Source organism: Sedimenticola hydrogenitrophicus (genome assembly GCF_029017505.1).
GTDB classification, from domain to species: domain Bacteria; phylum Pseudomonadota; class Gammaproteobacteria; order Chromatiales; family Chromatiaceae; genus Sedimenticola; species Sedimenticola hydrogenitrophicus_A.
In genome coordinates this window covers 1-57671 of the sequence record NZ_JAQGEI010000034.1, presented here as the reverse complement: position 1 = coordinate 57671, position 57671 = coordinate 1, and the positions used below count along the sequence as shown (strand labels likewise).

Below are 57671 nucleotides of genomic sequence, written 5' to 3'. Positions count from 1 at the left end.
CCGTACCATCCAGCCTCAGGGAGTCGGCGGACTCGCCGGCCACGAACTGCAGCGGCAGAATGCCCATGCCGATCAGATTGGAGCGATGAATGCGCTCATAACTTTCGGCGAGCACCGCCTTCACCCCCAACAGCGCCGGCCCCTTGGCCGCCCAGTCGCGCGAGGAGCCGGTACCGTACTCCTTGCCGGCCAGCACGATGAGTGGCGTCTGCTCCTGCCTGTAGCACTCCGCGGCATCGAATATGGAGAGCTGCTCACCGGACGGGAGATGACGCGTCCAGCTCCCCTCCGTACCCGGCGCCAGTTGATTGCGCAGGCGCACATTGGCGAAGGTACCGCGCATCATCACCTCATGATTGCCGCGGCGTGAACCGTATGAGTTGAAGTCCTGGGGCGCCACCTGATGCGCCTGCAGATAGCGGCCCGCCGGACTGTCGATGGCGATGGCACCGGCCGGCGAGATGTGGTCGGTGGTGATGCTGTCGCCCACCTTCACCAGGCAACGGGCATCCTGAATCGGCGCCACACCCGGCTGCTTCTCGGCAATCCGTTCAAAAAAGGTCGGCCGGCGGACATAGGTGGATTCGCTCCAGGCGTAGCGTTCACCGGTCTCCACCGGCAGGTTGTTCCAGGTCTCGTTTCCGCTGTAGACATCCTGGTATTTGTCCCTGAACATGGCCGCATCCAGGGCACCGACCATGACCCGCTGGATCTCGGCGTTGTCCGGCCAGATAGCCGCCAAGGTCACCGGTTTACCACCCTGGTCATATCCAATCGGGTCGTTATACAGATCGACCGCCATGTTGCCGGCCAGCGCATAGGCGACCACCAGTGGCGGGGAAGCGAGGTAGTTGGCCCGGACATCCTGATGTATCCGGCCCTCGAAATTGCGATTGCCCGAGAGCACCGAGGTCACCAGCAGGTGGCCGGCATTGATGGCCTGGCTGATCTCACGCGCCAGCGGCCCGGAGTTGCCGATACAGGTGGTGCAGCCATACCCCACCAGGTAAAAGCCCAGCGCCTCCAGCTCCTCCATCAGGCCGGTGCGCTGCAGATAATCCGTCACCACCTTGGAGCCGGGGGCGAAGCTGGTCTTCACCCAGGGCTTGGTCTTCAGGCCGAGTTTCCTGGCATTCCTCGCCAGCAGCCCGGCGGCCACCAGCACGGCCGGATTGGAGGTGTTGGTGCAACTGGTGATGGCGGCGATCACCACCGCCCCCTGTTCGAGATTAAACGTTTCGCCCCGGTAGCTGACCTCCACCGCGCCGGAATCGCTCGGCGGGTGCCCCCCCTCCTCGTCGAAATCGGTGACCCGGACATCGGCCTGCGCCTGGGCGTTGTGTTCGGATAGCAAGCGTAAAAAACCGCTCTTCGCCTCGGTCAGGGCGATCCGGTCCTGGGGCCGTCGGGGGCCGGCGATGGAGGGCACCACTTCCGACAGGTCCAGCGTCAACAGGGCGCTGTAGGCGGCTTCCGGCGTGTCCGCATCGTGCCACAGCCCCAGGCGCCGCATATAGCTCTCGACCAGTTGCAGCCGGTGCTCGTCGCGCCCGGTCAGTTGCAGATAGCGGATGGTCTCGGCATCCACTGGGAATATCCCGCAGGTGGCACCATATTCCGGCGCCATATTGGCGATGGTGGCACGATCCGCCAGCGACAGGCTGGCCAGGCCGCTGCCGAAAAACTCGACGAATTTCCCCACCACCCCGAACTGGCGCAGCTGCTCGGTGACGGTCAGCACCAGATCGGTGGCCGTCGCCCCCTCGGGCAGCTTTCCAACCAGCCGGAAACCCACCACCTGGGGTATCAGCATGGTGATCGGCTGACCCAGCATGGCGGCCTCCGCCTCGATACCGCCCACCCCCCAGCCGAGCACGCCCAGCCCGTTGATCATGGTGGTGTGGGAGTCGGTCCCCACCAGGGTATCGGGATAGGCCAGTTGCTCGCCGTCGCGCTGCCGGGTGAAGACTCCGCGTGCCAGATACTCCAGATTCACCTGATGCACGATCCCGGTGCCTGGGGGCACCACGCGAAAATTCTCAAACGCGGTCTGGCCCCAGCGCAGAAATTTATAGCGCTCGAGGTTGCGCTCGATCTCGATCTCGGTATTCCGGCTCAGTGAATCCGCCGCGCCGAAGTGGTCCACCATCACCGAATGGTCGATCACCAGCTCCACCGGGGAGAGCGGATCGATGCTGGCGGGCGAGCCGCCCAGCTCGACCATCGCATCGCGCATCGCCGCCAGGTCGACAATGGCCGGTACACCGGTAAAGTCCTGCAGCAGTACCCGGGAGGGAACGAAGGCGATCTCCTGGGACGGCTCGGCCAGCGGGTCCCAGCCGGCGAGGTACTCCACATCTTCATCCGTCACGTAGATCTCATCGCCGTGGCGCAGCAGATTCTCCAGCAGGATGCGCAGTGAGAAGGGGAGCCGCTCGATGGCAAACCGCTGCCGCAGCTGATCAAAAGGATAAATAGTGTAGTCTGTCTGCCCGACCGTCAGCGTTGCCGCCTGCTTGTACGAGGTACTCATCTCAATAAATCTCCCTGGTCCGGATGTGGATGGCTGCAGTGGCTACAGCGAGAGGTAACATCAGAGAATGTCCGGGTGATGAGGGAAAGTTTAGCAGTTGATCCCCCGCTGCTGTGGACACCGCGGCCCGGCTGGAGATGAATATTTTTCTCTCGGACGGGGAACCCCAGGTGCTAAGATAGGCATTGAGATGCGAGTATCCGAAGAACAACAAGCAACCCCGGCAAGCACGCTGCTGACCCTGGGCTGGAGAGAGTGGCTGGCCCTGCCTGAGCTGGGTATTCCGCATATCAAGGCCAAGGTGGACACCGGCGCCCGCACATCGGCGTTGCACACGTTTTTTATCGACCCCTACCGGGAGCGGGGCCGTGATCGCGTGCGCTTCGGTGTACACCCCCATCAGCGGGACCGCGAGACGGTCCTCATCTGCACCGCGGATCTGCTTGATCAACGGGTGGTGACCGACTCGGGCGGGCATCGGGAAAATCGTTATGTAATCGAAACCGAAGTGCTCATCGGCCCGTTCAGCAAACGCATCGAGCTGACACTGACCGATCGTGACACCATGCTGTTTCGTATGCTGCTGGGTCGCACAGCTTTACGCGGGAACTTTCTGGTCGATGCCGCGCGCTCCTATCAGGCCGGCCAGCCGGGCAACCCCTCATCAGAACAATCAGGAAATCGTGAATGAAAATCGCCATACTGTCTCGCAATGCCAAGCTGTACTCCACCATGCGACTGGTGGAAGCCGCCAAGGCGCGCGGACACCAGGTTCGGGTCGTCGACCCGTTGCGCTGCTACATGAACATCACCTCGCACCGGCCCTCGATCCATTACAAGGGCGAAACCCTGGATGATTTCGATGCGGTGATCCCCAGGATCGGCGCCTCCATCACCTTTTACGGCACCGCGGTATTGCGCCAGTTCGAGATGATGGGGGTCTATCCGCTGAATGAATCGGTGGCCATCACCCGGGCCCGCGACAAGCTGCGCTCGGCGCAACTGCTGGCACGCAAGGGGATCGGACTGCCGGTCACCGGCTTTGCCCACTCACCCGATGATATCAATGACCTGATGACCCAGGTTGGCGGCGCGCCGGTGGTGATCAAACTGCTGGAAGGCACCCAGGGGATCGGCGTGGTGCTGGCGGAGACCCATAAAGCCGCCGAGAGTGTGATCCAGGCGTTCATGGGGCTCAAGGCCAACATCATGGTCCAGGAGTTCATCGGCGAATCGAAGGGCTCCGATCTGCGTTGCCTGGTGATCGGCGACAAGGTGGTGGCGGCGATGAAACGCCAGGCCCGGGAAGGCGAGTTCCGCTCCAACCTGCACCGCGGCGGCTCGGCCACCCTGGTCCGCATCACCCCCGAGGAGCGCTCCACCGCGGTGCGCGCCGCCCGGGTCATGGGGCTCAACGTCTGTGGTGTGGATCTGCTGCGTTCCAATCACGGACCGGTGGTGATGGAGGTCAACTCCTCCCCCGGGCTGGAGGGGATCGAGCATGCTACCAACAAGGACATCGCCAACACCATTATCGAATTCATTGAAAAAAACGGCCGCCCCCACCACACCAAGACCCGGGGCAAGGGTTGAACCATGGACCAACCGCTGCGCATCGGTACCCGCGAGGTGTTGCCCGGCCAGAACCTGACCATCGACCTGCCCCTCGCCCAGCTCTACACGCATACGCCGATGACCATGCCGGTACATGTGATCCGCGGCCGCAAGGTGGGGCCACGGCTGTTCGTCTGCGCGGCGATCCACGGCGATGAGATCAACGGGGTGGAGATCATTCGCCGCCTGCTCAGCCTGCCGCTGCTGAAAAAACTGCGCGGCGACCTGATCGCGGTCCCCATTGTCAATGTACCCGGTTTTCTGCACCGTTCCCGCTACCTGCCGGATCGGCGCGACCTCAACCGCTCCTTCCCGGGCTCGGAAAAGGGTTCCCTGGCCGGCCGCGTGGCTTACCTGTTTCTCAATGAGATCGTCGCCCAGTGCAGCCACGGTATCGACCTGCATACCGCCGCCATCGACCGCGCCAACATGCCCCAGGTGCGCGCCGACCTGAACGACCCGGTGGCCGCCGCCATGGCGGAGGCGTTTCGCACCCCGGTCACCCTCAACGCAGACCTGCGCGAGGGTTCGGTGCGCCAGTCCGGGGCCGCCCTGGGGGTCCCGATGCTGGTCTACGAGTGCGGCGAGGCGTTGCGCTTCGACGAACACTCGATCCGTATCGGGCTGCGCGGCATCGTCCGGGTCATGCGCCACCTGAAAATGTTGCCGGCCTCAAGACGTCCCGGCAGCGGCCAGGCCTCGGTCATTACCCATACCAGCGCCTGGGTGCGCGCCTCCCAGAGCGGCATCCTGCGCGCCATCGCGCCACTCGGCGCCACCGTGGACAAGAACGAGGTGCTCGGCTATATCAGTGATCCGTTCGGCGAGCGTGAGGCCCAGGTGTTCTCACCCTGGCGCGGCATTGTCATCGGCCGCACCACCCTCCCCCTGGCCTACCAGGGCGAGGCGCTCTACCACATTGCCCGGCTCGGCCGGGATGAGATGGAACTGCTGGAGGACGCCATGCACGAGGAGGACCCGCTGCCCTCCATTTCCTACCTGCGGGACGAGCCGGTGATAGTGTAGCGGTGCACTCAGGGGTCGGAGTCAAGCCGGCCGAAATGGATCAACCGATTTCCGGAAATACGCGGCTTGACTCCGACCCCGCTCGATCTCTCGATTCAACCGCGAAGAACGCAAAGTGCGCAAAGAGATACAACGATACAATGGCTTGTCGTAACTACTTACGGGGTGATTGGCCTGCCTTGTTGGCCGATCTTGATGGCGCCTCGAATCCGGCTCCTTTTTCAGATTCAAGCCTGCCCTTGTTTGAGCGAAGCGAGTTTTGTCCACGGATGGACTTATGCCGCGGAGGCCATGGATGGCCGGGAGCGGCTTGGGCAGGCGCTGAAAATGGGGCCGGATTCGAGGAAACAAGCCATCGTGTGAGGCCGGCAAGACAGGCCAATCACTTACAGACCGGGTGAGGTGTTATGGCTTACCTTCCTACCTGCGGGACGAGCCGGTGATTGTGTAGCTCAATGCCCCCCACCCTTCAGCGCACTGGCCAGCCCCTCGCACACCGCCTTGGCATCGCCAAAGATCAGTGCGCAGTTGTCCTGGTAATAGAGCAGGTTGTCAACACCGGCATAACCGGGATTCATGGAGCGTTTGATCACATAGATCTGTTTTGCCTTGGAGACATCCAGGATCGGCATGCCGTGAATCGGGCTTGTCGGATCGGTCTTGGCCGCCGGGTTGGTCACGTCATTGGCGCCCACCACCAGGGCCACATCGGCGGTGGGGAATTCCGGATTGATCTCATCCATCTCCAGCACATGATCATAGGGGATATCGGCCTCGGCCAGCAACACATTCATGTGGCCCGGCATACGCCCCGCCACCGGATGGATGGCAAACTTCACCTCCACGCCCCGCTCGATCAGCAGATCCATAAACTCCTTGAGAGCGTGCTGGGCCTGGGCCACCGCCATGCCGTAGCCGGGAATGATGATCACCTTGCCGGCATCCTCCATCCAGTAGATCGCATCCTCCACGGAGGCGGAACGGACCCCCTTCTCCACCGCCAGGGCCGCGGCGCTGGAGGTACCCCCGGAGGAGTCACTGCCGAAGCCACCGAAGACCACATTGATAATAGAGCGGTTCATGGCCCGGCACATGATGTAGGAGAGGATGGCGCCGGAGAAACCGACCAGTGCGCCGACAATGATCAGCAAGTTGTTCTGCAGGGTAAAGCCGGTGGCCGCCGCCGCCCAGCCGGAGTAGCTGTTGAGCATGGAGATGATCACCGGCATATCGGCGCCGCCGATCGGTATGATCAGGGTGAAACCGAGCACGAAGGAGAACAGGGTCATCAGCGTCAACGACACCACACTCTCGGTCATGCCGAAGTGCGCGCCGAAGGCGACAATGGCCAGACCCATGGCGGCATTCAGCAGGTGCTGCCCCTTGAACACCACCGGCTTGCCGCTGATGATGCCCTGCAGCTTGCCGAAGGCGATCACCGAACCACTGAAGGTGATGGCACCGATCACGATGCCGACCGCCAGCTCGGTCATCAGTACCGGGTTCAGGGTGCCGGCGGCCGCACGGTTGACATAGGTACCGATGGCCACCAGCACCGCCGCCATACCGACGAAACTGTGCAGCGCCGCCACCAGTTGGGGCATGGCGGTCATCTTCACTTTCGCTGCCAGCGCGGCGCCAATCACGGCCCCGGCGGCGACCCCGGCAATGATGAACCCGTATGACTGCACCTCGGCACCGACCAGGGTGGCGATGATGGCCAGCGCCATGCCGGCCATGCCGTAATAATTACCGCGCCGGGCGGTGGCCGGATGGGTCAATCCCTTGAGGGCAAAAATGAACAGAATGGCGGAGACCAGATAGGCGAGCGCCTGATAATTGGCTGAGATCTGCATTGCAAACGGGCTCCCTTATTTCTTCTTCTTGAACATGGCGAGCATGCGATTGGTCACCAGGAAGCCACCGAACACATTGATCGAGGCCAGCAGCACCGCAAAGAACCCCATGATCTCCGCCGCGGTACTCGCCTCTTCCAGGCCGGTAACCAGCAGCGCCCCCACGATGATGATCCCCGAGATGGCGTTGGTGAGCGACACCAGCGGCGTATGTAGTGACGGGGTAACGCCCCAGATGACGTAATATCCAATAAAGCAAGCGAGCACAAAAACGTAGAGTGCTACCAATGTATCAGGCATCTGACTGCCCTCCTGTAAAATTCCAATCGTGCGGCATGGGGCGTGGTGGGATCTGTTTCATATACGCGGTCGGCGCTTCGGCCAGCCGTCAGGCCGATAACGACGATCCGCTGGTCGCCTCTCCCCGATGACAGCGTCCAACAACTATCCGGATTCAGGCCTGACCAGTGCCGCCTGGGTAATCTCATCCTGATCGAGATCGTTCAGCACCGGGGTGCCGTTTTCCTGCGTGACCATGATATCGAGCAGATTGGCGATATTCTTGGCATAGAAGGCGCTGGCATCCGTCGGCATCATGGCGGGATAGTTGGTGTGTCCCACCAGGATCACCCCCTCCTTGCTCACCACCTGATCTTTTTCCGTCAGCGGGCAGTTGCCGCCGGTCTCCGCGGCGAGATCCACTACCACCGATCCCGCGCGCATCCGCTTCACCACCTCCTCGGTCACCAGCAGCGGGGCGGGACGGCAGGGAATCAGTGCGGTGGTGATCAGGATATGCGCCTTGCTCAGCTCGTCGGCCAGCAACTGCTGCTGTTTAGCCTTTGCCTCATCCGAGAGTTCCTTCGCATAGCCGCCTTCGCCGGCACCGCTCTCGCCGATATCCAGGTCGATCGGCTTGGCACCGAGGGAAAGGATCTGCTCCCGGGTCTCCGGGCGGATATCGTAGGCGTATACGTCCGCGCCGAGGCGGCGGGCTGTGGCGATCGCCTGCAGGCCGGCCACCCCCACACCCAGCACCACCACCCTGGCCGGTTTGGCCGAGCCGGCGGAGGTCATCATCAACGGGAAGAAACGCCCGAACCGATTGGCCGCCTCGATTACCGCACGATAACCGGCGATGTTGCTCTGGGAAGAGAGCGCATCCATCGATTGGGCCCGGGAAATACGCGGTACCCGTTCCAGTGCGAGCGGCCGGATATGCTTGGCGAACAATGCACGCAGGGTGTCGTCCTCTTCACAGGTCTCGATAAACCCGACCAGCACCGCGCCCTCCGACATCAGGGAGATCTCTTCCAGGCTCGGCTTGCGTACTTTCAATACGATATCGGCCGCCAGCGCGGCGGCCCGGTCCACCAGGGTGGCACCCGCCTGCCCGTACTCCGCATCGGTAAAATGCGCCGCTTCCCCCGCGCCCTGTTCAAGCAGCACGGTAAAGCCCTTGGCGACCAGTTTTTTAACCACATCAGGCGTGGAAGCAACTCGCGTCTCCCCTTGACGTGTCTCTCTAGGTACCCCAATTTTCATATTATTCAGCTTTCAGAAAAACCCCAAAGAAAGGGGTAATTTATTAATAAAAACAGTTCATTATGATTTTTAAAATTACGCCGCACAATCAGTAATTTTTATGGAATGCCAAAGTATTTTTTATCTGCGCGGTTTTCTTGATATTGTCTGCCGCCGAGACATTCTGCACCCCCCATGAGTCACCAGTGTAGTAGTTTTTTCTTTCCCCTTCAGGATTTTCGTCAGCGCGATCGAATCGCCTTGGCGATGCGTGATGAGACCTCTTCGATCGAGTGGGTGGTGGTATCGAGCACCCAGATGTTGTGCTTCCTGAACATCGTCAACGCCTGCCGCACCTCCGAGGCGCAGCGCTTCAGCGAGGCGTAGTCGCTGCCCGGCCGCCGCTCCTCGCGGATCCGGTTGAGGCGTGGCGGATCGATAGTCAGGGCAACCAGCTTATCCTTGTGTTTGAGCAGGTCGTCGGGGATCTGGTTCTGTTCGAAGTCATCCGGGGTGAGCGGATAGTTGGCGGCCTTGATGCCGAAATGCATGGCAAGGTAGAGACAGGTGGGGGTCTTGCCGGAACGCGAAACCCCAACCAGGATCACATCCGCCTGGTCATACTTGTCCAGCCGGGCGCCATCATCGTTCACCATGGCGAAGTTGATGATATCCATCCGGTCCTCATAACTGTCGCCATTGGTCATACCGTGACTGAGACCGGTCTTGCCGGAGGGATTGACCCCGAGCTCCCGGCTCAGCGGTGCAATAAAGGTGTCAAACAGCTCGATGTAGAGGCAATTGGAGCGTTTCAGAATAACCCGGGTCTCATACTCCACCATGGTGGCGAACACGATCGGGCGGGCGCCGTCCCGCTTGGCCACCATGTCGAACTGTTTGGCCAGTTTTCTGGCCTTCTCGATCGTGTTGATGAACGGCATATAGATGGCCTTGAACTCGATGGTCTGCTCGAATTGCGAGATCAGGCTGTGCCCCAGGGTCTCCGCCGTGATACCGGTGCTTTCCGAGACATAAAATACCGTGCGTTGCTGGGTCATCTGTTTTCCGTTGAACTATGGATTCAAGTGCGGACCGTGCGCCATGGCGATGGCGGTATCCAGCATGCGGTTGGCGAAACCCCATTCATTGTCGAACCAGGTAACCACCTTGGCAAAATGATGATTGCACACCTGGGTCTGGTTGCTGTCCACAATGGAGGAGCGGGAATCGTGGTTGAAGTCGCAGGAGACCAGCAGTTCCTCGATATAACCGAACAGCCGCCCCCCCTGCGTCTCGCTCAACGCCTTCAGCACCTGGTTGAGTTCCTGGCGGGTGGCCGGCCGTTCCAGTTCCACCGACAGATCCATCATCGAGACATTGATGGTGGGGACGCGGATCGCCTGGGCATGCACCCGGTTGTTAAGCTCAGGCAGGATCCGTACCACGCCTCTGGCCAGGCCCGTCTCCACCGGGATGATCGACTGCAGCGCGGAACGGGTCTTGCGCAGATCCTTGTCATAGGCATCGATCACCGGCTGGTCGTGCATGGCGGAATGGATCGTGGTGATCAGCGCACACTCGATGCCGAAGCTCTCCTGCAAGACGTTCAGTACCGGAATGATAGCATTGGTGGTACAGGAGGCATTGGAGACGATGCTATCGGTCGGCCGCAACCGGTGATCATTGACGCCATAGACGATGGTGGCATCCACGTCCGGCTCCGCCGGGTGGGAGAACAGCACCCTGCCGGCGCCGGCGGCGATATGCCGTTCGGCATCCTGGCGACTCTTGAACACGCCACTGCACTCGAGCACCAGGTCGACTTCCAGCGCACGCCAGGGCAGTGACTCGGGGTCAGGCTCGCAGAGCAGTGCGATCTTGTCACCGTCGATCAGCAGATGGCGCTCATCCCGGGCCACCGTTCCCGGAAAACGCCCGTGCGTGGTATCGTACTTGGTCAGGTGGGTCACCACTTCGAGATCGGCCAGCTCATTGATGGCGACGATCTGGATATGGCGGCGAAAATGGTCGGACTCATACAAGGCCCGCAGAATGCAACGGCCGATGCGGCCATAACCATTGATGGCGACTCTTAGTTTCATGTACCCGGATACTCGATGTTTAGGGACTGAGCGATCAATGCGGACCGTTGACGAAATCACGAGAATGTGGATTTTCCCATATTCGGCGGGCATTTCCCAGCCGAATCCGAATACAGGACCGATCGGTGTTCACCATGAAAAGCGGCTTCAAGGATCACTTTTCCAAGGCTTCAACGGCCTATTCGCAATACCGGCCGGGCTACCCGCCGGCTCTGTTCGAATATCTGGCTTCCCTGAGCGGGTCCCGGCACACCGCCTGGGATTGCGCCACCGGCAGTGGCCAGGCGGCGCTGCAGCTGGCCGCCTGGTTTGACCGGGTCATCGCCAGCGACGCCAGCAGCAGCCAGATCGCCGCGGCCACCCGCCGCGGCAATATCGATTATCGGGTGGCGCCGGCGGAACAGAGCGGCTTGGCCGCCGCCTCCGTCGACCTGGTCACGGTCGCCCAGGCACTGCACTGGTTTGATCTGGTGGCATTTTTCAACGAGGTAAAACGGGTACTGAAACCCGGCGGGGTGATTGCGGTCTGGAGCTACAATCTGCTGGAAATAGATCCCGGCATCGATCCAATTATCGACCGGCTGTACCACGACACGTTGCGGGGTTACTGGCCGGCGGAGCGGGAACAGGTGGAGCGGGGCTATGCCGACCTCCCCTTCCCCTTCGACCCGGCACCGGCAATTCCGGAGTTCGCCATGACCGCAAGCTGGAACCTGTCCCAGCTGCTGGGCTATCTGGGCACCTGGTCGGCGGTACAGCGGAGGATTCAGGAGCGTGGCGATGACCCCCTGGAACAGATCCGCTCCGCCCTGTCGCAGCGGTGGGGCGACCCCGAGAGGGAACGTTCGGTGGCCTGGCCGCTGAGCATCCGGATCGGCAGCCACTCCTGATCTCAGACGGCTGGTCACCGGAGGTGACCGAAGGACCTTCCGTGCTGGCGGCTACTACTCGGCCCCGAATCGGGAAAGAATCTTTATTCTCGCCAGCCGTTATGAAGAGTCCCCCGGCACTGCCGGGGATTTCCGCGGTGGTTCAGCCCCCCAGCAGGGCTGCCCGGTCGCGGCGGTTCCGCGGGCGTCTTCCACCACTCGGTACCGCCCCCGTCGACTCGCCCTGGTTTCTGGGCGCCGACGGACGCTGATTCCCGTTGGGCTTGGCCCGCGTGGTGCCGTCACCCGCCTTCGCCGTCACCGGCGCGGACTGTTCACGCCTGACCCGCTGCTCTTTATGGGGCTGCGCCTTCTGACCATTGCCGCGTGAACGCGGCGCCTGCTGCTGCCGGCCACGGCCACGATCACCGCCACCGTTGCGGCCATTCATGATCGGCTCCGGCTTGATACTGGGATCGGGCTCGTAGCCCGGCAGGGTCTCGCGGGGCAGTTCGCGATTAAGCACCCGCTCGATATCCCGCAACAGCCGATGTTCATCCACACACACCAGTGAAATCGCCTCGCCCTTGTTGCCGGCACGCCCGGTGCGGCCGATCCGATGCACATAATCCTCCGGCACGTTGGGCAGCTCGTAGTTGACCACATGGGGCAACTGATCGATATCCAGTCCGCGCGCGGCGATATCGGTGGCCACCAGAATCCGCACCTCTCCCTGTTTGAAGCCGGCCAGGGCCCGGGTACGTGCCCCCTGGCTCTTGTTGCCGTGGATCGCCGCCGCACTCAGGCCATCCTTCTCCAGCTGCTGGGCGAGCCGGTTGGCACCGTGCTTGGTCCGGGTGAACACCAGTACCTGACGCCAGTTGCGCGAGCCGATGAGGAAAGAGAGCAGTTCCCGCTTGCGCTCGCGATCTACCGGATAGACCCGCTGTTCCACCTTCTCCGCGGCAGTATTGCGTCTCGCCACCTCGATCAGCACCGGAGCGTTCAGCAGTTTGTCGGCGAGGACCTTGATCTCTTCCGAATAGGTGGCGGAGAACAGCAGGTTCTGCCGGTTTGCCGGCAACATCGCCAGGACCTTGCGGATATCGTGGATGAAGCCCATATCCAGCATCCGGTCCGCCTCGTCCAACACCAGGATCTCCACGTGGGAGAGGTCCAGGGTCTTCTGCTGGGCATGATCGAGCAGCCGTCCCGGCGTCGCCACCAGGATATCCACGCCATGGCGCAGCTTTTCGATCTGCGGGTTGATCTTCACACCACCAAAGACCACCGTGGATTTCAGCGGCAGATGCCGGCCGTAGGTCTCGACGCTCTCCGCGACCTGCGCGGCCAGTTCCCGGGTGGGTGTCAACACCAGGGCGCGGATGGGGCGCCGCCCCTTGCCCTGGCAGTGCTGGCTCAGCAACTGCAGCAGCGGCAGGGTGAAGCCGGCGGTTTTGCCCGTGCCCGTCTGGGCACCGGCGAGAATATCTTTTCCCTCAAGTACCACAGGGATGGCTTGACGCTGTACCGGCGTCGGTTCCGTGTAACCCTGTTCAGAGACAGCACGGAGTAGTTCGGCGGAAAGGCCGAGTGAATCAAACGACATAGGTATAAATGCTCCTGAATGCCTACCCATCATGGGGCCAGCCTAGGCAAAACTATGAAAGTTATTGAATCGAGGTGTTCCTGAAGGTGTTACCGCGATGGGGTTACGCAGACCGGAGTGCGTGAAGGCCGCCATTCTAGCCCTTTCCCGCAAAAACACAAGATAATCTGGCAGTTGGCGCGACAGACTGGTTAAGTCGATAGCCGGTCAGCTGTACAACAGCTGCGACCAGCGCCCCTGCCGGACCAGCTCTGCCTTGATTGCCTCCCAGTTTTCGCTGGAACCGGCGGCGGCGCCGAAGACCCGGTCCAGCGCCTGCTGCACCTTGGCCAGTCCGGCAACACAGACATAGGTGTCGGGCTGGCGGATCAGCGACCAGGCCTCCTCCACATGCAGATCCAGCGACTGCTGCAGTGCCTCGGTATCGCTCATCAGGGGACGGTTGGCCAGGGCGTTATAGGCCAGAAAGGTCTCCTCGTCGAAATACTCTTTCAGATCGCTGTTGTGATCGTTCATGTAGAGCATGTCCACACCGTTGCGGGCGCCGTAGAACAGTCGCACCTGCCCCTTCCAGCCCCCCCGCTGGCGGTAGATGTGCTGAATGAAGGCGCGGAACGGGGCAATCCCGGTACCGACGCCGATCATCAGCAGATTGGCACGATTGTCGGAGGGGACAGTAAACGGGCTTTTATAGGGGCCGGTGACGGAGAGCATCTGACCGACCCGTGCATCGCAGAGGAAGTTGGAGGCGATACCGGGATAGCGTTCGCCGTTCACCGGATCGATATAGAAACAGCGCCGCACCAGGATGGAAAACTCCACGCTCTCCTCTCGTGAACTGCTACGGTCACTGGCGATGGAGTAGCGCCGCATATGGTACTTGTTGCCGAACGCGTGCGGGCCCGGCACCACCACACCCACCGACTGGCCCTCGTAATAGCGGAACGAGGGCTCATTGACCCGCAGCACGATCTGCCGTACCTCGTCGGTCGATTCCGGGGTGATGCGCCGGCTCTCGACGACCTCGGCCACCACCGCCGGTCCCAGTTCGGTTTCACTCATGCTTACCTCCGCACCACGCGGTTTGTTCCAGATACTATTTCCTGCAGCTGGAACCACCACTGCATGAGCAGTTGCCGCCACATCCCCGCTTCTCCTGGTAGGGCCCGAACTCCGGATGGCGACGGGCGAATTCGCGCGCCATCTGTTGTACCAGGATCCAGCCTACCAGCACGCCCATGATGACCGCGCCAGCCAATAGTACCTTAAGCATGGGATCCCCCCAACCCGGCAAAACCCATAAACGCCAGCGACAGCAGACCGGCCAGCATCAGGCTCATGGCGGCACCCTGGCTGACACTGGGCAGTTTCGCCAGCGCCAGCTTCTCGCGCAGCCCCGCCATCAGCATCAGGGCGATGGTAAAGCCGACACCGGCACCGCTGCTGAATGCCAGCGACTGGAAAAAGTCATACTCGCGGAAGGTCTGGAACAGGGCCAGGCCGAGAATGGCGCAGTTGGTGGTAATCAGCGGCAGGAAGATACCCAGCGCCCGGAACAGGCCGGGGCTGAACTTCTTCACCGTCATCTCCACCAGCTGCACGGCGGAGGCGATGACCGCGATGTAACAGATCAGGCGCAGGAACTCGATCTCGAACTTCACCAGCACCCAGTTGATGCCGTAGGCGGAGATGGAGCTGACCAGCATCACGAACATGGTCGCCAGCCCCATGTTCCAGGCGGTCTCTCTCTTGGCCGACACCCCGAGGAAGGGGCAGAGGCCGAGGAACAGCGCCAGCACGAAGTTGTTGATCAGCGCCGCATTGAGAAAGATGAATATGAGTGAATCAGGATCCATTGGCCACGGCCCCCTCCGCGCTGAGCAGCTTCTGCTCCTTGCGCTGTTTCAGATAGTCGAACAGCAGTAACCAGGCCCCCAGCACAAAGAAACCACCCGGCGGCAGGATCATCACCACCCAGGGCTCGAAGTTGCTGCTGAAGATCTGTACCCCGAGAATGGTGCCGGCACCCAGCAGTTCACGCACAGTGCCGAGACAGAGCAGCGCGATGGTGAAACCGGTGCCCATGCCGAAGGCGTTGACGACCGCGGCCCCCAGCTTCTGTTTGGAGGCGTAGGCCTCGGCCCGGCCAAGGATCACGCAGTTGACCACGATCAGCTGGATGAAGGCGCCCAGGGCGTTGTACAGGTCCAGGCTGATCGCCTGGATCACGTAATCGACAATGGTGACGAAGGTGGCGATGATGATGATGTAGGTGGCGATGCGCACCTGTTTGGGGATCATCTTGCGTAACAGCGACACCAGCGTGCTGGAGGCCACCAGCACGAACAGCGTGGCCAGGCCCATGGCGATGGCATTCATGGTGGAGTTGGTCACCGCCAGCACCGGACAGAGTCCGAGCAGCATGACAAATACCGGGTTCTCCTCCCAGAGTCCCCGCATGAAGGTGTCCAGGGTCACCTTCTCCTGTTTATTGGGCAGTACCGACATGTGTTTTACCTCAGTTTTCCCGTCCGCTTCTTAGCTCATCCAGGTGCTGGATGATCAGCGGGAACATGCGTTGCCCGCTGGCATTGATCATGCGACCGATCGCCTTGGAGGAGATGGTGGCACCGGAAATCGAATCAATCTCCCACTGTTCCCGCTTGCCGCCGTGCTTGACGGTGACGATGGGATTTTCCAGGCCGCTCTTCTGTCCGTTCAGCCGTCCGTCCAGGGCCTCGAAGTTCTTCAGGAACTCCGGATCGAAGGCGATCTTGTCGCCCAGCCCCGGGGTCTCGGCCATCTTCAACACCTTGATGCCGGTGACGCACTGACAGTCCTGGTTGTAGCCGTAAAGGATACGGATCACGTCCTGATAACCGGTGGCCGCCGCCTCCAGGGCAATCCCCTGCAGCTTGCCGTCGCCGTTGTAGGCGGCATAGATCTTCTCTCCCTTGGCGCCCGGCGCATCCGCCGCGAACAGACCTTCGGCACCGAGGATGAAGTCCCTCTTGCTGACCACCCCCGGTATCACCCGGGAGACCGCCTGTTCGATGGCGATGCGCTTGTTCTCTTCGATCAGCGGCTGGGTGAACTGGAACGCCAGCACCACCAGCAGGCCGGAGAGCATGGCCACCCCGCCCAGGGTGCGCAGCATAGCGAGACCAGGCGTCTGCGGCCGGGTCTGGATCTGTTCAGTACTACTCATGACTCCGCCTCTTTACTGGTCGCGCCCCTGGTAGCACCAAAGATTCGCGGCTGGGTCACCGAGGCGATCAACGGCGACAGGGCATTGGCCACCAGGATGGCGTACATTACCCCCTCGGTGAGGCCGCCGAACTGGCGGATCAGCACCGTCAGCAGGCCGATCACACCACCGTAGAGCCAGACCCCGCGCGGCGTCATGGGCGAGATCACCATGTCGGTGGCCATGAACATGGCGCCGAGCATCAGGCCGCCGGACAGGATCACGAACAGCGGCGAGGGATAGACCTCGGGATTCATAAGGTGCAGCGGGCCGGACACCAGCGTGGCGGCCAGGAATATCGCCGCCGGGATACGCCAATCCATCATCTTGCGCACGGCAAGATAGAGTCCGCAGACCAGGATCAACAAGGCCGAGGTCTCTCCGGCGGAACCCGACACGCTACCGGCCAGCAGATCCAGGCTGCCGGTGGTGATGTATTCGAACTTCTGCAGCGCCAGGGGGGTCGCGCCGGTAAAGCCATCCGGCGCATTCGCCCTCACCCAGTCGCCGGTATTCACGGGCGACATGAAGGGTAGCGCCAGGCTGGAGGGAATAAACTCCAGAAAACGTCCCGGCAAAAAGCCGGGCGTCCAGGTGGTGATGGCCACCGGAAAGGCCGCCTGCACGAAGGCGCGCCCCACCAGCGCCGGGTTCATCACGTTATAGCCCAGGCCGCCGAACAGGGATTTGCCCAGGCCGATGGCGATAAAACCGGCCACCGCCGCCATCCACAGCGGAAAGCCGGGCGGCAGGGTCAGGGCCAGCAGCAGGCCGGTGATGACGACACTGAAGTCCCCGACGCTGTTGGGACGCCCCGAGAGCCGGCAGAACAGGGACTCGGTGAGGATGGCGGAGAGGGTGGTCACCAGGATCAGGACCAGGGCACTGATGCCGAACTGATAGACCGACCAGGCGCAAATCGGCAACAGCGCGTACACCACGTTGCGCATGATCTGCTCGACGGAGAGTGCCTTCTTCAGATGGGGGGAAGTGCGGATCTCGACAACTTTTTTCTGCTTTCTACTCATGCTCTACTCTGCAGGGGCTTCCGGTCCCGTTCACAACTCAGGGTTGGCGGATAACGCCACGGGAACGACTCCCCTTCCCCACCACTATTTACCTGACATTCAAACCGATCAGGCCGCGATCGCCTTGGTCTCCCGATTCACCGCCTTGGCGATGCGGAAATACTGGGTCAACGGGATATTCGATGGACAGACATAGCTGCAACAACCGCACTCGAAACAGTCATTGAGGTGGTAGTCGGAGGCCATCGTCTCATACATCCGCGCGCCGGCCAGCTGGCCCAGCATGGATGGGTTGAGATGGATCGGACAGGCATCCAGGCAGGCGCCGCACTTGATACAGGGGTGCACCGTGTGCTGCTGCTGATCCTCCGCCGTTTTTTCAAACACCACCACACCGGAGACGCCCTTGGTCACCGGTACATCCAGCGAGGCCACGCTCATGCCCATCATGGGTCCGCCGACGATCACTTCATTGGCCGCGGAGCTGGACCCCACCTGCTCCATCAGAAAGCGCAACGGCGTGCCGATGGGCACCAGGTAGTTGCCCGGTTTGCCGACCCCGGGACCCGACACCGTCACCACCCGTTCGATCAGGCCGCGGCTGCGCGGTATCAGTTCGCCCAGCTGAGCCAGGGTGCCGACGTTGTAGACCGCCACGCCGATATCCACCGGCAGCCCACCGGAGGGCACCTCCCTGTTGAGCAGGCTGCTGATCAGCATCTTCTCCGCCCCCTGGGGATATTTGGTCTCCACCGCCTCGCAGCTGATCGTCTCTCCCGCGGGCAGTTTCTCGCGGATCGCCCGCACCGCATCCAGTTTGTTGTCCTCGACGCCGATGATCGCCCGCCGGGCTCCGGTGGCGCGCAGCATGGCGCGAATACCGTTGATCAGCCGGTCGGTCTGCTCCAGCATCACCCGATGGTCGCAGGTGAGATAGGGCTCGCACTCACAACCGTTGATGATCAGGGTCTCTATCGCCTTCCCCTGCGGCGGCAGCAGCTTCACATGGCTGGGAAAGGCGGCTCCGCCCAGCCCCACCATGCCGCTGGCCTGCACCGCCTGGATCAGCTCCTCGCGCGTGAGTGCATTCAGATCCCGATCCAGTCCGTACAGCACCTCCTGGGTCGCCGCCTCGTAGGTTTCGATCACGATGGCCGGGGTCTTGGGACCCGCCGCCGTGGGCACCAGTTGGTCGATGGCGCGCACGATGCCGGTCACCGGGGCGTGCATCGGCACAGAGACGAAGCCCCCCGCCTCGGCGATCGGTTCGCCGCGCACCACCTCCTGCCCCGGCTTCACCAGCGCCACGGCCGGCGCGCCGATGTGCTGGGCCAGCGGCACGTATATCTTCGGGGCGAACGGCAGGCGCCTGATCGCCAGGTGCGCCGTCTGCTCCTTATGGTCCATGGGGTGCACACCATGCCTGAAGGTTTTGCTGCGCCTGAAAAGATTGAGTAGACCCATGCTCTCTCCGCTGATCTCAACTTCCTGACCGGTCGGGGCACGGCCGCCTAACGGCCGCGCCCGGACCGATCGCTATTTCAACGCCTCCAGCGCCGCCGCGTAGTCCGGTTCGTCGCCGATCTCGGACACCAGCTGGGTATAGGTGACGGTACCGTTCTCATCCACCACCACCACCGCCCGGCAGGTAACGCCCCGGAGCGGGCCATCGGTGATCAGTACGCCATAGTCCCTGGCGAACTGCTGATCGTGCATCAGCGACAGGGTGACTACGTTCTTCAGTCCCTCGGTCTCGCAGAAGCGGCCCTGGGCGAACGGCAGGTCGGCGGAGATCACCATCGCCACCGCATCATCACGCGCGGCAAACGACTCGTTGAACTTCTTGGTCGAGATGGCGCAGGTCGGGGTATCCAGGCTCGGCACGATGTTCAGCAGGCGTTTCTTGCCGGCAAAATCCGCCAGCCCCACATCGGCCAGCTCCTTGTTGGCCAGGGAAAACTCGGGCGCCTGGCTGCCGACCGCCGGCAATTCACCGCTGGTAGAGACAGGGTTTCCGTGTAAGGTTACTGTTGCCATTGTCATTCTCTCCTTTGCTGGTGGTGGTGTTACTGGTACTTTGCTGCACGCTTGACCAGTTTATCGAGGTCTTTCTCGTTCGGATTCCACGGTGTGCCCGGGTGCAGACAGCCGGCGGTGCACTTCTCCGCCGCCTTGACGATGTCCTTGAACGGCGCCCCCTTGGGGTTCAGCACCACGGCCAGTTTCTGCTCGTTGTACTGGAACACGTTGGGCGCGATATCGGTGCACTCGTCACAGGCGGTACACTCGGGAGTCTCGATCCAGACCGCTTCGTAATCGGCCGGGACGGCGCCGCCCGGCGCCGCCGCGCCGTTGCCGCCGTTGGCCGGCACCGGCATGTCCGCAAGGGCCGAGATATCCCCATTGTTGGCCAGGGCCAGCAGGCTGGAGGTGAGCTTCTGCGCCATCTCCGCCTTGGCACGGTTGGCGATCTCCACCTCGTCCACCGCCTCGCCGAAGCCGGCCAGGGAGCGCAGCTGATGCCAGAAATTGCGCCGCTCTTCACAGGAGAGGACGATCTCCTGGGAGACCAGCACCCGCATCAGGCGGCTCTTGCCGTCCACCGCCCAGATATAGGGGAACCGACCATCCCGGTCGTCCTCGTCCATGTCGAGGAACTCATGCAGCGGCACCATATCGTCATTCCAGGCGTCCTGGGGCGCCGAGCGGAAATGCTTGCGGAAGCGACCCTCGCTGAAGGCGAAGTCGGCGAAGGTGATCGGCAGTTCCATCTTCGACGCCTTGCCGTCCTCATCCTGGTAGGCGAGCTGGTAGGTAGGCCAGTCCGCGTCCAGGGCCGGGTTGCCCTCCACGCTGGAACACTCGCTGAAGGTGACACCGGCATCCGGATCGTAGCGGAACAGCGGATAGGCGCGGGACTCCAGGGCCAGCTTGGCCTGGTGTTCGGAGGCGTCATCCGCCACCCCGTGCTCAGGCTGACAGGTGGTGTAGATGTTGAACATGGCCGGACGGCGGCTGTTCAGGCCGTCGATAAAACCTTCCAGCAGGTGGGTCACATTGGCCTGGGAGCTCTGCAGTACGAAGCTGGTGCGATGGGCCATGCCGATTACGCCCATCTCCTTGCGGATCTCGGTCTTGCCCTTCCACGCCTTGCCATAGGGCGCCATGTCCGCCACCTGGCCGATGAAGCCGGAGGTACAGGACTGGCCGCCGGTGTTGGAGTAGACCTGGGTATCCAGGATCAGCACCTTGATCGGGGTACCGGAGGCCAGCGCGCGTGACAGGTTCTGGAAACCGATGTCGTACATGGCGCCGTCGCCACCGATGGCGACTACCGGCGGACAGAGCAGCCACTCCTCGTCGCTGAAGGATTTCCAGTCGAAGTAGGTGAAGAAGCTGTCATGCACCTCGGCATCGTACTTGCCTTGCAACTCCAGCTTGGCCTGGCGGATCACCTTGAAGCCCTGGGCCATCTTGGCCATGTGGCCCTCGAAGATACCCATGGCCATCGACGGGCTGTCCTGGAACAGGTGACTGGTCCAGGGGAACGGATAGGGATTGAACGGGAAAGTCGATCCCCACACCGAGGTGCAACCGGTGGAGTTGATGATGCCCATGGTGGCGCGTCCCTGATTGGTATTGCCATCAGTATAGAGCCATTTCAGGTGACGCAGTTTCTCCAGCAGCTGGGTGGCCCATTTCAGCCACTTGGGATCGACCGGCTCCACCACCTGCCCCTCGGCGAGGGTGGCGGAGAGGCTGGTCAGGGTCAAATCGGTATCCTTGTTCTCCTCCACCGCCTCATTGATGGCGGCAGTGTTGGAGAGATCCATGCCGGCCGCCAGCTTCAGGCGGATATGGGTCTCCAGCCGGTTGATCAGGTCGTCCAGCTCGGCGATATGCGCCTTGACCCGCGGCTGCATCAGCGCGGTGGCGGTGCCGGTGAACAGGTGGATGGCGGTCTTCTCGCCACACCCCAGGCAGGCGCCGTCACCCGAGACCATGGACTGGTAGTTGGTCTTGTCCAGCAACAGGGTCTCCAGGGCACCGATCTTTTCGTTCAGGTCATCGATGCGGACGAAGTCCGGGTTGGTGGTGGGCAGATCCATCCAGAATTTCCAGTCGCGCTGCAGCTTCTCGACCGCCTGCTCGGTCTGCAGCTCGACCACCAGCGCGCCGTCGTCGCAGACATCCACACACTCCATGCAGCCCTTGCAGGTGTAGGGGTTGACGGTGATGGAGAAGAGACCGCCAGAGCCTTTGTTTTTCTTCTCCCGGTTACTGTAATAGGGCTTGGTGACGGAGAACTCGAAACCGCCGACGGACTCCAGGAACAGTCCGAACTCGCGCTCCAGACCGGCCTTTTTCTGTTCATCCAGTTCCGACTCGGCCAGTACCTCCAGCACTGCCTGATCCAGCAGTCTGGAAACCACCGACGCCTCGCCCTGGGCATCGATCAGGGCGCGCAGTTTCTTCTCCACGTTGCGGGTTTCACGCCGCAGGTAGAGGGTCGGCGTGCCCTTCTTCTCGATGCGCTCGATGGCGGTATTGAAAATGTCGCTGATGGTATTCACCAGGCCCGGGATGGCGCTGTCGGGACAGGCGGTGTAACAGTCGCCGCAGGCGGTACAGTTCTCGGTGATGAACTTCGGATAGTCGAAGCGGATCTGGGTCATGTCGCGGAAGATACCGGTGGCGGCCGGGATCAGGCTGGTGGCCATGAACGGGTCGACCAGGTTTTCCGAGCCCTTGCCGCTCAGATAGAAGGAGCCGGTCCGCTCCCAGAAGGCGTGTACGTCGGAGAGCTTGCCGTCACCCTGGGGCAGCGCCTGCAACATGACCGGAATCTTCGCCGCCTTGCGGATATCCTGCTGGGTCAGGCCGACCGGCTTGTCGGAGATCTCGCGGATCTCGTCGAAACCGCGCCGCACCACCCGCAGGTTGTCGGCAACCACGCGCTCGCCCTTGCCGCCGAATTTGTCGCGCAGCTGCGTCTCGATGGCGTCGAACAGGCCTTGCTCGGTCAGGTGCGCCCGCTCCAGCAGGGGTGATGCCGCAAAGAAGGCGCCCTGGAAGGCGTTGCCCTGCATGCGGAACTGCAGCTCCGCATTGGAGGCCTCCTCCTTGGCGATCTTGAAGCCGTCGACGAAATAGACGTGGATATTGTGATCGACGATGTACTTCTGATACATCACCGGGATCTGCGCCCACACCTCCTGCTCGGTCTCCAGATGGCTCTGGATAATGAAGAAACCGCCCTCTTTCAATCCGTACAGCGGGTTGGAGTGCAGGAACACATTGGGATCGGGGGAGAGCACCACATCCACAAAATGGTATTCGCAGTTCAGGCGGATCGGCTCCGGCGCCGCCGAGAGATAGTAAGTGGTGGGCTGCCCCTTCTTCTCGGAACCGTACTTGGGATTGGCGCGGATGTCGTAACCGAGCAGATCATACAGGGTCATGGCCAGGTTCTTGCCGGTGGTGATGGCACCCCAACCACCCACCGAGTGCATGCGCACGGTAATCGCGCCCTTGGGCAGCAGATCGGGATTCTCGCTGCCACGGATGGCCATCTCGCCGATATGGGGATAGGCCTCCAGCAGCGCTTGCTGACGGATCTCCGCCTTGGGGTCGGTCGCCTCTCGAACAAAATCCACACCCAGGTAGAAAAAACGGCGTTTTTTGCCGTCCGGCAGCATGTTCTCGATGGCACCAACCAGTCCTTCAGGCTGCAGGTCACGCGAGCCCAGACCGTAGGAACCGGAATAGAGTGCTGGCGCCTGGCCCGACTTATAAGAGGCATATTTCGGGTATGGGGCATCGCCCGAGGTGACGCCGTTTTCGATACATTTGGTCAGCGAGGCACGGATCTCGCGGATCAGCGGCAGATCTTCCGCCAGCGGCTGATCGGTACGCTCCAGCACCACTACGCCCTTGCGTCCCTTCAGCACCTTGCCGATCAGGTCGCCGGGGAACGGGCGGTACATGGTCAGGTTGAGTACACCTACCTTGAGCTTGCGGGTTTCGCGCAGATAATCGGCCACCACTTGGGCCTGCACGATCATCGAACCCTGCCCGGCAATAACGTACTCGGCATCGTCCATGCGGTACTGGCCGACCCGGTGATAACGACGACCGGTCAATTCGTAATACTCGTCCATCACCTGGTCGGCGATGCTGGAGATATGGTCAAAGAAATAGGGACGCTGGGCGGCCACTGCCTGCATGTAGGCGTCCTGGTTCTGCACCGAACCGGAGAGCATGGGGTTGTCCACGTCCCAGATCTCGGGGACGCGGCGACGCTTCTCGCCGTAGATCATCTTCTGCGCCGGTGTCGGGCATTCGATGATGTCGTCCGGGCGGCCGCAGAACTCCTCGATCAGCTCGCGCTCGGGCACCATCACCGGTTCGATCAGGTGGGTGGTGAGGAAGCCATCCTGGGCCACCGCCGCCGGGGTCAGGCTCAGCTCGGCGATTTTGCGACCGATCAGGTTCAGGTCCGCCGCCTCCTGGGCATTGGCACCGAACATCTGGAAGAAACCGGTATCGTCCATGCAGTGGTAATCATCATGGGCGCAATGCACATTGAGCGACGCCTTGGTAATGGCGCGGGTGCCGATATTCAGCAAATAGGGCAGACGCTTGCCCACCGCCGCATAGAGCGACTCATGCATGAATGCCACGCCCTGGGCGGAGGAGAAGTTGGTGGCGCGCAGGCCGGTCATGGACATACCGGCGGTGACCGCCGCGGCGGCATGTTCGGATTCTGGCTCCACGAATACCAGCGGTTTGCCGGAGACGTTGATGTGCCCCTGGGCCACCTCTTCCGCCCAGTACTCACCCATCTGGGTGGAGGGGGTAATGGGGTAAGCACCGGCAGCGTCAGAGGCCTCCCGCTCACACATGATGACAGCGGTGTTGCCATCCATCGCCATGCGGATACCAGGATACTTAAACTGCTTTTGCTCTTTCTTACCGAACATGAACACTTCCTCTTCTTTTACATTTCGGGATCGCCATCGCTGTAGGCAGCCCAACAGATGAAACCTTCACTACCCTATGGGCAGCATCTCTTTGCGGATAATCTTCTTGGCGTCTTTACCCACTTGATAACCGCCCTGCTTGTCAAACCAGACGATGGCGCCCGTCGGACAGCGCTCAATCGCCACCTTGGATGCCAGATCGTTTTTGCGGTAATCGACCACCGCCAGGTTATTTCTGATGTCGATCAGCCCTTCCGGCGAATCCACTGCACAACGTTCGCAAGCGGTGCAGATCACCTCGCACTGGCTCTCCGCCTCTTCGCCCTTTTCCAGGTTTTTGCAGGCAACGAACAACTGTTCGTTGACCGAGTGAAGTTCAAACAAATCCTTGGGGCAGACCTCGACACAATCATTACAGGCGGTGCAACGATCTTCGTTCACCACCGGCAGACCGTATTTATTCATGCTGATGGCATCGAAATCGCAGACGACGGCGCAATCACCCATCCCCAGACACCCCCAGGAGCAGCCCTTCCCGCCACCGGAAACCAGCGCGGCGGCACGACAGGAACTCATGCCGGCATAGCTGGCGCGGATGAAAGCGACATGGCTACCACCGGCACAGGCGAGCCGTGCAACACGCTTCTCCTGCGCACCCAGGTCCACACCCAGGTAGTTGGCGATCAGCTCATTGGTCTCTTTGGCATTGACAGTACACTGGGCGGGTTCATAAGTGCCGTCAATCAAACCTTCGGCGAATGGACGACACCCGGGACTGCCGCAGGCACCGCAATTGGCGCGGGGCAGGAGATCTTCCACATCATCGATACGGGGGTCTTCGTAGACAAACAGGCGCTTATTGGCCAGCACCAGGATGGAGGCGAGTATGGAGCCGAGTACGGCCATAAAACCAACGGAAAGGGCTATGCTGGTGATATCGGTCATTTATTCGGCCCCCAAGCAGACAACAATTCATCGCCGTATAAAATTATGACTGTTTCAAGTTATACCATTTTTTTCCCTTTATATTCATCACGTTAAATCCATTTCACTTGAAACCATCGCGCTCATTATCGCAAGTGCAGCAAAGTGTAGAGGAAATTGTGGTATTTGACAGGCCAATTATTTCAATGCTTACTATTAACTTCAGCAATATAGTAACCAGAGAGCACCATGGCATCACCCGCGCCGATCTACTACAAACAGAACAGACTCAAGCAATTACGCGCTTTTTGCCACGCCGCCAGGACAGGTAGCATCAGCGAAGCCGCCGACAAGGTTTTTCTCAGTCAGCCGACAGTCTCGCTGCAGATTCAGGCACTTGAACGGGAACTGGAAACCGTGCTGTTCGAGCGCCGCGGTCCCAAGATCCGCCTCACCCCGGAAGGAAAAATCCTGTTCAAACTCTCGCAGCCGCTGGTTGAGGGGATGGACAAGCTGCATGAGACCTTCATTGCCCAGCAGGGGCTACTGGAGGCCGGTGATCTGAATATTGCGGCAGGTGAGTCCACCATCCTGTATGTATTGCCTGAACCGCTGAAGCAGTTCATGGAGCAGCACCCAAAGATCCGGGTCAAGCTGCACAATGTGACCGGTGGGCGTGACGGGTTGTCCCGATTACGGGCCGACGAGGCAGATTTTGCCGTCGGCTCGATGCTGGATGTGCCGGATGACATTATCTACAAACCGCTGGTCACCTACTCTCCGGAACTGATCGTCCCCATAGGGCATCCCCTGGCGAAGAAACAGACTGTTACGCTGAAGGACATCGCGCCCTATGGCCTGATACTCCCGCCACCCAGTCTGACCACCTGGCGCATGGTGGATCTGGTATTCCGCCAGCATGAACTCAAGTTCAAGACCGGTCTGGAAGCCGGCGGCTGGGAAGTGATCAAAAAATATGTCGAGCTCGGTATGGGCATCTCCATTGTCACCGACGTCTGCCTGACTGGTGAAGAGAAATTGGTAAAAATCCCACTGAACGAATATTTTCCCAAACGCACTTACGGCATCGTGCTGCGCCGCGGCAAATACCTCTCCCCTCAGGCGAAACGGTTTATTGACATGATGGAGGCCTGTTATGAGGATACCGGGGATGACGAAACCATCGCCAATGCCCTCTGAACAGACACACTCATTCACCGCGTAAGCATTTGTAAATAAATGACATTATCAATCCAATACCACCTGACCCCAGGGGTCGTCGCGAGGTGCTCCGCTGTCTATATTTTGTTCTTGACTAGTGAACAAACCCCGTGGAGAATGAAGTGAGTTAACACAGGTTTCTGAATCTGATATTGAACGATAAACCTGTCAGCGTAGAGTTCAGACTCGTACTTGACACTGGTTATCGGGTAGATGGAAAAGGATCCCACTGGTTATTGGTATTTTTTTTCATCTATCTGACTGGATAGATGGACGCGTAATAATACACCGGCAACATGTTAAGTAGGGCCAGTGTTTTTTGTAATGCCGATATATTTGGCACTGTTATATATAGTACGAGGGTTATATGTCTGATTTAGTTACCGGTGTCGTTAAATGGTTTAACGATGACAAGGGATTTGGTTTCATTGAGCGCGAAGGCGGTTCTGATGTTTTCGTTCACTTCCGTGCAATCAATGGCACTGGTCGTCGCACGTTGGCCGAAGGTCAGAAGGTCACCTTTGAAGTGACCCAAGGTCAAAAAGGTCCCCAGGCTGAAAACGTAACCATCGTCTAAGCTACCCGGCATAAGAAAAAGGTTCAATTCACCGGGAGCGCGCCCTGCGCTTCCGGTGAGTGCTTTGAGTAAACCGCTGTTTCTGGACGCTGTCGTTCCCAGAGGGCGCCCGTGGTCCGCAGGAATTGGCGTCGATTCTCCAACCCCGCGTCGCCGTGCCCGGTCGACCAGATTGGGTTATTGCCCCAGGATCAGATCCACGTCCAACCTTTGGTCTTCGAACAGTAGCCGTCGTCGCAGCAGTGTCAGCCTGACACCATCCCCCGGATTTTTCCCGAGTAGTTCAATCCGCAGGTCGGTGGGTGAGGCAACCCTCGTCCCATCAAGGGCGAGGATGATATCGTCAGGTTTCACCCCGCCCCGCTCCGCCGCACTCGCCTTGACCACCTCGCTGACCAGCACGCCCTGTTCCGACCGCTCCATGAACACCCCGATGACCGCCGCCGGTGGCAACTTGGCCGCTTGAGGAAACACTACAAAATCGGCGATACCCGGTTCGATATTGAGGCCACCGCCGGGTAGCACAATGGCCGATGTCACCTGCTGACGCCGCTTTACCCGATTTGGTATACCCGAGCTATGCATCAGGTGTCCACTGCCGGCCAGGATCACCAACTGTTTGCGCGGGTGCTCCTCCAGAAAGGATGCCGCCCGCTCGGCCATACCCTCATCCCACAGCAGCTGCACCTGCAGGAAGCGTTCAAAACTCCTGCTCGTCTCCTCGCCGTGCTGAGCGAATATCTTTTTCAGGCGCTCTGTATAGGCCTGGTCCGAATAATCGATATCCGCCGGAATCTGATCCCGTTCCTGTTCACTGAGCGACTCCATGCCCTCGCGTGAAACTCGTCCGGTGATCTCTCGCGAGATATTAAGGGCGATCACGGGAATGCCTTTTTCCCGGGCAAATTTCAGGATTGGCTGGTAATAGCGATAATCGTAGACCCAGCGCTCATACCACTCGGTCTTACGCAGCATCTCCGCTTCGGTTATTTTTCCTGCGATGTAGTCATCCAGGTAGGGCTGATAGGGCTGCTGGAACATCTCCATGCCGATCGCCAAATCGGCACCGGTCGCATGCAGTGCCTCGATGACGGCCAGTTGGGCTTTGTGGTGTGCATACTCATCATGCGTCTCCCCGACATAGACCACGCGTCGAGTCGTCAGGACGGGCGTCAATACCTCCATACCGTGGATTTGCTGCAGATCCAGCACAGCGGCAACTACCGGCCGGGTCTCCGCCGCTTCCGTTGCTTGTCGATCCGAAGGATTGGCGTGCCCACTGGCGTCACGATGAGTCATCACGGTATTTCCACAGGCGACCAAAAACAGCGCAGAGAAGAGCAGAGGAAGAAACAGGGGGTATCGTGTTATAACCATAACCGGCTCTCTAAGGGCTCGCGAAAGAATAAGTTCCTGTATTCGGTCGTTCCTGGGTCACGCTGGCCGTGTTACGCTTTTTGGCAAGGGAACGGCCATTGCCTGCAAAGCGTGCCTTGCCAGCGTGGCCCAGGAACGCCCTCGGTACTACGAAATTATTCCTTCGCGAGCCCTAAAACTACAAGACATGCGATCTGACAAAAAATACTCAGACTGATTCAACAGAGGAAGACAAATTGCGATTCATACTCCGCATCCAACCCGCCTTTGGAATCCACAGGGGCCATGTTATCAGACGGTTGGCACTCCTTCTGCTGCTTTTCGGTGCAACCCCGGCCTTTTCCATTGACGCAAATCAGCCAGTGCATCATCAACTGCAGGTCGAGATCCAACCCGACCAGGGACGCCTGACTGCCACCGACCAAATCAGCCTGCCCAGTGCGCAACGCGAGGTGGAGTTCCTGCTGCATGCCGACCTGACACCCCGCCTGGTCGACCGGGATGCCCATCTGGCCAGCATGGAGAGGCTGCAAGGCCCGGTGCCGTTGCGACGTTACCGGATTCAGACATCCATCCCCAGAAAGAGCTTTTCGGTCGCTTACCACGGCATCATCAGGCACCCGTTGGCCAGCGGCGGGGAGCGTGGCAGCCCACTTCAATCGACGCCCGGACTCATATCGACAGACGGGGTGTTTCTGGCGGGCAACAGTTACTGGTATCCCCAGATCGGCCACTCAACGGTCAGCTTTCAGTTGCAGATCCAGCTGCCGGAGCGCTGGCGATCGGTCAGCCAGGGAAGCCCGCTCGCCGGCCACAACGGCTGGCAGGAGCTCCAACCCCAGGAGGAGATCTACCTGATCGCCTATCCCTACCATTACTATCAGCAGCCGGGACCGGGACCTCTTGCAGAGGTCTATCTGCAGCGACCCGACCCCGCGCTGGCCGAACGTTACCTGCAGGCCACCGGAAAGTATCTTTCGCTCTATGAAAAGCTGCTGGGCCCCTACCCCTATGGCAAATTCGCCCTGGTGGAGAACTTCTGGGAGAGTGGCTACGGCATGCCCTCCTTTACCCTGCTGGGACCCCGGGTCATCCAGCTCCCCTTTATCATCCACACCTCCTACCCCCATGAAGTGCTGCACAACTGGTGGGGCAATGGCGTCTACGTGGATCCTGCATCGGGCAACTGGAGCGAGGGGCTGACCACCTATCTGGCGGACCATCTGCTCAAGGAGCAACAGGGCGAGGGGGCCGGTTACCGCCGAACCACGCTGCAGAACTACAGCCACTATGTGGCACGCCAGGATGACTTCCCGCTTTCCCGGTTTCGCGGTAATCACGGCCAGATCAGCCAGTCCGTGGGATACGGCAAGACCCTGATGCTGTTTCACATGCTGCGAATGGAGCTGGGCGACCCGCTGTTCCTCCAGGGCCTGCGGCAGTTCTACCGTGATTATCGATTCCGCGCTGCCGGCTTCGACGCATTGCGGGATACCTTTGAAGCGGTCTCGGGGAAAAAGCTCGGGGGTTTTTTCGACCAGTGGCTGACACGGACCGGGGCGCCCATCCTGAAGCTTGTCTCCGCCGAGTCGGCGCTCACTGGCCAGAACTATCGCCTGCGAATCCAGATCGAGCAGACCCAGCCGGATGAGCCCTACCGGCTCAAGGTGCCACTCTTCGTCCATTTCGCGGACACGGAACAGGCGGCCCCCTACCATCTGGAGATGAACGGCCGCGATGCCACACTGGAGATCATCTCGGAGACGCGCCCGCTGAAGGTTAGCGTCGACCCCCTGTTCGACCTGTTCAGGCGACTCGACCCCAGCGAGACCCCCAGCAGCCTGGGGCAACTGTTCGGGGCAAAACGGCTGTATGCGGTTATACCGGACGCCGCCGACGAGGAGCTGCAGCGGGCCTATACGCAGCTGCTCAGGGAGTGGCAACAGCGGCAACCCGGTCTAACCCTGCTCCGGGACAGCGCCATCGAACGGCTGCCGGAGACCGGCCCGGTCTGGATTCTCGGCAAAGACAACCGCTTCGCCCGCCTGTTCGATCAGCGGCGCGACGAACTGGAGCTGAGCGGCAAACCGGGCACCTTTGCCCTGACCCTGACCCTGACCCAACAACAGGCACCCGAACAGACCCTCGGTTACATCACCACGGACAATGCCGCCGCCCTCGCCGGCCTGGCCAGAAAACTACCCCATTACGGCCGCTACAGTTATGCCCTGTTCAGTGGTGACGAACCCGCCATCGGTCAACGGGGCGAGTGGCGCATTGCCGACAGCAGTCTCTCGGTTCAACTCCCGCCGATATCCGCAACCCCATTTCCGGAGATTCCCGATCACCGGCCACTGACTGAGGCAGGCCCTAATTCTACTTTGTCGGATTGGAACTACTTACCCGGTTTGTAAGCGATTGGCCTGCCTTGCCGGCCTCACACGATGGCTTGTTTCCTCGAATCCGGCCCCTTTTTCAGCGCCTGCCCAAACTCGCTTCGCTCAAACAAGGGCAGGCTTGAATCTGAAAAAGGAGCCGGATTCGAGGCGCCATCAAGATCGGCCAACAAGGCAGGCCAATCACCCCGTGAGCATTGGCGAGGAGTGGTACATCCCTGCACCACTCCTCCTGCCGCCGATGGTCTTGGAATCCTCCCACCCGGAAGCTATCCGCAATCCGACAAAGTAGAACTAACTACTTATTCTGTTTACGGGTCGGCACACCCAGTGACAGCTTGCCCTCGCCGAACCGCTCGGCCGCGTTATCCAGCATGGCGTAGAGGCGTCGTTCCCGCTCGCGGCCCGCACCGGAAGCGAACAGATCCAGGGTCTCTCCACTCCCATCGCCCCAGTCGGAGATGCCGATACCGATCAAGCGGATGGGCCGGTCGACAAAGGGTGAACTGATAAACAGCTCCCACGCCAGTTGAAACAGCATGGCATCCGAGTCACTGGCCACCGGCAAGCGGCGCTGCCGGGTATGGGTCTCAAAACCTCCCAGCCGCAGCTTGAGGGTTACCACCCGCCCCATCAACCCCGCCTGGCGCAGGCTGTGGCCCACTTCGGAGGCCAGGCTCCGCAAGGTGCCCCTGAGCCGTTCCCGGTCGGTTATATCCTCATTGAAGGTGGTCTCCTTGGAAATGGACTGCCGGCCGCCCCGCACCCCCACCTGATCAGACCCCAGGCCACGGGCCTGGCGATAGAGGCTGCCGCCCATGTTTTCGCCGAAATAGCTGTTGAGCAGCTCCGCCGGGAGTTCCCGCAACTGCCCCACGGTCCGGATACCCAGGCGCTGCACCGTCTTCAGCGTCTGCGGGCCGACCCCGCGCAGATTGGAGAGGGGCATGGGATTGAGAAATGCCTCCACCTGCGGCGCCGGAATGACGGTTAATCCGTCCGGCTTGTTGTGCTCGGAAGCCAGCTTTGCAATGAGCCGGTTGGGGCCGACACCGACGGAACAACTCAACCCGACCCGTTGCCATATACGCTCCTTGACCAGGCCGGCAATGGCGTGCGGGGAGCCGTACAGCCGCTCCAGACCGGAAATTTCCAGGTAGGCCTCGTCGACCGATACCGGCTCTATCACCGGCGAAATGCTCTCCAGCACCGCCATCACCTGCCGCGACGCCTCCGCGTAGCGTGACATGTCCGGTTTGAGATAGATGGCGTCCGGGCAGCGACGATAGGCCTCGGAGATCGGCATGGCAGAACGGATACCAAACACCCGCGCTTCGTAGGAGCAGGTGGCCACCACGCCGCGGCGGCCCGGCTGAGCCCCGACCACCACGGGCCGGCCGCGGTACTCCGGCCGATCGCGCTGCTCCACAGCGGCGAAGAAGGCGTCCATGTCCACATGCATGATCCACGTGGCGATTTTTCCGGTCATGATCACAGGGTGAGTCAGGTGAATGTATCTCGATCTACGGATTGTAGCCTGCGCGCCCTTCCGGGTAAAAAACTACCCGACTCCTCGGTTAACCGGCCCGCTGCCAGGGCCACGTGATCTAAACACGCAACGGCCTGTGAGAGTGGATCAGCCTGCTTGATTGACGGGTGTCCGCGGCCATGGATGGCCACTGCAAGCCCCCAGGGGTGAGCTGCGCAGCAGCGAACGCCCACCCAGGGACGGGTGGACCGGACTTTCATGCGAAGCAGGATGCGTAGCATGAAAGGGTTTACGGCGTCCCGGCAAACAAGCAGGCGGATCCTCGCCCTGCTCAGCGTTAGAAGACGTCGTCCTGGACCCACTGCAGGAAAAGTGGCTAGATTACACAGAGTTGGCTTACAATGCCGACTCGGTCAGTCCGAACTGACAGGTACCCTGACAAGGATTTTGCGCAGATGGCCTGTCGGCCATATACTCGCGGCAAGTGGAACGCGGAACAGGCGGCCACCCTCGTTAGTATCATCTGTCAAATGGAGCAGCAAGTTGTCTCAGAACAATACAACCAAAACAAACGAAAGCGGGGACGAACCACGGGTCGAGCTTGAGACCTTCATCCCTTACCGCCTGTCGGTATTGAGCAACTTTGTTTCCAGCAGCATCGCTGCTATCTACTCTGAACGATTTAACATCAGCATCATGGAGTGGCGGGTGATCGCCGTGCTCGGCAACTATCAACCCCTCTCGGCAAACGAAATCTGTGAACGCACCAATATGGACAAGGTGCAGGTGAGCCGCGCCGTCTCCAGCCTGACCAAATCCGGCCGGGTGCTGCGCAAAACCGACAAGAAGGATCGACGCAAGTCCCAGCTGAGGCTGGCCGCCAAGGGCATGAAGGTCTACCAGCAGATCGTTCCCCTGGCCCTGGAGCGCGAACGCCAGTTGCTCACCCCCTTCAATGCCCGGGAGATCAAGGAGTTTGACCAGTTGCTGAGCAAGCTCGAGGCACGCGCCCGCGAACTCTGCATCACCAGCTGAACCTCCACAACTTTAGCGGCACAAGTCCATCCCGGGACAAAGCCTCTGCTACAGGCGAGTCGTTTTAACGGTCGCGTGGGCCCACCCGTTCAGCCTTGATCCAGTGACATACTCTCCGCTGTCATTGTGAGAAACACCCGCACTGTTCCCGGCTTTTGCACGGAGTTCATACGCCGAAACAATCTCCCATTACCATCCGCCGACAACGCAATAAGCTGCGTTTATATCCTCCCACAACACCACGCCGAAACCGCCCACCCCGCCCCTCCCTACTATACTTTTCGGCATAGGGAGCACCCCTTATTAACCTACTTATTTCAATGTTGCAATTAGTTACTATTGCAACTATATTTACCGCAAATGACATTTGTCATGAATTACTGTTTCACTGGCAACTAATATTCCACGATCCGGACCGACAGAAGGTATCACCGATGAGCAAGAAATTTGCATCCCATGCGGACGTTGATGAGAAGACGGTTTCATTCGATAAACTGGCCGAGGGCGTGTACGCCTACACCGCCGAGGGCGACCCCAACACCGGTATCATTATCGGTGATGACGGGGTGATGGTGATCGACACCCAGGCGACGCCGGATATGGCCCAGGATGTGATCCGGCGCATCCGCGAGGTCACCGACAAGCCTATCAAATACGTGGTGCTCTCTCACTACCATGCCGTTCGCGTCATGGGCGCCTCCGCCTATCAAGCCGATCATATCATCGCCAGCCAGGCCACCTATGAGCTGATCGCGGAGCGCGGCCAGTTCGATTTCGACTCCGAGGTGGGGCGTTTCCCGCGCCTGTTCCAGGGTGTGGAATCGGTGCCCGGCCTCACTTGGCCGACCCTCACCTTCGAAAGCTCCATGACCCTGTGGATGGGCAAGCGCCGGGTCGAGCTGAAGCATATCGGCCGCGGTCACACCAAGGGCGACATCGTGGTCTGGTTGCCGGAGGAGAAGGTGCTGTTCAGCGGCGACCTGGTGGAGTTCGGCGCCACCCCCTACACCGGCGATGCCTACCTGAGCGACTGGCCCCAGACCCTGGCCAATGTGCGTGCCCTGGGCGCGGAAAAACTGGTACCGGGCCGCGGCGATGCCCTCACCACCCCCGAGACCGTCGATGCCGCCATCAGCGGTACCCAGGAGTTCCTTACCCAGATGTTCGAAAGCGTGAAGCAGGGACGCGCCGCCGGCAAGGAACTAAACCAGATCTACACCGAGACCTACCAGGTGCTGCAGCCGCAGTTCGGCCATTGGGTGATTTTTGATCACTGCCTGCCGTTCGATATCACCCGCGCCTATGACGAGGCGGGCGATTATCCGAACCCGCGCATCTGGACCGCCGAGCGCGACACCGAGATGTGGCACGCCCTGCAGGACGCACTCTGAAGCAGCGCGACCCGACAGCCCCATAGTTAAGGCGCAAAGATGCCACAAAAGGAGGATCGACCACCCATGTTGCAGACCCATCAGAACCCGGTCTATGCATATTCCCACTCGGCCGATCAGGACACCCCCGCCCCGGTGCACCACCCGGTCATCGTGGTGGGGGCCGGCCCGATCGGCATGGCGGCCGGCCTGGATGCCGCCGCCCAGGGCATCCCGGCGGTGATCCTGGACGACAACAACACTGTCAGCATCGGTTCCCGCGCCGTCTGCTACGCCAAGCGTGCCCTGGAGATCCTCGACCGGCTAGGCTGCGGCCAGCGCATGGTGGACAAGGGCATCACCTGGAATCTCGGCAAGGTGTTTTTCCGCGACGATCTGGTCTACACCTTCAACCTGCTGCCGGAGTCGGATCATCACCGGCCCGCCTTCATCAATCTGCAGCAGTACTACCTGGAAGAGTACATGGTCGAGCAGATCCGCCAGACCAAGCACCTGGAACTGCGCTGGAAGAGTCGGGTCACCGCCGTGGCGGAAAAGGACGACCACGTGGAGATCCAGGTGGAAACCCCGGACGGTGCATACCGCCTCACCTGCGACTATCTGATCGTGGCCGATGGCGCCAACAGCGGCATTCGCCGGATGCTGGGGCTGGAGAGCAGCGGCCAGGTGTTCCAGGACCGCTTCCTGATCGCCGATGTGGTGATGGAGACCGATTACCCGCCGGAGCGCTGGTTCTGGTTCGATCCCCCGTTCCATCAGGGTGGCTCCACCCTGCTGCACCGCCAGGCGGACAACGTCTGGCGCATCGACTTCCAGCTTGGCTGGGACGCCGATCCGGAAGAGGAGAAGAAGCCGGAGAACGTCATCCCCCGGCTCAAGGCGATGCTCGGCGAGGAGACCGAATTTGAACTGGAGTGGACCTCGGTCTACACCTTCCAGTGCCGCCGCATGGAGCGGTTCCGCCACGGTCGTCTGTTCTTTGTCGGCGACGCCGCCCACCAGGTCTCGCCGTTCGGTGCCCGCGGTGCCAACAGCGGATTCCAGGACACCGACAACCTGCTGTGGAAGCTGAAACTGGTGCTGGACGGCAGGGCGCCGCAGCGGCTGCTCGACAGCTATGATGCGGAACGGGTGCCGGCGGCCGACGAGAACCTGCTCAACTCCACCCGCAGCACCGACTTTATCACCCCCAAGAGCGCGGTCAGCCGCACGTTTCGCGACGCCACCCTGCTGCTGGCCGAGGAGTACCCGTTTGCCCGCACCCTGGTCAACAGCGGCCGGCTCTCCACGCCGGCGGTGTACCGGGACTCCCCCCTCAACACCCCCGATGAGGAGCGCTTCGATAGCAAGATGGTGCCCGGCGCTCCCAGCACCGACGCGCCGGTCAACGCGGGCGACTGGTTCCTGCGGCTGATCGCCAACAGCCGCTTCAACGGGCTCTATTTCGCCCCCACCGACGGCACCCTGAGCGATCCCGAGCTGACCGCCCTGAGCAGCCTCACCGAGCACGCCGATATCCCGCTGAATATCCTGGTAGCGGGCCTCGAACCGACGGACAACCTGCCGGCCGGCGTCCGCGCGGTGAGCGATACCAAAGGGGTGCTGAGCAAGCGCTTCGACGGCCGGCCCGGCACCTTCTACCTGTTCCGTCCCGACCAGCACGTCGCCGCCCGCTGGCGCAGCCTGGATCGGCAGAAGATTGAAGCGGCCCTGAAACGGGCCACCGCTTGCAGCTGAAGGAGCATAACTGATGATCGAGACGCGCAAACTGAACGTTCAGCCGACCCTCAGCCGTCCGGATGACTTCTACAACGCCCTGGTGGAGATGCACCGGGAACTGAGTGAGGAGCAGAGCCGGCTGGCCAACGCCAAGTTGATCCTGCTGCTGGCCAATCACATCGGCGACAAAGAGACCCTGGAAGAGGCGCTGCGGATCGCCGCCGAAGGGTTGAATTGACGAACCGATTGCACTTTTACCGTTCAAGTGACAGGAGCCACCTGTGGAAATCAAACAGATCCATCACGTTGCATATCGCTGCAATGACGCCAAAGAGACCGTGGAGTTCTATGCCAAGAACCTGAACATGGATTTCCTGCTGGCCATCTCGGAAGACAGGGTCCCTTCGACCAAGGAGCCCGATCCCTACATGCACCTGTTCCTGGATGCCGGCATGGGCAATATCCTGGCCTTCTTCGAGGTGCCCAACTCACCGCCCATGGGCAAGGACCCCAACACCCCGGACTGGGTACAGCACATCGCCTTCCGGGTCGAAGACGAGGCGGCCCTGATGGAGGCCAAGACGCAGCTGGAGGTCAACGGCATCGAGGTGGTGGGCCCCACCGATCATGGCATTATCAAGTCGATCTACTTCTTCGATCCCAACGGTCACCGACTGGAGCTCACCACGATTACTGCCACCCAGGAGATGCTGCAGGAGCTGCACGACATCGCCCCGGCCATGCTGGAGGAGTGGAGCAAGACCAAGAAGGTAGTGACCCACGCTTCCTGGCTGCATGAGAAGGAGTTCAAGGAGTAACTCTGTGTATCAACCACAGCGCGTAGGATGGGTGGAGGCGCATGGCAACGCTACGGAAGGCAGTCCACAGGGACGGGCGCCGTAACCCATCATCTCTTCGGGTACGGCTACTTGATGGGTTGCGCGCCGCGAAGGTGCCGGCAAATGCCACGTGGGAGGAAGGCGCTCCACCCATCCTACCCGTTAACGTGGACTGGCCCTATATATGGGTAGATAGCAGCATGCATGTAGGTTGGGGTTCGCTCCGCTCACCCCAACCTACCGAAGGATCGAGTCGTTATCTGCGTTTATTCGCGTTCATTCGCGGCTAATAGCTTTATAAGACAACACCCCGTCTCACGGGTAAAAGGAAAAACGATGAAGCTGGCTTCACTGAAACAGGGACGCGACGGCGTCCTGCTGGTGGTCTCCAAGGACCTCCACCGCGCCGTACGCGCCGACGACATCGCCCCCACCCTGCAGGCGGCGCTGGACGACTGGCCGACCTGCGAGCCGGCATTGCAGCAGCGCTACCGCGCACTCAATGACGGGCAGGCGGAGGACGCCTTCGAGCTGGAGATGGCGCAACTCGCCTCTCCCCTGCCGCGCGCCTACCAGTGGGCCGACGGCAGCGCCTATGTCAACCACGTGGAACTGGTGCGCCAGGCGCGCGGCGCGCAGGTCCCGGAGAGCTTCTGGCACGATCCGCTGATGTACCAGGGCGGCTCCGACGCCTTTCTCGGACCGCGCGAGCCGATCCGCCTGGCCGACAGCGCCTGGGGCATCGACTTCGAGAGCGAGGTGGCGGTGATCACCGGAGATGTCCCCATGGGCTGTAGCACGGAGCAGGCGGCTGGACAGATCCGTCTGCTGATGCTGGTCAACGATGTCTCGCTGCGCGGCCTGATCCCGGCGGAGCTGGCCAAGGGTTTCGGCTTTTTTCAGTCCAAGCCCTCCAGCGCCTTCTCCCCGGTGGCGGTGACCCCGGACGAGCTGGGCGAACACTGGCATGACGGACGGGTGAGCCTGCCGCTGCTGGTGGAGTACAACGGCCAGCCCTTCGGCAAGGCCAATGCCGGGGTCGACATGATCTTCAACTTCCCCCAGTTGATCGCCCATGCCGCCAAGACCCGTCCCCTGGGCGCCGGCGCCATCATCGGCTCCGGCACCGTCTCCAACAAACAGAACACCGCGTGGGGTTCGGCCATTGCCGACGGCGGGGTCGGCTACTCCTGTATCGCCGAGGTGCGCATGATCGAGACCATCAACGGCGGAAACCCCAAAACCCCGTTCATGGATTTCGGCGACACCATCCGCATCCGCATGGAGGATGAGACCGGCCACAACATCTTTGGCGATATCGAGCAGCGGGTGGAGCCGTATCAGGGACCATGATCACACTTTACGACTACCACCGCTCCACCGCCGCCTACCGGGTGCGTATCGCCCTCAACCTGAAGGGGCTCGACTACCACCAGGCCAGGGTCAACCTGCTGCAGGGCGAGGAGGCCGGCGACGACTACCGGGCGATCAACCCCCAGGGACTGGTCCCCGCCCTGGCGGTGGAGGACGGGGTGCTGTCCCAGTCCCTGGCGATCTGCGAATACCTGGACGAGCTGCATCCGGACCCTCCCCTGCTGCCGGGTGATGCCTTGCAGCGGGCGCGTATCCGCGCCCTGGCGCAGACGGTGGCCTGCGATATCCACCCGGTGAACAATTTGCGCATCCTCAGCTATCTGACCGGGACCCTGGGCGTCGATGAAGGCCAGAAACGGGCCTGGTACCACCACTGGATTGACGAGGGGTTGCGCGCCATCGAGCAGCTGCTGGAGCAGCACGCTTGCGGCGGGCCATACTGTTTCGGTGATCGTATCACCCTGGCCGATCTCTGCCTGGTGCCGCAGGTCTACAACGCGCGCCGCTTTGAACTGGACCTGACCCCCTATCCCCGCATCGTGGCGATCGACCGGCAATGCCTGGGTCTCGACGCCTTCGAGCGGGCGCGGCCGGAGAACCAGCCGGACGCGGTGTGAACCCTGACGGTGCGCTGGTTATCTAATAATCAGTCCATTTGGAATTTAGCCGCAAATGAACGCAAGGAGCGGTGCAGGGACGCACCGTTTACGAACCCGAGGATGGAATGAACGCAAATAAAAAACACAATTGATTTACGGGAAAGAACTACCCGTCTAACTATTGGCCCACAGACGGCGAACAGTCGGATGGCATGAATGCATTTATACCATTAGCGTTTATTTGCGTTCATACGCGGCTGATAATTTTTCTCATGAATCGGCCACCGGCCGGGAGGTGAAGCATGGGACAACTCTGGGACAACCCGATAGGTACCGACGGCTTCGAATTCGTCGAATACACCTCGCCGGAGCCGCAGGCGCTGGGCCGGCTGTTCGAGCAGCTCGGCTTCGTGGCCATCGCCCGCCACCGTTCCAAGGATGTGACCCTCTATCGACAGGGTGGTATCAACTTCCTGATCAACGCGGAGAAGACCGGCTTTCCCCGCTCTTTCGCCCGCCAGCACGGCCCCAGCGCCTGTGCCATCGCCTTCCGGGTCAAGGATGCGGCACGCGCCTACGCCATGGCGATCGAACTCGGTGCCTGGGGGGTGGAGACCCGGGCGGGACCGATGGAGCTCAACATCCCCACCATCAAGGGGATCGGTGACTCGCTGATCTACCTGATCGACCGCTATGGTGACAAGGGCAGCATTTACGATGTGGACTTCGAGCCCATCCAGGGTGTCGATCCCCATCCCCAGGGGGTCGGCCTCACCTACATCGATCACCTCACCCACAACGTCTATCGTGGGCGCATGGACGAGTGGGCGGACTTCTACGCCCGCCTGTTCAATTTCCGCGAAGTAGGCTATTTCGATATCGAGGGCAAGCTGACCGGCCTGCGCTCCCGCGCCATGACCAGCCCCTGCGGCAAGATCCGCATCCCGATCAACGAGAGCCGCGACGACCAATCCCAGATTCAGGAGTATCTGCACGCCTATCATGGCGAAGGGATACAGCATATCGCCCTGGGCACCGGGGATATCCATGCCACGGTGGAGCGGTTACGCGAGCTGCAGGTGCCGTTGCAGGAGACCCCGGACACCTACTATGAGCAGGTCGATGCGCGGGTGCCCGGCCACGGCGAGGACCTGGAACGGTTGCGAAACAATCGCATCCTGATCGACGGGGCGCCCAGCGCGGGCCAGGGGCTGCTGCTGCAGATCTTCACCCGTACGGTGATCGGTCCGATCTTCTTCGAGATCATCCAGCGCAAGGGCAACGAGGGCTTCGGCGAAGGCAACTTCAAGGCGCTGTTCGAATCGATCGAGCTGGATCAGCTGCGCCGCGGCGTGATCAGCGAGCACAAGGCGAGCCATTGAGGGCTCTGCTATGATCCTCTCCAAGTAGTGATAAAACAGCGTAGGTTGGGTTGGCGGCGCACAGGCATTGCGCATCCAGACCGCGACAAAGCCCGGGCGCCGCGTAACCCAACGCATCCATGGTCGTCAAACGGTGTGTTACGGCGCGCGCACGGTGCACTGCCATATGCATTCCCACGCAGAGAGCGTGGGAATGAGGACAAGCGGGGCGAGCCCCAACAGACGGTGGATCCGTTCAACGCCATTCGTTGGGGTTCGCAGGCTCACCCCAACCTACGCGTTATACTGCTAACCTAATTCGCGTTTATTCGCGTTCATTCGCGGCTAAAAAAACAGCAATCCAAATAGCGTTCAACTGACAGATCAAGGCATTTTCATTTTGCGCCTGATCAGTGCTATTCTTTTATAACGTTTACGTTAACGTAAAGACTTTATACCGGTGGAGATAACAATGGCAGAACCGCTCTGGCAACCCAGTGCCGATCAGATCGAACAGGCGAACCTCACCCGCTTCCGACGTTTTGTGAATCAGAAACGCGGCACGGCACTGGCCGACTACCCGGCCCTCTACCAATGGTCCATCGACCAGCCGGAGGCGTTCTGGAGCGCCCTGTGGGAAGAGAGCGGCGTCATTGCCGAACGCAGGGGCGAGGTGGTACTGGAAGACGGCGGCAAGATGCCGGGCGCCCGCTGGTTTCCCCAGGCGCGGCTCAATTTCGCCCAGAACCTGCTGCGCCGCCGCGACGACAGCGACGCCCTGGTGTTCCGCGGGGAGGACAAGTTGGCGCGACGCGTCAGCCACCGGGAGCTCTATGACCAGGTCTCCCGGGTGGCCCAGGCACTCGAGGCGGCCGGCATCGGCGAAGGTGACCGGGTGGCGGCCTATCTGCCCAATATGCCGGAGGCCATCATCGCCATGCTGGCCACCAGTAGCCTGGGTGCCATCTGGTCCTCTTGCTCCCCCGACTTCGGGGTCAACGGGGTGGTGGACCGCTTCGGCCAGATCGAGCCGAAACTGCTGTTTGCCGCCGACGGCTACTACTACAACGGCAAGACCCATGACAGCCTGGAGAAGATCGCCGAGATCCGCCGGAGCATCCCCAGTATCGAGCGCGTGGTGGTGATCCCCTATACCCGGGACAACTTCCCGCTGGAGTCGATCGCCGGCGCCCTGCCCCTGGGCCTGTTCATCGACGATTACACCGCCCGGGAGATCGGCTTCAAGCAGCTGCCGTTCGATCACCCGCTCTACATCATGTTCTCCTCCGGTACCACCGGGGTGCCCAAGTGCATCGTGCACGGCGCCGGCGGCACCCTGCTGCAGCACCTCAAGGAGCACCGCCTGCACACCGATGTAAGGCCGGGGGATCGCACCTTCTTCTTCACCACCTGCGGCTGGATGATGTGGAACTGGCTGGTCTCCGGCCTGGCGGCCGAGGCGACCCTGCTGCTCTACGACGGCTCCCCCTTCTACCCGGACGGCAATGTGCTGTTCGACTACGCCGACGCGGAGCGCATGACCCAGTTCGGCACCTCGGCCAAGTTCATCGACGCCATCAACAAGGCGGGGCTGAAACCGCGCGAAACCCATGACCTCGCTTCCGTGCGCACCCTCTGCTCCACCGGCTCGCCGCTGGTGCCGGAGGCATTCGATTTCGTCTATGAAAATATCAAGCAGGATTTGTGTCTCTCCTCCATCTCCGGCGGCACCGATATCATCTCCTGCTTCGCCCTCGGCAACCCGGTACTGCCGGTCCACCGCGGCGAGTTGCAGTGCCGCGGCCTGGGCATGCGGGTGGAGGTGTGGAGCGACGACGGCGAACCGGTACGCGGCGAGAAGGGCGAGCTGGTCTGCACCGCCCCCTTCCCCTCCATGCCGATCGGCTTCTGGAATGACTCCGACGGGGAGAAGTACCACAGCGCCTACTTCGAGCGCTTCCCCAATGTCTGGTGCCACGGCGACTACGTCGAGCTGACCGCCCAGGATGGCATCATCATCTACGGCCGCTCCGACGCCGTGCTTAACCCCGGCGGTGTGCGCATCGGCACGGCCGAGATCTATCGCCAGGTGGAACAACTGGTGGAGGTGGTGGAGAGCCTGGTGATCGGTCAGGAGTGGGAGGGCGATGTGCGGGTAGTGCTGTTCGTGCGCCTGCGTGACGGCCTGGGCCTGGATGACGCGCTGATCGACAGGATAAAGAAACAGATCCGCGCCAACACCACGCCCCGCCATGTACCGGCCCGGGTGGTGCAGGTGAGTGACATCCCGCGCACCAAGAGCGGCAAGATCGTGGAACTGGCGGTGCGCGAGGTGGTGCACAACCGGCCGGTGAAGAACAAGGAGGCGCTCGCCAATCCGGAGGCGCTGGAACTGTTCGCCAACCGCCCGGAGCTGCAGTCATAAGCAAAGCGGATTACCCATCATACACTGCTATTGTCGGATACAGTTTATTTAAGCCGCGAATGAACGCGAGGAGTGGTGCAGGGATGCACCACTACTCGCGGCTAAGGTTTTTCCTGATGGCTGAGTTAGATGAGCAATCAGGTAATAAAATGACCGGCGCCCACCGTTGCGGTGCGCGCCGGTCCAGGGCAGGCACATCAGCGCATGTGCTTCATCCCACCCATCGGCCGCATCGCATCGGCAACCTTCTGCTGCTCGGGCGTCAGGCTGGCGTAGAGCTGCTCGATGGCATCGGCCATTTCGCTCATCTGGCCGGCACCCTCGCGCATCCCCTTGACCCGTTCGGCAACCGTAACCCCATCCCCGCCGCGCACCGCCTCGCGCCGTTCCATGTGGCTGGTCATTTTCTGCTTCATGGCCTGTTCAAAGGCCTGCCAGGCAGGCTCCTGGGCCTCGGTGATACGCAGTTTATACTTCAGCATATCCAGTCCCTGTTCCATTCTGGCCGTGCGATCACCCGACATATCACGACCAAAACCACCGTGGCGACCCCAGTTTCTCTGGCCGCCATCCTGCATACTCATCTGCCCCTGACCGTAACCACAACGGTCAAACCCGCCACCGGCAGAAACATAGGAGATGGATGCGGCACTGATACCGACGACCGCTACCGTGGTCAGAATCATCTTGGTTGAACGTTTCATCTGCATTCCTCGCTGTTTCCGGGGCGACATGCCCCGTCTGTGGGTCCTATCAGACCAGCATGCTGTAACCAGACAATGTCAGAAAAACGGTTTTTTGTAAGCCTGAGTAACAACCCTCAGCCTGTTACACTCTGTTACAAAAACCACCCGCGCACGCGACGATGATTCAGGTATAAAGAGCCTATGGAAAAGAGACGACATATCCTGGTGGTGGATGACGATCGGGAGATCCGCCAACTGCTGCAGGCCTACCTGGAGCAGAACGGCTACCGGGTGACCGCGGTGGGTGAAGGCAAGGCGATGAGCCGGGTACTGGAAGAACAGCGCATCGACCTGGTGGTGCTGGACCTGATGCTGCCCGGTGCCGACGGCCTGGAGCTCTGTCGCAACCTGCGGGTGAAATCCAGAATCCCCATCATCATGCTCACCGCCCGGGGCGATGAGATGGACCGGATCCTGGGACTGGAGATGGGCGCCGACGACTACCTGCCCAAGCCGTTCAACCCCCGGGAGTTGCTGGCGCGCATCAAGGTGGTCTTGCGCCGCAGCGCCGCCCTGCCCTACGACCAGCCGGAGACGACAGCCCGGGCGATCCGGTTTGCCGACTGGACCCTGGACCCGGTGGCGCGCCACCTGGAGTCGTCCGCGGGGGTTGTAGTACCCCTCAGCGGCGCCGAGTACCGACTGCTCAAGGTGTTCCTGGAGCACCCCAACCGGGTGCTGAACCGGGACCAACTGCTCGACTTGACCCAGGGGCGGGACGCCGATCCCTTCGATCGCAGTATCGATGTGCTGGTGAGCCGCCTCAGGAGACGCCTGGAGGACGACCCGAAGGATCCCGGGATTATCAAAACGGTACGCGGCGAGGGCTATGTGTTTGCGGTGCAGGTGAACAACCCGGGGAGCACGGCATGAGACTGCTGCCCCGCTCCCTGTTTGGACGCCTGGTCCTGATCCTGGTGGTGGGCCTGCTGCTGACCCAGTTTCTCAGCACCGGACTGCTGCTCAAGGATCGGATCGATGTGATCCGGGAAAACACCGGGATACAGCTGGTCCAGCGTATCGCCTCGCTGGTCTACCTGCTGGAGGAGACGCCGGCGACGGAACGTGCCCGCATCGTCCGGGCATTCAGCACCTCCCAGTTTCGGGTCACCTTGTCCGACCAGCCGCTGCCACGAGGCTCGGAGGCGATACCGTCCAACCACCTGGAGATGATGTTGCGCCAGGCGCTGTCCGAAAACACCCCGATCCAGGTGGCGATCAATCCGCTACCTAACGGCGATGAAACGGAGCGCAGCCGCTGGCGTCAACACCGGGAGGCGGTTGCCGAACGCCGCTTTGTCGAGCCCCGCACCTATCGTTCCCGGCCGCCAAGAAACGGCTTTCAGGCCAGCATCCGGCTCGCCGATGGCAGCTGGCTGAACATCCTGCGTCCCCTGCCGGAAGGGATGGAGAACTGGCCTTACAAGCTGCTGACCTACCTCGCCGTGTTGCTGGTCTCCATCATCCTGCTCTCGCTGCTGGCGGTACGCTGGGTTACCCGACCCCTCGGCACCCTGGCGGAGGCGGCGCGTAATCTCGGCAAGGACATCGGCTATCCGCCACTCAGCGAGAGCGGCCCGCAGGAAGTGCAAAACGCGGTGCGGGCGTTCAACACCATGCAGCAGCGGCTGAGGCGCTACATTGAGGATCGTAGCCGCGTACTGGCGGCGGTCTCCCATGATCTGAAGACACCCATCACCCGGCTGCGCCTGCGCCTGGCGCTGCTCAAGGACGACGCGCTGCAATCCCGCTTCAACCAGGATCTGGATGAGATGGAACAGATGGTACTGGCCACACTGGACTATCTGCGCGGCACCGAGAGCAAGGAGAAACCGGTGCCGATCAGCATCAATGGGTTGCTGGAGTCGCTGCAGGACGATGCCCAGGAGCTGGGCTGGGAGATGACCCTGGCAAGCGGGAAGGTGGCGCCCTATAGCGGGCGGCCGCTGGCACTGAAGCGCTGCCTGATGAATCTGATCGAGAACGCGGTGCGCTACGGCCAGGCGGCAGATGTCCGCCTGGAAGACTACCGGGAGCGGTTGGACATCATAATCTCCGACCGCGGCGAGGGGGTTCCGGAGGCCGAGCTCGAGGGGCTGTTCGACCCCTTCTATCGCCGCGAGGAATCACGTGCCCGGGCGACCGGCGGCACCGGGCTCGGTCTCGGCATCGCCCGCAATATCGCCCGTGCCCACGGCGGTGATGTCACCCTGCGCCGGGGTAAAACGCAGGGGCTGGAGGCGGTGGTCAGCCTGCCCCGCTGAGCGGTAGCCAAGCGAGCGGTTTTCGTCTATTCGCGTTCATTCCATCCTTAGGGCTCGCGCACGAATAATTTCGCAGTACCAAGGGCCCAGTTGCGACCGAATACCGAAACTTATTTTTGCACGAGCCCTTAGGTCCGTAGACGGTGCATGGCATCCTCGGCTCCGTAAACGGTACTTCCCTGTACCACTCCTCTTGCACCACTACTCGCGGCGGCTAAACGGCCACCGATCGCGCGCGGGTCTGGTCGAAAATCCGGCGGGTTATTCCGCGGTGGACACCGCCCCATGCAGGGTCAGCTGCGGGAACGGGATCTCCCAGCCGTATTCGCTGCAGGCGTCAACACAGCCGCGCTGTATGGCGCGCCGCAGCCGGTTGTACAGGTCACCCAGTTCACCCTTGAAGTCGGCGATCACCACAATATCCAGGGACGAGCTGCTGGCAGCCTCGAACTCTACCCGCAGATTCAGCAGTTGCTCGCCATATCCTTCCTGGTGCAGGCGCTCGAACAGGTAGTTCTGCAGCGTCTCCGGAATGGATTGCGTACACTCTTTTTGTAGCGAGTAACTGAGACCGATTGTCTCCTTGATCCGGAAGTTGGTCGCCAGATTGCGTGGCGCGGCGGCCAGGAAGTCGGCCATCTGATAGGTCAGCCTGGCGCCGCCCCGCTCCACCAGCTGAACCAGTTCATGGGAGATACCGGTAACCTTGCCCCTGATCCCGTTGCTCAGGATAACCCAGTCCCCCTGAGTGCAGGGAAACCAGGGATCACCGATTTGCGATGGACGTGATTTGAGATCCACCAGCTCGTCGATCGGCACACGCTGGCTGATACCGGCCACCGGATTCACCAGGGTGCTGAAGACATTGATCTGCTCCACCCGCCAGGGCAACCCCTCCATGAATATCCGTTCACCCTCGCGTACCGAGCCGACATTGAGAAACAGCTGTATCTGGCTCCAGTAACGCGGCAGGGCCTGCCTGAGGGTCCAGGTGATACCGAACAGCAGCAGGATACCCAGGCTGAACAGCACCCAGTCCTCCACCAGGTAGAACACCGCCATCGGGCCGAGGATCGCCAACAGCACGGTCAGCATGCGCTGCAGCAGCTCGACCAGGCGGACCCGGAAACTGCGATGCTTGGCCCGGAACCCGGGGATATAACGCTGCATCGCCGAGGCACTCAGACGTGACAGCAGGAGAATGGCGGCCACCACCAGCAGTGCGATGATCAGGTAGAGTCCGCGCTTCTGGAAAAAGGATTTCAGATAGCTCTGCGAGGCCTCGGCGAGGGAGGTCTCCGCGGCATTCAGTTTGTTCAGCTGCAACTGGGCCGCCCCCAGCTCACTCCGAATGAACGCCTGTTGCTTGGCCCACTGCCCCTCGATCTGATCCAGGGACTGGATCAGCCCCTCATTGTCTCCGGCCTGCTTCAGGTTCGCTATATTGGTCAATGCCTCGCTGACGATCGGCAGCTGCTCCTGGTAATAGGCGATCCGCTTCTTGAGTTCCGATTTCTGACGGACCCGGGCGGTCATCTCCTTCATCTCGTCGATCGCCGGCCGCACCAGGGCAAACACCTCCTGCTGCAGGTTGAACTCCTCCTCGGGCTCGCCGCGCAGGGACGTGATATCGACACCTGCCGCGATGTTTTCAAAGTTCCGGGTGGTGGTCCTGAGATCGTCCTCCAGACTCTCTACCTGCTGTCGCAGTCGCGCCTTCTCGGCATCCGACGTGGTCGACTGGAGTTGCAGGTTCAAGGCCTCGATATCCTTGCGCAGTTGCTTTCTCAGCTCGACGACGGAGATCAGGGTCTCGATTGTGGCGGGTGCCACCGCCCCTTCCGGTTGTGCGGTGCCCCCATTGCTCTGGGCAACGGCCGGCATCGCCGGCAGCCAGAGAAAACAGCAGGCCAGCAGGATGGAAAGGCCATAGTTGAGCAGCTTGTTTTGATTATTCACCGCGCGCGTCCCGTTTCAGAAGTTGCATCGTCGTGGAGTCGGACTCAAACCGTTGAATGCCGAGCACATCTCCCACCCCCTGTGTTCGGATTGACAGCGGCCCTTTCGGTGCCACCGGCGGTTATCGGTCAATCCTGGTCAAGGTCATCCACATCCAGCTGTCCGGTCATGCGCCGGCGGATATGGGACCAGGAGATCCCGGTCGCCATCACTGCCGAGAGGATGACCAGCACAATGTAGGTGAGCAGTGAGGTATTGCTGAGCGCAATCAACTGATAGTGGAGCAACGCCCAGACGATGGTCCCGAACAGGGCCAGGGCAAGCAGGGTACCGAGCATGCCGAGAGAACGGGCGGTTGCCCGCACATAGATGACCCAGCCGATCAGCAGCAACAGCCCGGCGAGCGCGATCAGCGGGTCAAGCTTTTGTTCCGCGCCGGCCAGCCAGTGGTACCAGGAGTAACCTGAGGGATTGTAGGTCGAGAAAACCAAAAACAACGCCAGGGTCCATCGAATCATGAAACCCGCAAAACTGAAACCGCGCTCCGCCATAGCCTGTCCCTGTCAGAAATAAGACCGCTTTACGCTACCGCGAATGGGTAACAGTGCCGGTCAACCAGATCAACGACAGTTTATAACACAGAACAACGCGGACAATAACTTGCCGGCTATACGTAGATCTTGCCCGAAAGCGGCGGCGGCAGGGCAGCCGGGTGATCCTTTCTCCAGGCCAGGCGTTTCTTGATGGTGTCGCATAGATTGGCCTGTTTGACCATGAACTCGCCACCGATATGGGTGAAGCCGAGCCGTTCATAAAATCGCTTGACCCGCTCCACATCCGCCTCCGGTACCCGCTTGCCGTATTCAGGCGAGAGTGGAAACGCCTTCAGGGCGATAATACTGTCTTCCACATCGACCATCTGGCCAATCTTTCCCATCAGGGCACTACCGATATGCTGTCCCCGATATGCCGGATCAACCGTAATCTCGTTGATGTAGACCAGCCCGCTGCACTCCTGCTTCTTCAGGCTGCCATCGGTCATCTTCTGCAGATAGTGACAGCCATTGTCGCCAAACGCCGTCCGGGAAAACTCCGACAGCTCGGGGCAGATCGAGTCGAGCAATAGTGTCTGATCGACCCCGTCGACTATCGCCGCCGCCAGATCGAGTTTATGACCATGGATCTCGCCTACCACCCGGTCAGAACCCGTGGATTCATCCCAGACGATTGATTTTCCGGTGAATTTGACCACATAGGGCGCCAACTCGGAATCCGAGTCCGGCCGTAATGAAAATTCAAATTCGAGATCGGGCATTCGATGCTCCATACGACAATATATTAGCGAATACTTATTTTATAGCATCTTCCGACAATTTTCATCGGTTTTTTCAACAATCCGGCACTTAGGACCCGCACAAGAATAATTCCCTGGTACCGAGGGCGTCACTGTGCCATTGCCAAAAAAGCGTAACGCAGCCAGCGGAGCCCAGGGGCGACCGCATACAGGCGCTTATTCTTGCGCGGGTCCTTAACGCACGTCGCCTCATCTTCGGTGGCGGACTTGCGCGTCTCAACCGCTGAGTATGCCGCAGGGTCGAGAGTAAAAAAAATAATATCGTACTTAACTTTGATTCTGGTCAACTTATCGCCACGGCGGCCGATACTGCTAACATAGCGATAAAGAACCAGAGGAGCGGACAATGCCAATCGCTGTCACGGCAGGGATCAAGACCTGCGTTTTTCTACTGCTGCTGATCACGGTATCGACCGTCATGGCCGATGAGCCGAATAGATCAGCGGAGCGGAAAGCGGATTCCACACTGCTGCCTTTCACACTCTACCGCACCCCGGCTGTGCCGACGCCCAGCGAGAGCGACCGGGCGAAAACCTGCCTCGCCCTGGAACGTGAAATAACCGCACTGGTACCGCAAACCTACAGCTATAAACCGGATTTCTATAACGATCCCTACCAGGGGGCGGCAATCTGGATAGGTACCACGCTGTTTAAAGAGGCGTATGCGCTGTCAGCGTTGGCGGGATTTCTGCAATACCGGGAGAACGTACGGATGATCTCTGCGGAAGAACGGATTGAGGTGCTACGTCACCTGAAGGCGCAAAACCGCTGTTTCGAGACCTAGAGTCTGTTGGGCTTGACCGATCGTGGCGAGGGTAAGTTTCCGCACTAGAACTGGCGTGCCGCGGCTACCACCGCTTGTCCCAGCGAAAGCCCGCCATCATTGGCCGGAACGATGCGGGGGCTCAACACCATCAGACCCTGTTCTCGCAACCCACCGCTGACACCCTCGAGCAGGATCCTGTTCTGGAACACGCCCCCTGAAAGTACCACGGTTTCCAGTCCCTGCTGTTGACAGAGGAGCCGCGCCGTCTCCGTGACCGCAGCGATCATCCCTTTATGAAACCGGGCTGCAATAACCCCTGGCACCACACCTTGTTGCAGATCGCCGAGCAGGGCCTGCCAGAGCGGTTGCCAGCTCAGTACACGCTGCCCGGCGATCGTCTCCGACTGAAAACCGTATCCGGCCTCCAACCGGTCCAGTTCCCCGGGCTCGATCAGCGCCTCCATCTCAATGGCTGCCTGCCCCTCATGACTCGCCTGCTCGCGGCACACCCCGATAGCAGCGGCGACCGCATCGAACAGCCGGCCACAGGAGGAGGCCAGCGGCGAGTTTACCCCCCGCTCCAGCATCTGCCGCAGCGTTGCAATCGGCTTGCCGTTGAGGAACTGCATAATCTCCAGTTCGGCATATTCACCCGGCAGATCGTCCCAGTCGAATTCACTTAACAGATAGGCCAGCGTATTGCGCCAGGGTTCATGCATCGCCTTGGCGCCCCCCAGCATGGCGGTGGGTTTAAAATGGCCCAGGCGCTGAAACTCACGGTAACTGACCTTCAGGAACTCACCCCCCCAGAGGGAGCCATCCTCCCCCATGCCGAGGCCATCCAGGGCGACACCCAGCACCTCCGCTTGCTCCAGGCCCATGCCATGCTCTGCCATACAGCCGGCAATATGGGCATGATGATGCTGCACCGTTTCCAGATGCAGCCCACCCTCCGTCGCCAGCTGCTGGCCGTACTGGGTGGAGAGGTAGTTGGGGTGATAATCGACTACCACCACCGTCGGTTCATGCCGGAACAGCTGACGGTAGAGCGCCAGGGAGCGGTGGTACTCTTTTATGGTGGCGCCGTTCTCCAGATCCCCCATATGCTGGGAGAGGATGGCCTGGTTGCCCTTCAGCAGGCAGAAGGTGTTCTTCAGTTCACCGCCGAGGGCAAGTATCTGCGGTGTCCGCTTGAAAGCCGCCGGCAGCGCGATCGGCGCGGGTGCATAACCGCGTGCGCGGCGCAGCAGCCGCACATCACCGTCCATCACCCGGGCCACGGAATCGTCCAGCCGATTGACAATCTCCCGGTCATGCAGCAGCCAATAATCGGCAATGGCCGACAGGCGCTCATGGGCGGCATTATTGGAGATCACCTGCGGTTCATCCGACATATTGCCGGATGTCAGCACAATCGGCCGCGACAGCCGCGCCATCAACAGGTGGTGCAGCGGCGTATAGGGCAACATGAAACCGAGGGATCGCTGCCCCGGTGCAATCGCCGGCGCCAACGCCTCGTCATTACCCTGCTGCAGGATCACAATGGGGGCGGCGATGCTCTTCAGCAGGAGCGCCTCCTGATCGTTGAGTCGGGCGTAACGACGTACCATTGCCGGGTCGGTTGCCATCAGGGCGAAGGCCTTATGGTAACGGCGTTTTCGCGAACGCAGGGTGGCAACGGCCGTCTCATTGCCGGCGTCACAGGCCAGGTGCACCCCGCCGATCCCCTTGATCGCCAGGATCGCACCGGACATCAGGAGTCTCGCCGCCAGCTCGATCGGCTCCGCATCCGCGCCGTTATCCAGCCGCTCACCCGCCGCATCCTCCAGCCAGACCCGTGGCCCGCAAGCGGCGCAGGCGTTCGGCTGTGCATGGAAGCGGCGATCCGCCGGGTTACGATACTCGGACAGACAGTCCGCACACTGCCGGAAGGGCGCCATGCTGGTGGTCGCCCGGTCATAAGGGATCGCACGCACGATGGAGAGGCGGGGACCGCAATGGGTACAGTTGGTGAACGGATAGTGAAAACGTCGGTTATCCGGATCGAAAATATCCTGCAGACAGGCGTCGCAGGTGGCCGCATCCGGGACGATACCGGTGAGGATCTCGCCCCCGCGGCTTGCGATGATTTCAAAATCCCGGTAATCCGGCCAATCCACCAGCGGCTGCCGCTCGACGGCATCGATCGTTGCCAGTGGCGGGGGGTGTTTTTCAATCAGCTCGACCAGTTGGTCAATGGCCTCGCGGCTGCCGATCGCATCGATCAGCACCCCTTCCGCGTCATTCCAGACGGCACCGTGCAGGCCGCAACGGTGCGCCAGGTTCCAGACGGTCGGTCTGAAACCGACCCCTTGAACCAACCCGCGTATCCGGATTCGCTCTGCATAGGGTTTATCAGTCATGGCTGGGTGAGATCTGAACCGGTTGAAATCTGTACTACCAGTGTAACCTCACCCCCGGCTGTGAGCGAAGCTGGAAATCACCTGGCGCGAGTCCATGGATCACTGCGCCTGGCTCAAGCCCTCCAGCACCGCCTCAGCCAGCTCTTCCGTGACGAACTTGGTCAGGGCGGCATTTGCCCCGCTGGCCGCGGCATACTCCTTGCTGACGGCACCCGCCAGCGAGGTGTGCAGCAGGATATAGACCGAGGCGAAATCCTGATCCTTGCGCAGCTCACGCGTCAGGGTGTAGCCGTCCATTTCAGGCATCTCGATGTCGGAAATAATCAGGTCGACGGTACGCCCTTCGGCATGCAGTGCATGCAGTATCCGTAACGCCTCCTTACCGTCATTGGCCATTATCGGATCGAGACCAATCATTGCCAGGGTCTGTGATATCTGCTTTCTGGCAAGGCCGGAATCATCCACCACCAGGATCAGCTTGCGGCGTAACAGTTCAAGCTGCTCATCGGAGAGGCTGACACCTTTCCCGGTACTGTCCTTGGGCGGCGCCACTTCATTCAACACGCGCTCGACATCAATCACCTCGACGATCTGATCCTCGGTATTGATCACACCGGTGATGTAATTGAACCGTCCCGAGGAGGCAGGCGGTGGTTGTATGGCGTCCCATTTGAGGGAGATGATCTTATCCACATCCTTGACCAGAAAACCCTGCAGGGAGCGATTAAATTCGGAAATAATGATCGAGCAGTCGGCGTATTCGGCGGTGTCCCTGGGTGCGCTCATGCCGAGTGCGCTGGACAGATCGATCACCGGAAAAGGCTGTCCCCGCAGTCGCGCGATACCGATAATCGCCGGATTGGTCCTGGGAAGTGTGTTCATGGCGTGATAGGGAATGATCTCTTTGATCTTCAGCACATTGATGCCGAACACCTGGCGCCCGAACAGGTTGAACAGCAGCATGCGCTGCTGTGTCCCTTGCTGATTACCCCGTTGATTTGAATTATCTATAGTCACAAAAATTATGTGTGCTGAGTTGATAACCGAGGTGCGCGGCGATAAACCTAGCGCCAGGCCCACCCTACCTGGAATAGTTTAGCGACCGCTGCGACGATATCTTGAACCCGGTTTCTGTGATTGATCGGCAATGTTTTCTTCATCTCGGAAACCGGCAAGCGGAGAAATCACAACGGCTGAATGAGACTGAAAACACCGGGGCGTACATAGGGGCGTAGATATCGGCAATAGTCATTAATTTGGGTCTTTCAGGAAAAATAATAAAATTATCGCCCGCGGTTTAAGTAAAACATCGCTATTATCTGTAAAACCGTTGAATATTTTCCATAATATCCAAATAAGGTATTGGCAACAGTATGCATCTTTGGCAATATTCGATTTGTGGGATATTAAACAACCCGTCGCATTTCATACACTCTTCATGGGGAACCTCTAGATGGTCACGAAAAAAGCAAGAACCACCAAAAAACGCGTTGCTAAAAAAACCGTAGCCCGTGCAACAAAAACCGCTGCCGCCAAGAAGGCCGCACCCAGCCTCTCTCCTGCGGCAGAACTCGAACAGACCATAGCCAAATCACAGGTTCAACTGGCCAAGCTTTATGAAAAAGGCGCGGCCCAGGCACAAAAGAGTGTAGATAGAATCAAGGGCCAACTGGACAAGGCGGTCGCCAGACAGGCGACACTGCGTGATAAGAAGAACGCCGCTGCGGAAAAGGCCGCCGCCAATCGCACGCCGGCTTCCCAGAAACAGGTTGAGCGGGCACGTGAGGCGCTGCGTAAAGCGGGCCCGACGGTATCCGCCCTGCGTGAGCAGATGAAGAGCGCCAAACAGGCACTCAAAGATGCAAACGACACGCTGAAGAGGTCTGCCGCACAACAGAAGGCACTGGAAAAATTCGAAAGCGACTGGGCCAAGGCAACTGCCCCCAAGAAACCGCGTAAGGCAGCCGCCAAACGCCGCCCACGCAAGGCCGCCGCCCGCAAACCGGCCGCTGCCGCCGCTACGACCTCTGCCGCCGTGGAAAGCGCAGCAAGCGAATAGGCCGCGCGATCGGGTGCCTGTTTGACACAGCCGCTCCCGGACAAAAAGCCCGCCCCGCCGCATACCGGGAGCGGGCTTTTGTTTTGTCCGCGGACAGTACTCTGTCAGGGTAATATTGACGTATTCAGTTGACCTGTCCGCGCCCCTGGCCGTGTTGCGGCTCTTGCAAAGGACCGGGCCATTGCCTGCACAACGCGCCTTGCAGCGAGGAGTGGTGCAGGGATGCACCGTTTACGGACCCGAGGATGGAAACACCACAGGGGCGCTGAACTAGTCGATATCACCCTGGCAAAGTACCAGTAACGGCTAACCATCCGCCGACCTCAACAGGCTCAACACCTCCGCACACTTCTCACGCATCAGTTCGGTATCCCCCCGGGTTTCAAGGTTCAGCCGGACCACCGGCTCGGTATTTGAACTGCGCAGATTGAACCGCCAATCCGCCATCTCGACACTGATACCGTCGGTATGATCGACCGACAGGGCCTCATCCTGGTAGTGGGCCAGGACCCGGGCGATCGCGGCAGCCGGTTGCGCAATCTCACTGTTGATCTCTCCGGGCGACGGATATAGCGCGATACGATCATCCACCAGCGTCGACAGCGGTTGCTGTTTTCGACTGACCAGTTCGGCAATCAGCAACCAGGGAATCATGCCGCTATCGCAGTAAAAAAAATCACGAAAATAGTGATGCGCACTCATCTCACCGCCATACACCGCATCTTCCTGTCGCATCCGTTCCTTGATAAAGGCATGTCCGGTTTTGCTCTGAATCGCCTCGCCACCCTGCTGTTTCACAATATCCAGCGTATTCCAGATCAAACGCGGATCGTGAATAATCCGGCTGCCCGGATATTTCACCAGAAAGGCCTCGGCCAGCAGTCCGACGATATAGTAGCCCTCGATAAACCGCCCCTGCTCGTCAAACAAAAAACAGCGGTCAAAATCGCCATCCCAGGCAATACCAAAGTCGGCTTGATGCTGCACTACCGCATCGATCGTGTCCTGGCGGTTCTCCTCCAGCAGCGGATTGGGAATGCCGTGGGGAAAGGTGCCGTCCGGCTGATGATGAATCTTATGGAAGGTTATCGGAATGCCCAGGGATGCGAAGCGCTGCTCGACGACATCGATGCAAAGGCCGGCCACACCGTTTCCCGCGTTGACTACCAGCTTGAGTGGCCGGATCGCCTCGGCGGCCATATAGCCCATCAGGTGGTCGACATAGGCCTCGCGGGTGGAGATCGCCTGATATACCCCCCGCTTCCTCACATCGACTTCGGCGAAACGGTTTTTCCGGACCAGCGCCTCGATCTCCTTCAGTCCGGTATCGCCGCTGATCGGTTTCGACTCCTCGCGCACCAGTTTCATCCCGTTATAGTCTTTGGGGTTATGGCTGGCGGTGACCACGATGCCGCCGTCCGTTGCCAGGTGCGAGGTGGCAAAATAGATCTCCTCCGTGCCACACAAACCGATATCCAGCACCGTGACACCGGCATCGCGCAGACCGTTGGACAACGCCTGTTTCAACGACGCGGTTGAAAGCCGCATATCCCCACCGACCACCACCCGTCGTGGCTTTATATAGTCGGCATAGGCCCGCCCGATGCGGTAGGCGATGTCCTCATTCAGCGATGTGCCCAGCTGACCACGGATATCGTAGGCCTTAAAGCAATCCAGTTTTTGCATATATATCGTCCCGGTATATTTTGTTTGATTGAGGCGGTGAACTCAGTACAGGAGTCCAACAGACTCCTGCTAACCACACCATTCTAGCCTACCTGATAAAATGCTCCCTGCCTCTCCCGGTCACAAAATTCGACCATGATTTTTCGTGGACATCCCGGCAGGATTCTCTATTATGACGTTTACGTTAAGGTTAACCGGAGCCGATCGATGAAGGTTAAAGAGGCGCTGCAACAGAGGAAGGCTACCCGGGCCTTCCTGCCGCGGGAAGTGGAGAAAGAGAAGATTATACGGATCCTGGATGCGGCACGTCATGCCCCTTCCGGCACCAACACGCAGCCGTGGCAGGTGGCGGTGGTGACCGGGGAGAAGCGTCGCCGGCTGGGTGACCTGATGGAGACCGCCTTTCGTAGCGGACAGGCCGGTGCGATGGAATTTCAGTACTACCCGGAGGTATGGGAAGGGATCTACAAGGCACGGCGCCGCGCCTGTGGGCTGCAAATGTACTCGACCCTCAATATCAGCCGCGAAGAGACCCAGCGCCAGCAGGAGCAGTGGGCCGCCAATTACCGTGGATTTGATGCACCGGTGATGATGTTCTTCTTCATCGACCGGATACTTGAAACCGGCTCCTACCTGGATTACGGCCTGTTCATCCAGTCCATCATGCTGATGGCGGTGGAAGAGGGTCTGGCCACCTGCCCCCAGGCGGCCCTGGGTGAATATCCGCAGATCGTCAAACGGGAGTTGGGTTACCCCGACGACAAGAAACTGGTGGTCGGCTTGGCGCTGGGTTACGAGGACGAGCGCGCCCTCGTCAACAGTTACCGCACGCCACGCGACGAGGTGGAGCAGTTCAGCCGCTTCTTTGAATAAACCGGCGTTACGGTCCTGGCACACGTTAACTACCAAAGGCGGGAGCTTACTGGGTGAGCGCCTCAAAAGCGCCACAACACCCCCGCAATACCCCCGAGCCGCCCAAGGCGGCCGAACAACTTTCCGTTCCCACGACGCCTTCCCGGTCCCGGATCGGCAAAGGATTATTACTCTCGCCAAGACGCCAAGCCCGCCAAGGAAAGCCGATTCCCTCCTTTAATCATTGCGCTCTTGGCGTCTTGGCGAGAGTCCATTTGCCCTTTGTCATATAGAGGCGCTCGACCCATGCACCGGTCAAACCTGACAAGTCCCCCGGCTGGGCCTGGGATTACCCCGAGGATTTACCTGAATAACAAAACGCCCTGCACCGGAAGTGCAGGGCGTTCGGCTGCTGCCGCGTGCGATGGGAATCAGAGCACCTCAGCCAGCTCCGGCAGGGCCTGG

At 60.5% G+C, this 57671-nt stretch carries 47 protein-coding genes (1 of these 47 running past the window's edge); 21 read left to right on the top strand and 26 right to left on the bottom strand.

All coding sequences use genetic code 11. The annotated features are described in order from the left end of the window. On the bottom strand, nucleotides 1-2533 hold the 5' portion of the coding sequence (gene acnA, locus O9K64_RS18545) for an aconitate hydratase AcnA (protein ID WP_275099592.1). The gene continues 182 nt to the left of window position 1, outside the view; only the first 2533 of its 2715 coding nucleotides appear in the window; it begins with the start codon at nucleotides 2531-2533; its stop codon lies off the left edge, out of view. A gap of 190 nt (nucleotides 2534-2723) precedes the next feature. Between acnA and O9K64_RS18540 the strand changes: the two genes are divergently transcribed. From O9K64_RS18540 to O9K64_RS18530, 3 genes are read left to right on the top strand one after another with little or no spacing between them, the layout of a single operon-like run. Further along, nucleotides 2724-3224, top strand: coding sequence for an ATP-dependent zinc protease (locus tag O9K64_RS18540; RefSeq protein WP_275099590.1), 501 nt, complete (start codon nucleotides 2724-2726; stop codon nucleotides 3222-3224). Further along, entirely contained in the window at nucleotides 3221-4126 is a 906-nt protein-coding gene (gene rimK, locus O9K64_RS18535; RefSeq protein ID WP_260295475.1) for a 30S ribosomal protein S6--L-glutamate ligase, read from the top strand. The genes O9K64_RS18540 and rimK overlap by 4 nt, the downstream gene beginning before the upstream one ends. Nucleotides 4127-4129: 3 nt before the next feature. After that, nucleotides 4130-5173, top strand: coding sequence for a succinylglutamate desuccinylase/aspartoacylase family protein (locus O9K64_RS18530; protein WP_275099589.1), 1044 nt, complete (start codon nucleotides 4130-4132; stop codon nucleotides 5171-5173). Nucleotides 5174-5625: 452 nt separating this feature from the next. On the opposite strand, the gene O9K64_RS18525 is transcribed toward O9K64_RS18530, so the two are convergent. The 5 genes from O9K64_RS18525 to gap form a co-directional block, all read right to left on the bottom strand. Beyond that, on the bottom strand, nucleotides 5626-7029 hold the full coding sequence (locus O9K64_RS18525) for an NAD(P)(+) transhydrogenase (Re/Si-specific) subunit beta (RefSeq protein WP_275099588.1): 1404 nt from the start codon (nucleotides 7027-7029) through the stop codon (nucleotides 5626-5628). 15 nt (nucleotides 7030-7044) lie between these two features. Further along, nucleotides 7045-7329: a proton-translocating transhydrogenase family protein gene (locus O9K64_RS18520; protein ID WP_260295481.1), complete on the bottom strand. Its 285-nt coding sequence runs from the start codon at nucleotides 7327-7329 to the stop codon at nucleotides 7045-7047. Between the two features lie 144 nt (nucleotides 7330-7473). Further along, complete coding sequence (locus tag O9K64_RS18515; protein WP_275099587.1) at nucleotides 7474-8574, bottom strand: Re/Si-specific NAD(P)(+) transhydrogenase subunit alpha; 1101 nt, start codon at nucleotides 8572-8574, stop codon at nucleotides 7474-7476. A gap of 221 nt (nucleotides 8575-8795) precedes the next feature. Beyond that, nucleotides 8796-9611: a pyruvate, water dikinase regulatory protein gene (gene ppsR, locus O9K64_RS18510; RefSeq protein ID WP_275099586.1), complete on the bottom strand. Its 816-nt coding sequence runs from the start codon at nucleotides 9609-9611 to the stop codon at nucleotides 8796-8798. A gap of 15 nt (nucleotides 9612-9626) precedes the next feature. Next, on the bottom strand, nucleotides 9627-10655 hold the full coding sequence (gap, locus tag O9K64_RS18505; RefSeq protein WP_275099585.1) for a type I glyceraldehyde-3-phosphate dehydrogenase: 1029 nt from the start codon (nucleotides 10653-10655) through the stop codon (nucleotides 9627-9629). A gap of 134 nt (nucleotides 10656-10789) precedes the next feature. Here gap and O9K64_RS18500 point away from each other — a divergent pair, with 134 nt between their 5' ends. Then, entirely contained in the window at nucleotides 10790-11545 is a 756-nt protein-coding gene (locus tag O9K64_RS18500) for a class I SAM-dependent methyltransferase (protein ID WP_275099598.1), read from the top strand. Nucleotides 11546-11687: 142 nt separating this feature from the next. On the opposite strand, the gene rhlE is transcribed toward O9K64_RS18500, so the two are convergent. The 11 genes from rhlE to O9K64_RS18445 all read right to left on the bottom strand — a co-directional run bounded on the left by rhlE (nucleotide 11688) and on the right by O9K64_RS18445 (nucleotide 25336). Continuing rightward, entirely contained in the window at nucleotides 11688-13133 is a 1446-nt protein-coding gene (rhlE, locus tag O9K64_RS18495; RefSeq protein ID WP_275099584.1) for an ATP-dependent RNA helicase RhlE, read from the bottom strand. A gap of 207 nt (nucleotides 13134-13340) precedes the next feature. Further along, nucleotides 13341-14195, bottom strand: a complete 855-nt coding sequence (locus O9K64_RS18490) for an oxidoreductase (protein ID WP_275099583.1) — start codon at nucleotides 14193-14195, stop codon at nucleotides 13341-13343. Nucleotides 14196-14229: 34 nt separating this feature from the next. Then, nucleotides 14230-14406, bottom strand: a complete 177-nt coding sequence (locus O9K64_RS18485; RefSeq protein ID WP_275099582.1) for a hypothetical protein — start codon at nucleotides 14404-14406, stop codon at nucleotides 14230-14232. Beyond that, nucleotides 14399-14989, bottom strand: a complete 591-nt coding sequence (locus tag O9K64_RS18480) for an electron transport complex protein RnfA (RefSeq protein WP_275099581.1) — start codon at nucleotides 14987-14989, stop codon at nucleotides 14399-14401. The genes O9K64_RS18485 and O9K64_RS18480 overlap by 8 nt, the downstream gene beginning before the upstream one ends. Continuing rightward, nucleotides 14979-15641 (bottom strand): electron transport complex subunit RsxE, encoded by a 663-nt coding sequence (gene rsxE / locus O9K64_RS18475; RefSeq protein ID WP_275099580.1) that lies wholly within the window; start codon nucleotides 15639-15641, stop codon nucleotides 14979-14981. Before rsxE ends, O9K64_RS18480 begins: the two co-directional genes overlap by 11 nt. Nucleotides 15642-15651: 10 nt before the next feature. After that, a complete protein-coding gene (locus O9K64_RS18470; protein WP_275099579.1) occupies nucleotides 15652-16341 on the bottom strand; it encodes an FMN-binding protein in 690 nt (229 codons plus the stop codon). Further along, nucleotides 16338-17408 (bottom strand): RnfABCDGE type electron transport complex subunit D, encoded by a 1071-nt coding sequence (locus tag O9K64_RS18465; RefSeq protein WP_275099578.1) that lies wholly within the window; start codon nucleotides 17406-17408, stop codon nucleotides 16338-16340. Before O9K64_RS18465 ends, O9K64_RS18470 begins: the two co-directional genes overlap by 4 nt. A gap of 108 nt (nucleotides 17409-17516) precedes the next feature. Then, on the bottom strand, nucleotides 17517-18872 hold the full coding sequence (gene rsxC, locus O9K64_RS18460; RefSeq protein WP_275099577.1) for an electron transport complex subunit RsxC: 1356 nt from the start codon (nucleotides 18870-18872) through the stop codon (nucleotides 17517-17519). Between the two features lie 72 nt (nucleotides 18873-18944). Then, a complete protein-coding gene (gene tpx / locus O9K64_RS18455) occupies nucleotides 18945-19445 on the bottom strand; it encodes a thiol peroxidase (RefSeq protein ID WP_275099576.1) in 501 nt (166 codons plus the stop codon). A gap of 29 nt (nucleotides 19446-19474) precedes the next feature. After that, entirely contained in the window at nucleotides 19475-24391 is a 4917-nt protein-coding gene (locus O9K64_RS18450; protein WP_275099575.1) for a 2-oxoacid:acceptor oxidoreductase family protein, read from the bottom strand. A 69-nt stretch (nucleotides 24392-24460) separates the two neighbouring features. Further along, complete coding sequence (locus tag O9K64_RS18445; RefSeq protein ID WP_275099574.1) at nucleotides 24461-25336, bottom strand: (Fe-S)-binding protein; 876 nt, start codon at nucleotides 25334-25336, stop codon at nucleotides 24461-24463. Between the two features lie 228 nt (nucleotides 25337-25564). Between O9K64_RS18445 and O9K64_RS18440 the strand changes: the two genes are divergently transcribed. Continuing rightward, on the top strand, nucleotides 25565-26515 hold the full coding sequence (locus O9K64_RS18440) for a LysR family transcriptional regulator (RefSeq protein ID WP_275099573.1): 951 nt from the start codon (nucleotides 25565-25567) through the stop codon (nucleotides 26513-26515). Nucleotides 26516-26903: 388 nt separating this feature from the next. Then, nucleotides 26904-27113 (top strand): cold-shock protein, encoded by a 210-nt coding sequence (locus tag O9K64_RS18435; protein WP_029132379.1) that lies wholly within the window; start codon nucleotides 26904-26906, stop codon nucleotides 27111-27113. A gap of 177 nt (nucleotides 27114-27290) precedes the next feature. Here O9K64_RS18435 and O9K64_RS18430 read toward each other — a convergent pair whose 3' ends face one another. Continuing rightward, entirely contained in the window at nucleotides 27291-28412 is a 1122-nt protein-coding gene (locus O9K64_RS18430; protein WP_275099572.1) for a ChaN family lipoprotein, read from the bottom strand. Between the two features lie 440 nt (nucleotides 28413-28852). On the opposite strand from O9K64_RS18430, the gene O9K64_RS18425 reads away from it, so the two are divergent. Next, complete coding sequence (locus O9K64_RS18425) at nucleotides 28853-30904, top strand: M1 family metallopeptidase (RefSeq protein WP_275099571.1); 2052 nt, start codon at nucleotides 28853-28855, stop codon at nucleotides 30902-30904. Between the two features lie 280 nt (nucleotides 30905-31184). On the opposite strand, the gene dinB is transcribed toward O9K64_RS18425, so the two are convergent. After that, nucleotides 31185-32375 carry a DNA polymerase IV gene (gene dinB / locus O9K64_RS18420; RefSeq protein WP_275099570.1) on the bottom strand — a complete coding sequence of 397 codons (1191 nt, stop codon included), beginning with the start codon at nucleotides 32373-32375 and terminating at the stop codon, nucleotides 31185-31187. A 543-nt stretch (nucleotides 32376-32918) separates the two neighbouring features. On the opposite strand from dinB, the gene O9K64_RS18415 reads away from it, so the two are divergent. The 9 genes from O9K64_RS18415 to O9K64_RS18375 all read left to right on the top strand — a co-directional run bounded on the left by O9K64_RS18415 (nucleotide 32919) and on the right by O9K64_RS18375 (nucleotide 43118). Then, on the top strand, nucleotides 32919-33410 hold the full coding sequence (locus tag O9K64_RS18415; RefSeq protein WP_275099569.1) for a MarR family winged helix-turn-helix transcriptional regulator: 492 nt from the start codon (nucleotides 32919-32921) through the stop codon (nucleotides 33408-33410). A gap of 434 nt (nucleotides 33411-33844) precedes the next feature. Next, nucleotides 33845-34801, top strand: coding sequence for an MBL fold metallo-hydrolase (locus O9K64_RS18410; protein WP_275099568.1), 957 nt, complete (start codon nucleotides 33845-33847; stop codon nucleotides 34799-34801). 66 nt (nucleotides 34802-34867) lie between these two features. After that, nucleotides 34868-36538 (top strand): FAD-dependent oxidoreductase, encoded by a 1671-nt coding sequence (locus O9K64_RS18405; protein WP_275099567.1) that lies wholly within the window; start codon nucleotides 34868-34870, stop codon nucleotides 36536-36538. A 13-nt stretch (nucleotides 36539-36551) separates the two neighbouring features. Further along, nucleotides 36552-36758, top strand: coding sequence for a DUF2783 domain-containing protein (locus tag O9K64_RS18400; protein ID WP_275099566.1), 207 nt, complete (start codon nucleotides 36552-36554; stop codon nucleotides 36756-36758). Nucleotides 36759-36801: 43 nt separating this feature from the next. Next, on the top strand, nucleotides 36802-37338 hold the full coding sequence (locus O9K64_RS18395; RefSeq protein WP_275099565.1) for a VOC family protein: 537 nt from the start codon (nucleotides 36802-36804) through the stop codon (nucleotides 37336-37338). Nucleotides 37339-37695: 357 nt separating this feature from the next. Beyond that, nucleotides 37696-38712: a fumarylacetoacetate hydrolase family protein gene (locus tag O9K64_RS18390; protein ID WP_275099564.1), complete on the top strand. Its 1017-nt coding sequence runs from the start codon at nucleotides 37696-37698 to the stop codon at nucleotides 38710-38712. Beyond that, nucleotides 38709-39350, top strand: a complete 642-nt coding sequence (gene maiA, locus O9K64_RS18385; RefSeq protein WP_305793189.1) for a maleylacetoacetate isomerase — start codon at nucleotides 38709-38711, stop codon at nucleotides 39348-39350. The genes O9K64_RS18390 and maiA overlap by 4 nt, the downstream gene beginning before the upstream one ends. A 284-nt stretch (nucleotides 39351-39634) precedes the next feature. Then, the gene (gene hppD / locus O9K64_RS18380) at nucleotides 39635-40714 is read left to right on the top strand and encodes a 4-hydroxyphenylpyruvate dioxygenase (protein ID WP_275099563.1); all 1080 of its coding nucleotides are present in this window, start codon (nucleotides 39635-39637) and stop codon (nucleotides 40712-40714) included. Nucleotides 40715-41165: 451 nt separating this feature from the next. Continuing rightward, nucleotides 41166-43118 (top strand): acetoacetate--CoA ligase, encoded by a 1953-nt coding sequence (locus O9K64_RS18375; protein WP_275099562.1) that lies wholly within the window; start codon nucleotides 41166-41168, stop codon nucleotides 43116-43118. A gap of 197 nt (nucleotides 43119-43315) precedes the next feature. Here the strand turns inward: O9K64_RS18375 and O9K64_RS18370 are convergent, their stop codons facing one another. Further along, nucleotides 43316-43822: a Spy/CpxP family protein refolding chaperone gene (locus O9K64_RS18370; RefSeq protein WP_275099561.1), complete on the bottom strand. Its 507-nt coding sequence runs from the start codon at nucleotides 43820-43822 to the stop codon at nucleotides 43316-43318. Between the two features lie 183 nt (nucleotides 43823-44005). On the opposite strand from O9K64_RS18370, the gene O9K64_RS18365 reads away from it, so the two are divergent. Together O9K64_RS18365 and O9K64_RS18360 are read left to right on the top strand one after the other, a co-directional pair. Beyond that, on the top strand, nucleotides 44006-44737 hold the full coding sequence (locus tag O9K64_RS18365; RefSeq protein ID WP_275099560.1) for a response regulator: 732 nt from the start codon (nucleotides 44006-44008) through the stop codon (nucleotides 44735-44737). Next, nucleotides 44734-46128, top strand: a complete 1395-nt coding sequence (locus O9K64_RS18360) for an ATP-binding protein (protein ID WP_275099559.1) — start codon at nucleotides 44734-44736, stop codon at nucleotides 46126-46128. Before O9K64_RS18365 ends, O9K64_RS18360 begins: the two co-directional genes overlap by 4 nt. Nucleotides 46129-46389: 261 nt before the next feature. On the opposite strand, the gene O9K64_RS18355 is transcribed toward O9K64_RS18360, so the two are convergent. The 3 genes from O9K64_RS18355 to O9K64_RS18345 all read right to left on the bottom strand — a co-directional run bounded on the left by O9K64_RS18355 (nucleotide 46390) and on the right by O9K64_RS18345 (nucleotide 49402). After that, nucleotides 46390-48087, bottom strand: a complete 1698-nt coding sequence (locus O9K64_RS18355; RefSeq protein ID WP_275099558.1) for a hypothetical protein — start codon at nucleotides 48085-48087, stop codon at nucleotides 46390-46392. A 128-nt stretch (nucleotides 48088-48215) separates the two neighbouring features. After that, nucleotides 48216-48638, bottom strand: a complete 423-nt coding sequence (locus O9K64_RS18350) for a DUF6524 family protein (RefSeq protein ID WP_275099557.1) — start codon at nucleotides 48636-48638, stop codon at nucleotides 48216-48218. Nucleotides 48639-48754: 116 nt separating this feature from the next. Then, nucleotides 48755-49402: a GNAT family N-acetyltransferase gene (locus O9K64_RS18345; protein ID WP_275099556.1), complete on the bottom strand. Its 648-nt coding sequence runs from the start codon at nucleotides 49400-49402 to the stop codon at nucleotides 48755-48757. Nucleotides 49403-49787: 385 nt separating this feature from the next. Between O9K64_RS18345 and O9K64_RS18340 the strand changes: the two genes are divergently transcribed. Beyond that, nucleotides 49788-50225 (top strand): hypothetical protein, encoded by a 438-nt coding sequence (locus tag O9K64_RS18340; RefSeq protein WP_275099555.1) that lies wholly within the window; start codon nucleotides 49788-49790, stop codon nucleotides 50223-50225. Nucleotides 50226-50269: 44 nt separating this feature from the next. On the opposite strand, the gene hypF is transcribed toward O9K64_RS18340, so the two are convergent. Beyond that, entirely contained in the window at nucleotides 50270-52609 is a 2340-nt protein-coding gene (gene hypF, locus O9K64_RS18335; protein ID WP_275099554.1) for a carbamoyltransferase HypF, read from the bottom strand. Between the two features lie 99 nt (nucleotides 52610-52708). Next, on the bottom strand, nucleotides 52709-53572 hold the full coding sequence (locus O9K64_RS18330) for a chemotaxis protein (RefSeq protein WP_275099553.1): 864 nt from the start codon (nucleotides 53570-53572) through the stop codon (nucleotides 52709-52711). A gap of 490 nt (nucleotides 53573-54062) precedes the next feature. Between O9K64_RS18330 and O9K64_RS18325 the strand changes: the two genes are divergently transcribed. Further along, nucleotides 54063-54668, top strand: a complete 606-nt coding sequence (locus O9K64_RS18325) for a hypothetical protein (protein WP_275099552.1) — start codon at nucleotides 54063-54065, stop codon at nucleotides 54666-54668. 306 nt (nucleotides 54669-54974) lie between these two features. Here O9K64_RS18325 and O9K64_RS18320 read toward each other — a convergent pair whose 3' ends face one another. Next, nucleotides 54975-56354, bottom strand: coding sequence for a phosphomannomutase CpsG (locus tag O9K64_RS18320; RefSeq protein ID WP_275099551.1), 1380 nt, complete (start codon nucleotides 56352-56354; stop codon nucleotides 54975-54977). A 207-nt stretch (nucleotides 56355-56561) separates the two neighbouring features. On the opposite strand from O9K64_RS18320, the gene O9K64_RS18315 reads away from it, so the two are divergent. Next, nucleotides 56562-57227, top strand: a complete 666-nt coding sequence (locus O9K64_RS18315) for a nitroreductase (protein ID WP_275099550.1) — start codon at nucleotides 56562-56564, stop codon at nucleotides 57225-57227. Nucleotides 57228-57671 lie beyond the last annotated feature (444 nt).

Coding starts and splice junctions, on each gene's coding strand:
- rsxC (WP_275099577.1), bottom strand. CDS start 18,872: ATGGGTCTACTCAATCTTTTCAGGCGCAGCAAAACCTTCAGGCATGGT.
- O9K64_RS18480 (WP_275099581.1), bottom strand. CDS start 14,989: ATGGATCCTGATTCACTCATATTCATCTTTCTCAATGCGGCGCTGATC.
- O9K64_RS18365 (WP_275099560.1), top strand. CDS start 44,006: ATGGAAAAGAGACGACATATCCTGGTGGTGGATGACGATCGGGAGATC.
- O9K64_RS18345 (WP_275099556.1), bottom strand. CDS start 49,402: ATGCCCGATCTCGAATTTGAATTTTCATTACGGCCGGACTCGGATTCC.
- rhlE (WP_275099584.1), bottom strand. CDS start 13,133: ATGTCGTTTGATTCACTCGGCCTTTCCGCCGAACTACTCCGTGCTGTC.
- O9K64_RS18520 (WP_260295481.1), bottom strand. CDS start 7,329: ATGCCTGATACATTGGTAGCACTCTACGTTTTTGTGCTCGCTTGCTTT.
- O9K64_RS18485 (WP_275099582.1), bottom strand. CDS start 14,406: ATGCTTAAGGTACTATTGGCTGGCGCGGTCATCATGGGCGTGCTGGTA.
- O9K64_RS18340 (WP_275099555.1), top strand. CDS start 49,788: ATGCCAATCGCTGTCACGGCAGGGATCAAGACCTGCGTTTTTCTACTG.
- O9K64_RS18450 (WP_275099575.1), bottom strand. CDS start 24,391: ATGTTCGGTAAGAAAGAGCAAAAGCAGTTTAAGTATCCTGGTATCCGC.
- O9K64_RS18325 (WP_275099552.1), top strand. CDS start 54,063: ATGGTCACGAAAAAAGCAAGAACCACCAAAAAACGCGTTGCTAAAAAA.
- O9K64_RS18490 (WP_275099583.1), bottom strand. CDS start 14,195: ATGAGTGAAACCGAACTGGGACCGGCGGTGGTGGCCGAGGTCGTCGAG.
- O9K64_RS18320 (WP_275099551.1), bottom strand. CDS start 56,354: ATGCAAAAACTGGATTGCTTTAAGGCCTACGATATCCGTGGTCAGCTG.
- O9K64_RS18350 (WP_275099557.1), bottom strand. CDS start 48,638: ATGGCGGAGCGCGGTTTCAGTTTTGCGGGTTTCATGATTCGATGGACC.
- O9K64_RS18445 (WP_275099574.1), bottom strand. CDS start 25,336: ATGACCGATATCACCAGCATAGCCCTTTCCGTTGGTTTTATGGCCGTA.
- O9K64_RS18435 (WP_029132379.1), top strand. CDS start 26,904: ATGTCTGATTTAGTTACCGGTGTCGTTAAATGGTTTAACGATGACAAG.
- rimK (WP_260295475.1), top strand. CDS start 3,221: ATGAAAATCGCCATACTGTCTCGCAATGCCAAGCTGTACTCCACCATG.
- O9K64_RS18515 (WP_275099587.1), bottom strand. CDS start 8,574: ATGAAAATTGGGGTACCTAGAGAGACACGTCAAGGGGAGACGCGAGTT.
- tpx (WP_275099576.1), bottom strand. CDS start 19,445: ATGGCAACAGTAACCTTACACGGAAACCCTGTCTCTACCAGCGGTGAA.
- O9K64_RS18440 (WP_275099573.1), top strand. CDS start 25,565: ATGGCATCACCCGCGCCGATCTACTACAAACAGAACAGACTCAAGCAA.
- O9K64_RS18400 (WP_275099566.1), top strand. CDS start 36,552: ATGATCGAGACGCGCAAACTGAACGTTCAGCCGACCCTCAGCCGTCCG.
- maiA (WP_305793189.1), top strand. CDS start 38,709: ATGATCACACTTTACGACTACCACCGCTCCACCGCCGCCTACCGGGTG.
- O9K64_RS18390 (WP_275099564.1), top strand. CDS start 37,696: ATGAAGCTGGCTTCACTGAAACAGGGACGCGACGGCGTCCTGCTGGTG.
- O9K64_RS18375 (WP_275099562.1), top strand. CDS start 41,166: ATGGCAGAACCGCTCTGGCAACCCAGTGCCGATCAGATCGAACAGGCG.
- O9K64_RS18315 (WP_275099550.1), top strand. CDS start 56,562: ATGAAGGTTAAAGAGGCGCTGCAACAGAGGAAGGCTACCCGGGCCTTC.
- O9K64_RS18330 (WP_275099553.1), bottom strand. CDS start 53,572: ATGCTGCTGTTCAACCTGTTCGGGCGCCAGGTGTTCGGCATCAATGTG.
- O9K64_RS18410 (WP_275099568.1), top strand. CDS start 33,845: ATGAGCAAGAAATTTGCATCCCATGCGGACGTTGATGAGAAGACGGTT.
- O9K64_RS18430 (WP_275099572.1), bottom strand. CDS start 28,412: ATGACTCATCGTGACGCCAGTGGGCACGCCAATCCTTCGGATCGACAA.
- hppD (WP_275099563.1), top strand. CDS start 39,635: ATGGGACAACTCTGGGACAACCCGATAGGTACCGACGGCTTCGAATTC.
- rsxE (WP_275099580.1), bottom strand. CDS start 15,641: ATGTCGGTACTGCCCAATAAACAGGAGAAGGTGACCCTGGACACCTTC.
- ppsR (WP_275099586.1), bottom strand. CDS start 9,611: ATGACCCAGCAACGCACGGTATTTTATGTCTCGGAAAGCACCGGTATC.
- O9K64_RS18370 (WP_275099561.1), bottom strand. CDS start 43,822: ATGAAACGTTCAACCAAGATGATTCTGACCACGGTAGCGGTCGTCGGT.
- O9K64_RS18540 (WP_275099590.1), top strand. CDS start 2,724: ATGCGAGTATCCGAAGAACAACAAGCAACCCCGGCAAGCACGCTGCTG.
- dinB (WP_275099570.1), bottom strand. CDS start 32,375: ATGACCGGAAAAATCGCCACGTGGATCATGCATGTGGACATGGACGCC.
- O9K64_RS18465 (WP_275099578.1), bottom strand. CDS start 17,408: ATGAGTAGAAAGCAGAAAAAAGTTGTCGAGATCCGCACTTCCCCCCAT.
- O9K64_RS18405 (WP_275099567.1), top strand. CDS start 34,868: ATGTTGCAGACCCATCAGAACCCGGTCTATGCATATTCCCACTCGGCC.
- O9K64_RS18525 (WP_275099588.1), bottom strand. CDS start 7,029: ATGCAGATCTCAGCCAATTATCAGGCGCTCGCCTATCTGGTCTCCGCC.
- O9K64_RS18500 (WP_275099598.1), top strand. CDS start 10,790: ATGAAAAGCGGCTTCAAGGATCACTTTTCCAAGGCTTCAACGGCCTAT.
- hypF (WP_275099554.1), bottom strand. CDS start 52,609: ATGACTGATAAACCCTATGCAGAGCGAATCCGGATACGCGGGTTGGTT.
- O9K64_RS18360 (WP_275099559.1), top strand. CDS start 44,734: ATGAGACTGCTGCCCCGCTCCCTGTTTGGACGCCTGGTCCTGATCCTG.
- O9K64_RS18530 (WP_275099589.1), top strand. CDS start 4,130: ATGGACCAACCGCTGCGCATCGGTACCCGCGAGGTGTTGCCCGGCCAG.
- gap (WP_275099585.1), bottom strand. CDS start 10,655: ATGAAACTAAGAGTCGCCATCAATGGTTATGGCCGCATCGGCCGTTGC.
- O9K64_RS18470 (WP_275099579.1), bottom strand. CDS start 16,341: ATGAGTAGTACTGAACAGATCCAGACCCGGCCGCAGACGCCTGGTCTC.